Origin of the sequence: Streptomyces sp. NPDC002133 (genome assembly GCF_040296405.1) — a bacterium.
In the GTDB taxonomy this organism is placed as follows: Bacteria; Actinomycetota; Actinomycetes; order Streptomycetales; family Streptomycetaceae; genus Streptomyces.
This window is the reverse complement of record NZ_JBEOXF010000064.1, coordinates 1-41,986: the sequence shown is the minus strand read 5'-3', so window position 1 is coordinate 41,986 and position 41,986 is coordinate 1. Positions and strand designations below refer to the sequence as shown.

The 41,986-nt window shown below is 68.7% G+C and carries 39 protein-coding genes and 5 pseudogenes; 26 read left to right on the top strand and 18 right to left on the bottom strand.

Going from position 1 to position 41,986, the window contains the following annotated elements; translation table 11 throughout:
• Nucleotides 1-994 precede the first annotated feature (994 nt).
• From ABT078_RS35845 to ABT078_RS35820, 6 genes are all read left to right on the top strand, one after another.
• Nucleotides 995-1,534 (top strand): DEAD/DEAH box helicase family protein, encoded by a 540-nt coding sequence (locus tag ABT078_RS35845; RefSeq protein WP_351235375.1) that lies wholly within the window; start codon nucleotides 995-997, stop codon nucleotides 1,532-1,534.
• Nucleotides 1,535-1,961: 427 nt separating this feature from the next.
• A complete protein-coding gene (locus ABT078_RS35840) occupies nucleotides 1,962-2,345 on the top strand; it encodes a hypothetical protein (RefSeq protein ID WP_351235373.1) in 384 nt (127 codons plus the stop codon).
• A 573-nt stretch (nucleotides 2,346-2,918) separates the two neighbouring features.
• Nucleotides 2,919-3,836 carry a hypothetical protein gene (locus tag ABT078_RS35835; protein WP_351235371.1) on the top strand — a complete coding sequence of 306 codons (918 nt, stop codon included), beginning with the start codon at nucleotides 2,919-2,921 and terminating at the stop codon, nucleotides 3,834-3,836.
• Entirely contained in the window at nucleotides 3,809-6,007 is a 2,199-nt protein-coding gene (locus tag ABT078_RS35830; RefSeq protein ID WP_351235369.1) for a CHAT domain-containing tetratricopeptide repeat protein, read from the top strand. The genes ABT078_RS35835 and ABT078_RS35830 overlap by 28 nt, the downstream gene beginning before the upstream one ends.
• A 44-nt stretch (nucleotides 6,008-6,051) precedes the next feature.
• On the top strand, nucleotides 6,052-6,363 hold the full coding sequence (locus ABT078_RS35825) for a hypothetical protein (RefSeq protein ID WP_351235367.1): 312 nt from the start codon (nucleotides 6,052-6,054) through the stop codon (nucleotides 6,361-6,363).
• Nucleotides 6,364-6,787: 424 nt separating this feature from the next.
• Nucleotides 6,788-7,063, top strand: coding sequence for a hypothetical protein (locus ABT078_RS35820; RefSeq protein WP_351235365.1), 276 nt, complete (start codon nucleotides 6,788-6,790; stop codon nucleotides 7,061-7,063).
• Nucleotides 7,064-7,397: 334 nt separating this feature from the next.
• Here ABT078_RS35820 and ABT078_RS35815 read toward each other — a convergent pair whose 3' ends face one another.
• Genes ABT078_RS35815 through ABT078_RS35805 form a run of 3 tightly spaced genes read right to left on the bottom strand, consistent with a single transcriptional unit; the run spans nucleotide 7,398 to nucleotide 8,850 of the window.
• Nucleotides 7,398-7,952: a TIGR03086 family metal-binding protein gene (locus ABT078_RS35815; RefSeq protein WP_351235363.1), complete on the bottom strand. Its 555-nt coding sequence runs from the start codon at nucleotides 7,950-7,952 to the stop codon at nucleotides 7,398-7,400.
• Nucleotides 7,949-8,491: an SRPBCC family protein gene (locus ABT078_RS35810; RefSeq protein WP_351235361.1), complete on the bottom strand. Its 543-nt coding sequence runs from the start codon at nucleotides 8,489-8,491 to the stop codon at nucleotides 7,949-7,951. The genes ABT078_RS35815 and ABT078_RS35810 overlap by 4 nt, the downstream gene beginning before the upstream one ends.
• Nucleotides 8,488-8,850, bottom strand: coding sequence for an ArsR/SmtB family transcription factor (locus tag ABT078_RS35805; RefSeq protein ID WP_351235359.1), 363 nt, complete (start codon nucleotides 8,848-8,850; stop codon nucleotides 8,488-8,490). The genes ABT078_RS35810 and ABT078_RS35805 overlap by 4 nt, the downstream gene beginning before the upstream one ends.
• A gap of 299 nt (nucleotides 8,851-9,149) precedes the next feature.
• Between ABT078_RS35805 and ABT078_RS35800 the strand changes: the two genes are divergently transcribed.
• The 4 genes from ABT078_RS35800 to ABT078_RS35785 all read left to right on the top strand — a co-directional run bounded on the left by ABT078_RS35800 (nucleotide 9,150) and on the right by ABT078_RS35785 (nucleotide 11,859).
• Nucleotides 9,150-9,374, top strand: a complete 225-nt coding sequence (locus tag ABT078_RS35800; protein ID WP_351235357.1) for a hypothetical protein — start codon at nucleotides 9,150-9,152, stop codon at nucleotides 9,372-9,374.
• A gap of 40 nt (nucleotides 9,375-9,414) precedes the next feature.
• Complete coding sequence (locus ABT078_RS35795; protein WP_351235355.1) at nucleotides 9,415-9,972, top strand: hypothetical protein; 558 nt, start codon at nucleotides 9,415-9,417, stop codon at nucleotides 9,970-9,972.
• Nucleotides 9,973-10,167: 195 nt separating this feature from the next.
• The gene (locus tag ABT078_RS35790) at nucleotides 10,168-10,977 is read left to right on the top strand and encodes a hypothetical protein (RefSeq protein WP_351235354.1); all 810 of its coding nucleotides are present in this window, start codon (nucleotides 10,168-10,170) and stop codon (nucleotides 10,975-10,977) included.
• Nucleotides 10,978-11,241: 264 nt separating this feature from the next.
• Nucleotides 11,242-11,859 carry a hypothetical protein gene (locus tag ABT078_RS35785; protein WP_351235352.1) on the top strand — a complete coding sequence of 206 codons (618 nt, stop codon included), beginning with the start codon at nucleotides 11,242-11,244 and terminating at the stop codon, nucleotides 11,857-11,859.
• 252 nt (nucleotides 11,860-12,111) lie between these two features.
• On the opposite strand, the pseudogene ABT078_RS35780 reads toward ABT078_RS35785, so the two are convergent.
• The 3 genes and pseudogenes from ABT078_RS35780 to ABT078_RS35770 form a co-directional block, all read right to left on the bottom strand.
• Nucleotides 12,112-12,494, bottom strand: a pseudogene (locus ABT078_RS35780) (nucleotidyltransferase); the annotation flags it as partial.
• A 140-nt stretch (nucleotides 12,495-12,634) separates the two neighbouring features.
• The gene (locus tag ABT078_RS35775) at nucleotides 12,635-13,087 is read right to left on the bottom strand and encodes a DUF6188 family protein (RefSeq protein ID WP_351235350.1); all 453 of its coding nucleotides are present in this window, start codon (nucleotides 13,085-13,087) and stop codon (nucleotides 12,635-12,637) included.
• A 439-nt stretch (nucleotides 13,088-13,526) separates the two neighbouring features.
• Nucleotides 13,527-14,771, bottom strand: coding sequence for an IS110 family RNA-guided transposase (locus tag ABT078_RS35770; RefSeq protein ID WP_502981476.1), 1,245 nt, complete (start codon nucleotides 14,769-14,771; stop codon nucleotides 13,527-13,529).
• Between the two features lie 279 nt (nucleotides 14,772-15,050).
• Here ABT078_RS35770 and ABT078_RS35765 point away from each other — a divergent pair, with 279 nt between their 5' ends.
• The 3 genes and pseudogenes from ABT078_RS35765 (at nucleotide 15,051) to ABT078_RS35755 (ending at nucleotide 16,788) form a co-directional block, all read left to right on the top strand.
• Nucleotides 15,051-16,145, top strand: a complete 1,095-nt coding sequence (locus tag ABT078_RS35765) for a hypothetical protein (protein ID WP_351235346.1) — start codon at nucleotides 15,051-15,053, stop codon at nucleotides 16,143-16,145.
• A gap of 110 nt (nucleotides 16,146-16,255) precedes the next feature.
• Nucleotides 16,256-16,402: pseudogene (locus tag ABT078_RS35760) on the top strand (IS630 family transposase); the annotation flags it as partial.
• Between the two features lie 29 nt (nucleotides 16,403-16,431).
• Nucleotides 16,432-16,788 (top strand): hypothetical protein, encoded by a 357-nt coding sequence (locus ABT078_RS35755; protein ID WP_351235345.1) that lies wholly within the window; start codon nucleotides 16,432-16,434, stop codon nucleotides 16,786-16,788.
• A 104-nt stretch (nucleotides 16,789-16,892) separates the two neighbouring features.
• Here the strand turns inward: ABT078_RS35755 and ABT078_RS35750 are convergent, their stop codons facing one another.
• The gene (locus tag ABT078_RS35750) at nucleotides 16,893-17,024 is read right to left on the bottom strand and encodes a hypothetical protein (RefSeq protein ID WP_351235343.1); all 132 of its coding nucleotides are present in this window, start codon (nucleotides 17,022-17,024) and stop codon (nucleotides 16,893-16,895) included.
• Nucleotides 17,025-17,507: 483 nt separating this feature from the next.
• Here ABT078_RS35750 and ABT078_RS35745 point away from each other — a divergent pair, with 483 nt between their 5' ends.
• The 4 genes from ABT078_RS35745 to ABT078_RS35730 all read left to right on the top strand — a co-directional run bounded on the left by ABT078_RS35745 (nucleotide 17,508) and on the right by ABT078_RS35730 (nucleotide 24,401).
• Nucleotides 17,508-18,437, top strand: coding sequence for a MurR/RpiR family transcriptional regulator (locus ABT078_RS35745; protein ID WP_351235341.1), 930 nt, complete (start codon nucleotides 17,508-17,510; stop codon nucleotides 18,435-18,437).
• A gap of 328 nt (nucleotides 18,438-18,765) precedes the next feature.
• Nucleotides 18,766-21,657 (top strand): FAD-binding and (Fe-S)-binding domain-containing protein, encoded by a 2,892-nt coding sequence (locus tag ABT078_RS35740; protein WP_351235339.1) that lies wholly within the window; start codon nucleotides 18,766-18,768, stop codon nucleotides 21,655-21,657.
• Between the two features lie 202 nt (nucleotides 21,658-21,859).
• Nucleotides 21,860-22,801: an N-acetylmuramic acid 6-phosphate etherase gene (murQ, locus tag ABT078_RS35735; protein ID WP_351235337.1), complete on the top strand. Its 942-nt coding sequence runs from the start codon at nucleotides 21,860-21,862 to the stop codon at nucleotides 22,799-22,801.
• Between the two features lie 34 nt (nucleotides 22,802-22,835).
• Nucleotides 22,836-24,401: a PTS transporter subunit EIIC gene (locus ABT078_RS35730; protein ID WP_351235335.1), complete on the top strand. Its 1,566-nt coding sequence runs from the start codon at nucleotides 22,836-22,838 to the stop codon at nucleotides 24,399-24,401.
• Nucleotides 24,402-24,501: 100 nt separating this feature from the next.
• Here ABT078_RS35730 and ABT078_RS35725 read toward each other — a convergent pair whose 3' ends face one another.
• Both ABT078_RS35725 and ABT078_RS35720 read right to left on the bottom strand, forming a co-directional pair.
• Complete coding sequence (locus ABT078_RS35725) at nucleotides 24,502-24,666, bottom strand: hypothetical protein (protein WP_351235332.1); 165 nt, start codon at nucleotides 24,664-24,666, stop codon at nucleotides 24,502-24,504.
• A gap of 292 nt (nucleotides 24,667-24,958) precedes the next feature.
• On the bottom strand, nucleotides 24,959-25,537 hold the full coding sequence (locus ABT078_RS35720) for a dienelactone hydrolase family protein (protein ID WP_351235330.1): 579 nt from the start codon (nucleotides 25,535-25,537) through the stop codon (nucleotides 24,959-24,961).
• A 254-nt stretch (nucleotides 25,538-25,791) separates the two neighbouring features.
• On the opposite strand from ABT078_RS35720, the gene ABT078_RS35715 reads away from it, so the two are divergent.
• On the top strand, nucleotides 25,792-26,322 hold the full coding sequence (locus tag ABT078_RS35715; protein WP_351235328.1) for a hypothetical protein: 531 nt from the start codon (nucleotides 25,792-25,794) through the stop codon (nucleotides 26,320-26,322).
• A gap of 209 nt (nucleotides 26,323-26,531) precedes the next feature.
• Here ABT078_RS35715 and ABT078_RS35710 read toward each other — a convergent pair whose 3' ends face one another.
• Together ABT078_RS35710 and ABT078_RS35705 are read right to left on the bottom strand one after the other, a co-directional pair.
• A complete protein-coding gene (locus ABT078_RS35710) occupies nucleotides 26,532-27,113 on the bottom strand; it encodes a MarR family transcriptional regulator (RefSeq protein WP_351235381.1) in 582 nt (193 codons plus the stop codon).
• Between the two features lie 29 nt (nucleotides 27,114-27,142).
• Nucleotides 27,143-27,275, bottom strand: a pseudogene (locus tag ABT078_RS35705) (helix-turn-helix domain-containing protein); the annotation flags it as partial.
• A gap of 335 nt (nucleotides 27,276-27,610) precedes the next feature.
• Between ABT078_RS35705 and ABT078_RS35700 the strand changes: the two are divergent.
• Nucleotides 27,611-28,579, top strand: a complete 969-nt coding sequence (locus ABT078_RS35700) for a glycoside hydrolase family 113 protein (protein WP_351235326.1) — start codon at nucleotides 27,611-27,613, stop codon at nucleotides 28,577-28,579.
• 143 nt (nucleotides 28,580-28,722) lie between these two features.
• On the opposite strand, the pseudogene ABT078_RS35695 reads toward ABT078_RS35700, so the two are convergent.
• Nucleotides 28,723-28,934, bottom strand: a pseudogene (locus ABT078_RS35695) (transposase); the annotation flags it as partial.
• Nucleotides 28,935-29,629: 695 nt separating this feature from the next.
• Between ABT078_RS35695 and ABT078_RS35690 the strand changes: the two are divergent.
• Nucleotides 29,630-31,270, top strand: a complete 1,641-nt coding sequence (locus ABT078_RS35690; RefSeq protein WP_351235324.1) for an alpha/beta hydrolase — start codon at nucleotides 29,630-29,632, stop codon at nucleotides 31,268-31,270.
• A gap of 251 nt (nucleotides 31,271-31,521) precedes the next feature.
• Here the strand turns inward: ABT078_RS35690 and ABT078_RS35685 are convergent, their stop codons facing one another.
• Both ABT078_RS35685 and ABT078_RS35680 read right to left on the bottom strand, forming a co-directional pair.
• Nucleotides 31,522-31,725 carry a hypothetical protein gene (locus ABT078_RS35685; RefSeq protein ID WP_351235322.1) on the bottom strand — a complete coding sequence of 68 codons (204 nt, stop codon included), beginning with the start codon at nucleotides 31,723-31,725 and terminating at the stop codon, nucleotides 31,522-31,524.
• A 54-nt stretch (nucleotides 31,726-31,779) separates the two neighbouring features.
• Nucleotides 31,780-33,198 (bottom strand): MFS transporter, encoded by a 1,419-nt coding sequence (locus ABT078_RS35680; RefSeq protein ID WP_351235319.1) that lies wholly within the window; start codon nucleotides 33,196-33,198, stop codon nucleotides 31,780-31,782.
• A gap of 433 nt (nucleotides 33,199-33,631) precedes the next feature.
• On the opposite strand from ABT078_RS35680, the gene ABT078_RS35675 reads away from it, so the two are divergent.
• On the top strand, nucleotides 33,632-33,775 hold the full coding sequence (locus ABT078_RS35675) for a hypothetical protein (RefSeq protein ID WP_351235317.1): 144 nt from the start codon (nucleotides 33,632-33,634) through the stop codon (nucleotides 33,773-33,775).
• A gap of 450 nt (nucleotides 33,776-34,225) precedes the next feature.
• On the opposite strand, the gene ABT078_RS35670 is transcribed toward ABT078_RS35675, so the two are convergent.
• Nucleotides 34,226-34,663 carry a MarR family winged helix-turn-helix transcriptional regulator gene (locus tag ABT078_RS35670; RefSeq protein ID WP_502981474.1) on the bottom strand — a complete coding sequence of 146 codons (438 nt, stop codon included), beginning with the start codon at nucleotides 34,661-34,663 and terminating at the stop codon, nucleotides 34,226-34,228.
• 113 nt (nucleotides 34,664-34,776) lie between these two features.
• On the opposite strand from ABT078_RS35670, the gene ABT078_RS35665 reads away from it, so the two are divergent.
• Nucleotides 34,777-35,946: an NADH:flavin oxidoreductase gene (locus tag ABT078_RS35665; RefSeq protein ID WP_502981473.1), complete on the top strand. Its 1,170-nt coding sequence runs from the start codon at nucleotides 34,777-34,779 to the stop codon at nucleotides 35,944-35,946.
• Nucleotides 35,947-36,113: 167 nt separating this feature from the next.
• On the top strand, nucleotides 36,114-36,500 hold the full coding sequence (locus ABT078_RS35660; protein WP_351235383.1) for a hypothetical protein: 387 nt from the start codon (nucleotides 36,114-36,116) through the stop codon (nucleotides 36,498-36,500).
• A 181-nt stretch (nucleotides 36,501-36,681) separates the two neighbouring features.
• Here the strand turns inward: ABT078_RS35660 and ABT078_RS35655 are convergent, their stop codons facing one another.
• Entirely contained in the window at nucleotides 36,682-37,263 is a 582-nt protein-coding gene (locus ABT078_RS35655) for a TIGR03086 family metal-binding protein (protein ID WP_351235315.1), read from the bottom strand.
• 389 nt (nucleotides 37,264-37,652) lie between these two features.
• Entirely contained in the window at nucleotides 37,653-38,561 is a 909-nt protein-coding gene (locus ABT078_RS35650) for an MBL fold metallo-hydrolase (RefSeq protein ID WP_351235313.1), read from the bottom strand.
• 554 nt (nucleotides 38,562-39,115) lie between these two features.
• On the opposite strand from ABT078_RS35650, the gene ABT078_RS35645 reads away from it, so the two are divergent.
• Together ABT078_RS35645 and ABT078_RS35640 are read left to right on the top strand one after the other, a co-directional pair.
• Nucleotides 39,116-39,559: an RrF2 family transcriptional regulator gene (locus ABT078_RS35645; RefSeq protein ID WP_351235311.1), complete on the top strand. Its 444-nt coding sequence runs from the start codon at nucleotides 39,116-39,118 to the stop codon at nucleotides 39,557-39,559.
• Nucleotides 39,560-39,635: 76 nt separating this feature from the next.
• Complete coding sequence (locus ABT078_RS35640; protein WP_351235309.1) at nucleotides 39,636-40,829, top strand: globin domain-containing protein; 1,194 nt, start codon at nucleotides 39,636-39,638, stop codon at nucleotides 40,827-40,829.
• 312 nt (nucleotides 40,830-41,141) lie between these two features.
• On the opposite strand, the pseudogene ABT078_RS35635 reads toward ABT078_RS35640, so the two are convergent.
• Nucleotides 41,142-41,336 (bottom strand): annotated as a pseudogene (locus tag ABT078_RS35635) (group II intron maturase-specific domain-containing protein); the annotation flags it as partial.
• A 383-nt stretch (nucleotides 41,337-41,719) separates the two neighbouring features.
• Here ABT078_RS35635 and ABT078_RS35630 point away from each other — a divergent pair.
• Nucleotides 41,720-41,986, top strand: a 267-nt coding sequence (locus ABT078_RS35630; RefSeq protein ID WP_351235307.1) for a cation:proton antiporter domain-containing protein, incomplete at its 3' end; no start/stop codon positions are given.

The window sequence follows — 41,986 nt, the reverse complement described above, 5'->3', positions numbered from 1 at the left end:
GAGCGTCAAGAACTCCATGATCACCATGGCTCGTGCCTGCTCGACTTCCGGGGTCGCCCTCATCAACGACGCACGCCTACTGCCGGGCGCTCTAACCTCGCCCACATCGCAGGTGCAGCACGCCGTCCGGCGCCGGCCATATGTTCGGAGCTTCGCCGGAACGCTGTCCGCCACATGGCCTTGGTCGAACACACCCGTGGTTTCTCGCCATTCATGGGCATGCCCGACCGGGCGGCAGACCCAAGGAGGCGACTCGCATCACTGCTGCCTCAGTGCTGCGGAAGAGACCTGGCGATGTAGCGAACACCGCGCCGAGTGTCCGCAGATCAGAGGCCTATGCCAACGAGGAAATCGAACGGCCTCCAGCCAGCGTCCACTTCGGTCTCTTTACACACCGACCAGGCTCATCATCCCGGCGGCTTTGTCGGTGCTCGCTGCTACATCAGTCCTCAGGGTGCAATGCAATCGGCGGTGCACCGACGTGGGAGGGGACAACGTATGCCGGGCAAGCCATCCGAGGGGTACTACCGGGTCCGCAGCCACTGGAGGCGCAAGCCGAGGCCGAGCGGGAAGAAGATGAGCGGCTGGACGATTGCCGGGCTGATCGCGGGCGTGTGGTTGTGGGGGTAGCTCATCGGCTTCGGCGAGGCCACCGAGCCTCACCCGCCCTCACCCACCCCGGCCGTCTCTGTGCCGGCGGGACGGTGATGGCCGGGCGGCGGCTCCGGCCGCGCATGCCCCGCGGCGCGGGGGAGTGGGCCGCGGCCGGGGTCGTCGCCCTCGCTGCGGTGATGCTGCTGTTGAAGACAGCCGTGGCCGCCTTCGAGGTGGCGGTACGCGCCTGGCCAGTCCTCGTCGTGCTTGCAGCCGCCAGCCTGCTGTACGCCCTGTGGCGGGCACGGCGATCGGCTCCGTCGGCTGCAGGTTCAGACGGTGGGTGCCTGGTAGGACACGGGTTGCTCACGAAACCGAGCCGAGTCGTAGGCTCCTGGGCATGCATGCTGACAATCTTCTGGAACCCCGTGCCCTCCTGATCAACGGCACCGTCGGCGTTGGCAAGACGTCGGTGGCCGAGGCGGTGGGCGGTCTTCTCACTGACGTCGCGGTACCCAATGCTGTCATCGACCTCGACTGGCTGAGGCAGTCTTGGCCGGCGCCTGCGGGAGACCGCTTCAACTTCGGCATGATGCTGCGGAACCTGCGCAGTATCGCCGGCAACTACCGTGCTGCTGGTGCAGTCCGGCTGATCCTCGCCGGTGTGGTTGAGGACATGGACGACCGGAAGCAGTGCGGCGACGCGGTCGGTATCGAACTTTCGGTGTGTCGGCTCCAGGTCGAACTGCCGGTGGTCCACCAGCGCCTCTCCCGCCGCCACGAGAACGAACCCGAAGCGCTGCGATGGCACCTGGACAGATCCGGTGAACTGGCCGGGATCCTCGACCGGGCACGAGTCGATGACTTTACCGTCGATGCCACCACGCGTTCCGTTGGCGAGGTTGCCACTGCCGTGATCGAGGCGGCTGGCTGGCAGTGACAGAGCCAGACCGGTTTCGCCGCGCCGGAAAGCGTGGATCTGAGGCGTGCCGGCATCTCCCGCCGCGCTGCGCTCCGCGACGCACTCGAGGCCCTGGATACCGACAAGTCGGCCACATTGAACGCCCGCGCATCATCAGCTGGCATGGTGGGAAGTCCCCGCAGAGGTGAGGCCCAAAGTCTGCTGGCCACCTCACCGCCCGAGCGTCGCGGCAGAGGTTTCCTCGCCGTTGGCTCAGCGCTGCCGCGGTCCAAGGGGGAGAATTTCCGCGGGCTGGGGGCGGTTACGTATCGGGCCTCTGCCGTTTGGCCGACGCATGTGGTGGAGGCCGTCGGCGCTGATGCTTGCGGAGGGGATTGAGGTACCAGGCCGGGCCGCGGCGCGGGTGCCCGGATCTTGAAGCACGCATCGGTCGTACACTCCCGCCATGACACACTCCTGGTATGTGCTGCTGGAAGAGCAGACCGTTGAATCGCAGCGCGTCGAGTCCCACGTTCTCGAGCTCCACCAGTGGAGTCTGACCTCCAGCCGGCACGTCGAAGGTGACAGGGAAGAAGCCGAGCAGGCGGCCAAGGACCTGGCCTTCCACTACATACCGGCAAGGATGCGAAGGCCCAGCCGTCCCGAGGACCGCCCCGGCAGAGCCGTTTTCCGGTCCGGTGACGGCGCATACCTGGTCACCCTTGATGACGGCCGCTATGAAGGGGAACACCGCCTCCGTATCACAGTCGCCGAGCTCATCCACACCGAGGAGCGGGTCGTAGGACCAAGGGAAAGCTTGGGAAAGCAGATCCGCAGAATCTTCAGCTGACACCAACTCAACCCTCATCCCAACAGCCGGCCCAGACCCGCGATCGACTGACGCCCTGCAGACGGATGGCTTCCGACCGTCCCTCACCGCCTGGGAGCTGTTCGACCCGCTCATCCACCACCTGGGTGGTGACGTGGAGCAGCGTCCAGAGGCGGTGGCGGGTGTCAACCCAGGCCCGGACCGGGCCGGTCTTCGACGGGGTGCCGTTGCGGCCTGTGCCCAGGACTTTCGAGGCAGCAGCTGAGTTCCACCGACGAGAGCCCTATGGTGCCCGCCGGTGAATGGGTACATAGCGCCAGAGTCGGCAGACCCCCAGGGTGGGACCTCGGCATCGGGAGGCTTAGCTTCCCGTTCTCGATGCCGGGAACGCCTGCGCGTCCCGCCTGCTCGCCCGCGTGCCGCCAGCCGGGCCTGTTCGCCGACACCCGCCGTTGCACGCTCGGCTGCTGGCGACGGCCAGCATCACTTACTTATCCGATCTTCGGCACAGATGCCGAAAACACGGTTCGTGAGCGGATTATCCGGATAGTCTCTCTCCTGTTGCCACGTGTTCGGCGCGCGCAGGGGGAGGCCATGGTGTATCTGCCTACCATCGAAGTGGGTGGAATCGGCGTCAACATAGCTGCCTATCACTACGGCCGGGTCCGTGTACCTGTTCCGTCGGGAAAGCTTGATGTGGGAAGCTACCGGCTGCAATTCGGCGAGGAGCTGCTGCGCGCAACTCGTCTCGGCGGCCATGATCCGGAGATTGTGGATGCCACACTCCTCTTCGCAGCCTGGTCAGTCGGTTGCGACCAGCGTCTGTCTCCGACGATCCGGCCGCTCCGCGACGCCACGGGCCTGCCCCTGACGGCAGAGCCTGATGCTCTGCGTCAACGGATCACCGAACTGACCGAACGAGCCGAGGTACTGCTGCACGGGGCCGCTCTGGTGTCGGCCCTTCGGGCGCTCGGGCGCCTGCTTACGCATTACCAGTATGGGCATCAGGTACGCCCCGAGGTCAGCACTCATGTGCACACTCTCATCAGTGAACACCGGCTCCGGGCCGGCCGGTCCTCGGCGCTTGCGGATGACGCGCACGCGCACCTTGCCGCGGCGGATCGGGTCCCGCAGAGCGGGCCGCTGCGTGCCTCGTTATGCGAACGGGGCTCTCGATGGTTGGCCGCAGCGCTGGCATGCGCATTCGACGAGCCCTGGAGCCCCTTCACTGCGTACCGGCTTGAACGAGAGCTCAAGGAGCACAGAAGCCAGCTTGCGGATCTGCCCGCCGAATCCGCTTTGCTCGACAGCGCCTTGGGCGAGCTCCTCCACAGGAACCGTGAGAATCATGACCGTTTCGAGGAGCTGGTGTCAGCAGGACGCGATGACATCTTCGTCTACCTGATCGAGAAGTGGAAGCAAAGCACTCCTCCCGCTCCCGGCACCGAGATGCTCTACAGCCAGCTGCAGAAGCTGAGAGAGGCGTGGCCGTCGTGGACGAGCATCGTTTGAATTCTCCGCCCGAGCAGACACCCGACGACGAGATCGGGCGCATGGTTCTGTCGGCGCTCAACGAGGCACGCCGACTGGAGGGCCGCTCACCTGCCCAAGCACTGCATGTCCTGCGCCAGGCCATGCAGCGCATCAACGTCTCTCCGGACTTCGGAAGTGACGCTCAAAGCCGGCTCAAGAACGACGGGATCCTGCGTTTCACCCTGCCCCCGCTCGCGTTGGCTCTACGGGCAGCCGAGGCACACGCCTCGGCGTTGACCGGCCAATGGACACAAGCTCCGCACGCCTTCATTGCCATGTACGAGCAGCTCAACCCGTCTCTGCCTGAAAGCAACGTGCTCCTGCGGATCTCCATGAACAGGCTGCGGATGCTGGCAGCCAGCATGCACCGTCACTGGGAAGCAGTGCTCAGCTTCGCGCTGGACCAGATCGACGCTCTCGACGGCCCTGCAGCCGCAGCGCGGTTGTGGGGAGAGACGGACGCCGTAGCACGGGACCGTTACCGGAACGAAGCCCTGGCCAGTGTGGCCGTCGCCTCTTCCCACCTGCAGTTGCCTCACACCGCCAAGTCCCTGTATCGCAAGGTCATGGCCACACAGGAGGACGACTCCCCAGAGCGAGCTGCCGTCCTTACCCAGTACGGTGCGCTACTGTTCAAGACCGGTGAACGCGACGAAGCATTCAGATGCTACGACCGAGCCGTGCAGATAAGTGCTGCACTCACCGAGCCGACTCTTCTCGACGTGCAGCAGCACATCCGGGCTCTGAGATTCCGCGCCGACTGCTTTCTCCGCAATGATCAGCACACCTCGGCACTCGAGGACACTCTGACTGCGCTGAGGCTGTGCGACAAGGCCCGCGACCTGTCTCTCTACCAATCCGCGCGCTCCGCCGATTCTGTGGTCGTCGACCACATCACCTTCCTGCTCCAGGTACTCAATCACGTGCCGGCTGCTGAAGTTGTCCCTGCCGCAGCCGTAGAGGTCTTCCTGCTCAGTGCCAATTCCTCAGCTGCCGCTGCCCTGCGGACGCGCCGCCGGGCCAACCCCCACACCTTGCGCTACCTCAGTGACAGCACGGTCGCCTCCACTGTCAGCGCAGAGCTGAGTACTTGGTGGCGTCCGGTAGACGAACAGGACATCACCGACGCACTCCACCCGCAGCAGCCGACCCTCATGATCGCGGCCACGTGGGCAGGAGACGACTCTGCCGGCGGATTCACCCTCTTCCTGCCGGGCGGCGGCGCAGCTGTCTTTCATCCGTGGCAGCTGGACAACGAGGCCTGCGAAGCCTGCGGCCTCAAGTCCTGTGCGCCAGCCCGCCTCTTCCATGAGCTCCTCAATCCGCCGCCGGGCAGCGGCAGCCAGGATCCCTCCGCTTGGCACCTCAGCCCCCAGGACCCTGCCCTGGCCTGCCTGGCTGCCCGCCTGCTGCCCCGCGAACCGCTCACAGCGGTACTCGAGAACGCAGCGCCGGAATCAACCTTGAAGATCTGCCCGCTCGGTCCCCTGTGGCGCCTGCCGTTCGCTGCCCTGCCCGTTGGCGATCAGCCCCTCGGGACGATACTGCCCATCGTGCTCGGGACGCCTAACGCGGTTGCCGCCCCGATGTCCCGCAAGCAGGCCTGGCTTTCCCACTTCGACCTGGCTCTCCCGCTCGCCTTGACCGACTTGTCGAACGTGGTGCAAGAAGCTGCACGGCGAGAGGTCGAGCTTACGCTGGTCGATACGAAACAAGAGCTCCAGCAGCAGCTCGGCAACAACCCGTCACTGATCGTCCTGAGCTGTCACGGCACCGGCGTCGGAGCTGGACAGACCCTGCACATGGCAGGGGGAGACACACTCAACGCCAACGACTTTGAGCCGGTGCCGGCCGGAAGCACCTTCATCATCGACTGCTGCTGGACCGGCGCCGTCCACGACCCGCAAGGCATGGAAGCGCTGAACCTGCCTCTCACCCTTCTGGCGAAGGGAGCCCACAGCGTCATCGGCGCCATCGGGCCAGTCAACGACCACCACGCCTCGGCACTGCTCCACCGCGTCCTGCCGCAACTCCAGCAGCCCGGAGTGACCCCGGCCACCGCCTTGTTCCGAGCCTGGCGCTCCGCACTCGAACAGGACTCCGACATGCCACTGAACGCTTGGGCCTCCTTCAACACCGTCGCCCGGTAGACCACCACCTGCCAACGCAGATCCCCTTTCAAGGAAGCGAGTGAATGCTGATGCCGGTGACCCGCGTGACCGTCGCTCCCGACAGCAAGAACCATGCGCAGCACCTTGCCGCCGAGTTGGTCCGCTCCGGATTCCAGACCGAACCGGCGTCCAAGCCCGAGACGGACCGCTCCGGCACAGCCGAGGTTGTCAAAGAAGTCGCCATCGTCTTCTTCGTCCACGGCGCCTACGACCTGGTCAAGGCGACCGTCGCACGGTGGCGCGCCAAGGCGGGCGTACCGGAATCGCAGATCGACGTCGAGCCGGACTCCGGGCCTGACGCACCGGACGACACGTCGCCCCACGACAAGCCCTGACCACCTCAGGGGTCCGCCCCATTCCGCTTCGTCTCCTGCCACCTACGGAATTCAGCTCCGCACGGTGATGGGGCACGGCGGAAGGCTTGCGACCGACGAAATGCATCTCTGGGGTGGCGAGGCGGCTCATCCACCCCCTACCGACAGGTCCTTGGCCACCTACCCACGGTGAGTCTCGTACGCCCTTTTGGTGTGGTTGAACGCCCCAACCGGGAGCCCCGCTTCCCGCCGCGGTGGATACGAGGTCCGACGAAGGTGCCTTCACCGACGTCGAACTTGGGCTCCAGAGCAGCGGAGCGAAGATCCTGGACAGCAGCACAGTGTCGGCGAAAGCCGGCGTGATCCGTTTCATGACTGAGGGTGGGGAATCGGTATCGCTGACCAAGGAGTTGCCGAAGTTTCGGCGACGCGTCCAGGGTGGGCGGTGGCCGGCGCTGTCGTGGCTGTTGCGGCAGGTGCAGGCCTGTGGTTCTGGGCGCCTTGGGTCCACCGCAGCCCGTTCACGGCCTACACCGTCGGCGTGCAGGATGAGGACTACACCGTTCCTGGCTCGGCACCGGGAACCTGCGTGCGCACGTCGGCCTCCGAAGAAGAGACCGTCCTCTACGACGAGGATGGCAATCGGCCGGCCGCGGGACACGCGCCCAAGGAAGGCGAGCGCATGGTTCCGAATTCGGAGACCGGGCCGGGGACTGCTTGACCATTACTCGAATCGACGGCGTCCCCGGCGGCCGGGGCCGTCAGGTCCCCAAGGTCCCCCGCACCGTCTGTGCGAGTTCTCCGACCGCGACGACGAGCGGGGTCACCGGCTGGACGAACGCGGTCAGGCGGTCCAGGGCGCGCTGTAGGACCGGGGGCTGCTGGGGCTCTCGGCGTGGCCGGCCAGACTGCGGGACATGAACGTGAGGAACGTCCACCGGATGTGCGCTTCGGCATGGGAGATCTGCGCTTGTAGTCCCTTACCTTGCGCCTGGCCCGCATCGTCCACGAGTTACTCCGTTCCACCCCCGCCTCCTGGGCAGCACGAGTCACACTCAGGGCTTACGGCCGATGAAGGCGAGCAAGCGAGTCTGTACGTCGGCGCTTTCGGGTACCTCGACCCGTGGTCCGTACTGCCCGCTCTTGCGGAGCACGTCGTCGAGCGGCAGCATCCCGTCGAGCAACTGGGCGCACCTGCCGGGGTCGAGGCGCTCCTCCTGGCCGGTGGCCCGCGCCAGGTCCCAGGTGTGCATGAAGACGTCGGCGGTGTAGAACCGGTCGACCGCCTGGTCCAGCGGGACCTCTCCGATGTGCTGGTTCGACAGCATCCTCTGCGCCGTGGCCGGATCGTCGAGGAGGGCCTGCACCCCGTCGCTGTGCACCGTCCAGGTTGCCACCGGGTCGTCGTCCACCGACGGCCCTTTCGGCAGTTCGACTCCGGCGCCGGCCTTCAGGAAGTCCGGGAACCACTCGACAAGGTGGCGCACCACATCCCGGGCGACCCACCCCTCGCACGGCGCTGGGTAGTCCCATGCCCCGGGACGCACTCCGCGCACGCGGTCCGTGAATACCCCTGCGACGGTGCGGTGCTCATCGGCTGCCCTCGTCATGATCTCAAGCCTTCCATCTCGGTACGTCGGTCGGCGTTGCCGCTCTGGCGGCCGCTGAGCAGTTCGTCAAGCCGCTCGTGGCCTTCCCGGACGCCGCGTTGCATGCCGCTCTTGATCATCGAGTCGCGGGCCTCGATGGAGTCCATAAGGGATTTGGTGGTGACCCGGGTGCGACCGCCGAGGTCCTCGAAGGCGGTTGTCTCCAGGCTGACGCCGTCCGGGAAGCCGTCGAAGGCGAAGGTCTGCACGATGCGCTCGTTGAGGCGTACCTCGTGGAACACGCCGCGGAAGCCGTACTGCGTCCCGTCGTCCTCGCGATGCACATAGCGGTACGACCCACCGCTGCGCGCTTCGTACTCGTCGATCCGCATGGTGAGCCGACGCGGGCCGAGCCACTGGACGACCAGGTCAGGATCGGTGTACGCCCGGAACACGCGCCCCGGCAAAGCGTCGAACTCCCGGATGATGAGGATGGTGGGCAGAGCCGGGTCGGCCACGATCTCCGTCTCGTGCCGGCGGTTCGCCTCCGTGGTGCTCACGATGCCGCCTCCTTCGTCGGGGTGCCCGTCACCGGCTGTTCCTCCATCTGCTCGAGGACGGCATCGAGCTGACGGAAACGGTCCTCCGCCTCGCGCCGGTAACGCTCGATCCATTTCGTCATCAGGTCGAAGACCTCTCCCTCAAGGCGGCAGGGCCGCCGCTGAGCGTCCCTGCTGCGACTGACCAGACCGGCGTCTTCCAGGACCCTGATGTGCTTGGACACGGCCTGCACGGTCACGTCGTACGGCTCGGCCAGTTCGTTGACCGTGGCATCCCCGGCGGCCAGCCTGGCCACGATGTCGCGCCGGGTCGGGTCGGCCAGAGCGGAGAACACCCGGGACAGCCGGTCGTTGGCCATCTCGCACCTCGCATCTTCAACCAATCGGTTGAGTAAACCTAGGCCGGGCCTGCGGCGTTGTCAACCGACTGGTTGAATAGCGGTCGACGCACCGGACGGCTACGGCCGCCGCCCGAGATGCACACCCGGGCGGCGGCCGTCCGTGTTCCCTGTCCCGGCCGCCCCCAGTGCGTTCCCAACGCTCTCCGAAACACTGTCTATCGACGCCGATCCGAACGGCAAGCACACGCCCGACCTGCTGCACATCGCTATGACCGGCAGGAAGAGGTTCAGACACAGCTTCTGTTGCGGAGCACCGCATGGAGACCAAGCACCTCGCCCGGCTGCAGTTCGAGGCGGACGGCCCGGCCGTCGAGGGCGAGTGGAAGGTTCCCGCCACCGCCCAGGACCGGTACACGGAGTGGGTCGGGCTCGACGGCACCGACCCGGACGTGGTGATCCGGCTCATCGAGGAGACCGACGGCCGCCAACGCACGGTCAAGACCTGGACGGCACAGGGCGAGGTCGAGGGACCGAAACCCTGAGCATTTTGGAGCCCACGTGCCGTGCGGGAGCGTGTGCGCCATGCCCAACACCTTGTGGACCCTTCTGGTGGCCGCCGGCACCGCCGTCGTGACCACCATCGCAACCGGCCTGCTCGTCACCCCTCGGCTGGACGCCCGCAAGAAGCGGATCGGGGAGGCCCACGCCGCCCGTGACACCTTCAGCACTCACCTGATGACGGTCCTTTGGGCGTGCACGCTCCTGCAGCAGCTCCCGGCGGACGATCCGGACTGGACGCCCGTGCTGCGGGAACGCCTGAAAGGCGAGCGGGAACGGTGGTTGCAGCAGATCGACGACGCCACTCGATGGATGTTCGACCACACCCCGGCGTACGCCGGTAGCTGGCCCGCCCGCCAGCTGATCGACTTCGCCGTCGCCTACGCGACCAATGCCCGGATGCTCGTGCTGTCGGAGCGCGAGGAGGCCACCAAGCTGGAGCTGCTGTTCGCACTGACCACCCCGGTCCAGCGCCAGTTCTTCACGTTCTGGTGGACCCGAGCGCACCACTACTCCGCCGACCGCCGGACGTTCGCCGAGACCCTCGCCCGCCTCGCTCCGGAACCGACCCCTGCATCGTAGAGCGGCCGCACCGGCACCCGAAAGTTACTGAATGCCCATAATTATCCTGTGGGTTCGTTCCGGTCACCCGGACGGGCGAATGCCGGACTGCGCCCAAGCGCCGTCGAGTGCTGACGGGTCGCTCCGGCCGCGAATCGTCCGTCAAACGTCAGGCTTTCCCTGACGAATTGCTACTGTCAGGGATAGCCTGACGACATGAGTGATGAAGAGAGCCCCGCCCCGCGGGTGGGCGTCACCACGTCCGAGTCGAGACCGGCGACGCTGCCTTCGCTCGACGAGGCGTACGTCGCCCACGCCGACGCCCTCAGCCGCCTCGCCGCCGACGCTTTGCGTGACATCCCGCTGGAGCTACGCGCGCTCGACCGTGAGTACGGCGGCTTCCTGAGCGCGGCCCTGCACCTGCGTTACCTGGCCGACGTCCTGGTGGAGAAGGCCGTCATCGTCGAGAAGGAACGCGGCGCCAGCTGGACCGACATCGGCAACGCCGCGGGGATGACCAAGCAGTCCGCCCACGAGAAGTGGGGCACCGCGGTCGGAGCCTGGACGGTGGTCAACCAACGCCGGCACCCTACCGAGTTCGGCTCCGCCCACCTCGCCCGCCGTATCGACGAGTGGTACGCCGAGCTGCACCCGGACGAGGAACACGCCATCACAGCCGGGCTCGCGTCGACCGACCCCACGCGCGGTGTCGCCGAGGCCCAGGCCGCAGCCGCCCACCGGGTCGCTGCCCGGCTGCTGTACGCCCGGCTGGACGAGCTGAAGAAGGAGAACGCCGTGGCGTTCAACGCCGCTTTCGAGGCCACCGGCACCGACGGCCACGCCGCCGCCCGCCAGCGCCGGGCCGACATGCGCACCGCCCAGGCCGAGGTGTACGAGCAACTGGCGATCGCCGAGCCGACGATCGCCGACGAGCACCGCGCCCGCGCCAAGAAGCAGCGCGAGCTCGCTGCCTCTGTCCTCACCCCCGGCCCGAGCAGGCTTACCAACGAGGAGACCGGGCAGTGAGCAACCGCGGCTGTCCGTCGCAGTCGGCGTAGCCGTCCACGGTGCGGTGCGGCTCGATGCAGCCGGCGTGGGCGCGGTCGGGGTCGTAGGCACGCAGCCACCACAGCACTGGCGCGGCCGCGCTACGGCCAGGTGGCGTGTAGCTCTCTGTGATGCTCAGGGCTTCACATGGGCAGCCGGGCTGCCCGCAACGTCCATCGGGTCGCTTCGCTGTCAGACGCGTCACGCATACTCGGGGCGGTCAGTCGGGCAACAGGAGTGGGCGTGAAAGAGTTGCAGGACGGCGTAACCCGACTACTGGCTCACGCAGTGAAAGCGGAGATCGAGTCAGAGAGCTGTCCGACCTGGCTGCGGCGGCCGGGGCGGATCGAGTGCCTCGCCATGTGGGAGACGGTGTCGGCGATTTACGGCGCGCTCACCGGGCTGGTCCTCCCCGGGCTGGCCCCTTCTCGTGAGCGGCGAAGTCTGGACGTCCTGCTGACCTACGAGAACGGGGAGCAGCAGATCCTGGAGGTCGACGAGAAGCAGCACTTCACCGGGGCCCGCGCCCTGACCCTGGAGTACTATCCGGCGGGCGTGAAGCTCGGCTTCGATGCCTCTCAATGGCTGGCCCGCTCACGGGCTCTTACCGGGCGCGAGCCCGGTGGTGGCTTCGGCAAGCCGAAGCCACCGATGTTCCCCGGCGACGGAGGCCGCCATCGGCAGCGCGCCTTCAGGGACGCGCTGGCAGATCTACTGCCACCCGTGCACGGCTGGCTCCCGACCATCCGGATCAGCGATACGGAGGTCACCGCCATCACCTCCGCACCGGATGCGATCTCGTCGCTCAGGGCACTGCTCCACGAACGCGGTGTACCAGCCTCGTATCTCGTCTTTGGGTGAGGCTCGGCGGTCGGCCATCATCGACCAAGGCCGAAGCACGCCCGCCCGGCCAGCGGATCACCTGGCCGGGGGCGGCGCTTCCCCGCGCGTTTGAGGAATGTTCTGTCTCCCGCGTTGAGAACAACCTGCTTCCGCCCTGTTCTCGTACTAACTACGGCGAACGGACATGTAGCGCCGTGTGAGGCTGGGGCGGGAAAGGTGGGACCCCCTGGTCACAGGGACAGCACCTCAGCGGAGCTCAGGGCAACTCACGGGATGTCGCACAAGTGGGTGGTCGCTGGCCAGGACTACCGTGAGAACCAAGGCCAGGTCCGGCATCGGGCCGGCCGTGGAAACCCGCCCGCCTGGAATTCGTCGCGCAGCCACTCGCCGTAGAGGAAGTTTCCGATCAGCGGGAACCGCCAGGGGCGGACCTCGGACTGGACGACGACAGTGAGTTCCACCGGCCGGACGGCCGGCGTGAGGCCGGAGATGTGCAGCAGGCCCTCAACAAGCGCCCGCCGCCTCCGCTCGTCAAGACTCCGCCGTGTGACGGCCAGGACGTCCAGGTCGCTGGCCGGGGTGCGAATGCCGAGGTCACCAGTTTGCTCGCGCCCGGCGACAGCACGCGCTGAGTCGGTTGCCTCAAAGCTGATAGGTCCGTCGTTCAGCCGACGCCAGCATTATTCAGTGTCCTCCTGTGGCAGATGCCGTTGGACGGCGATGTCAGCCCACAGCGTGGCGAGCGTGAAGTCGGCGTCCCCGAACGACTCCTGGGTGATCCGCGGGCAGATTCTCAGGGCTTCGGAGTTTGACCTTGTGGATTCTCACCTGTTGCCGAGGGCGACCAGACGGCAAGTTCCCCACCGGGCAGCGAGACGAAGCGCCATCCTCGCAGTCCTGTGATCTGCCAAGCTTCGAACGACGTGTCCGCCGAACACGTCAGATGCGTGCCACTGTCGAACACCATCCGCAGGGCGCCGGACTTGAACGCCACCGCGGACAGGACTTTCGCCCCGAACAGTGGAAGAGCCCCAGCCACGTCCTGGGACTCCGGCGTCAGAGGCAGGCCAGGACTGGTGTGGAGTGACCCTGCCGAGAGCCGAGCTGGCGCTTCCAGCACGACTTCCCACCCGGCGTCGAGGGCGAGCGTCAGCCGAAAGTCGATGCAGATCGTGGCGACACTCATGCCTCGGAGGTTCAGGACCCAGCGGTCCTCATGCTCGAACGCTTCCACTTCAGTGCTCATCACCGCACCATGGTCCACTCCATCGCAGGCGCCAAGGGATTTTGCTCCTCCTCGGCGTCACCGTCTGCTGTGCCGACGACGCTCACCGCCCATGGAGGTTCCGTAGAAGCCAGCTTCGCTGAGAATTCGAGGAGAGGCGTTCGCAACCATCCTGGCAAACCGGCAGCTCAGGGCTAGATCAACAGGCGAGTACAGTGCGATGGGACACCGAGCGCGATCCGGCCGCACGGCGTAACGCGCCCCGGTGAACGTGACGTGGACATAGTCGGCTTCCAGTTGCCGCGGTGTTCGGGCTCCTTGAAATTCCCCAGCCCCGCTCTTCGCGTCACTTGGTTGCGGGCTCAACCGCGCCGCCGCCTCGGGGGGGATCGGCCCCACCACGTTTTTGCGGGACGAGCTCAGCACAAGTCATCGCTAAAAGGTGCCCCTATGGTTTTCGTCAAGCGGTAGCGGTTGTGGGTGGCTGGTAGAAGGTGCCGTCGCGGAGCATGGCGAAGAGGACGTCGATGCGGCGTCGCGCGAGGCAGATGATCGCGGCGACGTGGTGTTTGCCTTCCCGTCGTTTTCGGTCGTAGTAGGCACGTGAGTCTGGCTGGGACAGAGAAGCGAAGGCGGCGAGGTAGAAGGCGCGTTTGAGTTGTCTGTTGCCTCGCCGGGATGGCTGTTCGCTTCGGATGGAGGAGCCGGATCTGCGGGTGGCGGGAGCCAGGCCCGCGTAGGCGGCCAGGTGTCCGGCGGTGGCGAAGCTGCTGCCGCCGCCGACATCGATGAGGATCCGGGCTGCGGTCCTGACCCCGATGCCTGGCATGGAGGTCAGGACCTGGGCAAGAGGGTGGGCCTCCAGCAGTTCCTCGATCCTTGCGGCAAGGAGTTTGCGCTGGTCCAGGACCGAGACGAGCGACCGGGCGAGGCTGGGAAGGATCAATGCGGCAGCGTCGGTCCCCGGGACGACGACGGTCTGCTCGTCGAGTGCGTCGAAGATCTCCTCGACGAGACGTTCGGCCATGCGTGGAGCCTTGGGCCGCAGCATCGATATCAGCCGCCGACGGCCGGCTTTCCTCAACTGGGCGGGAGAGCCGTAGCGTTCGAGGAGAAACAGGACTGCGGGGTGGTCCAGGCGTGGGCCCAGGACCCGCTCGAGGGAGGGGTGGATCTGGGTCAGCAGCCCGCGCATCCGGTTCTTGACGCGGGTGACCTCACCGGCGAGGTCGTCATCGAACCCCACGATCATCCCCAGCTCGGCAACCGTTTCGTCGTCCGATGCCAGATCTCGAAGGGTGTGCGGCATGGTGCGGGCGGCGCCGGCAATGATCGCCGCATCGCGGGCACCGGTCTTCGCCTCGCCCGGGTAGAGATCGGCGATCCGCCGCATCGTCAGCCCCGGCAGATAGGCGACGCGGCAGCCCGCATCACGGGCCACGGCCAGCGGCAGGGCCCCAATCGAGGCTGGCTGGTCCACCACGACCAGCACGGTGCCGTGCCTGGCCTGCAGCTTCTCGAACAGTTCTCGCAACCGCGGCTCGCTGTTGGGCAGCGGCCTGTCGAAGACCTTCTTGCCCGCCGGAGTGAGCGCGGTGCCGTGATGCTCGCCCTTGCCGACGTCCAGTCCGAGGTAGACATCGATCTCGTCCGCGTCGTTCACAACCCCTCCCGAGCAGATCCCTCCCGGCCTCGTCTGCGGCATCAGCGTGCCAGCATCCACGTTACGAAGGCCTGCCCCACCCAAAGTACGGATGCAGACGGTCATGCCCCTGATCAGCGGTCTGCCGATGCCTCCGAGTCCGGTGACACCACCTTTTCGACCATGATCGACAGGGGGCTCAAGTCATACCGGGCACGGAGGCCGGGAACCCCATTGCGGGGCCACGAAACGGTAACGGGGAGACTTGGAACGATAGGACGTCGAGGGAGACCGTGAAGCCACCGTGGAGGCTCCTGGCGGGGCGCCGGAAGAGGGGGACAGATGGCGGCACCGAGGATGGTGTGGGGGGAGCCGGACCCGAACCTTGAACTGGCCGCGGAGGCGGGTGACGTCGGGGCGATGAAGGCTCTCGGAAAGCACCTTTACGAGTCCCATGCCGGCCTGGAGCACGCCGAGCGGTGGCTGCTCGCCGCGGCCGAGGCCGGGGATCACGAGGCGATGTACCGCCTGAGCAGGGTCTGCTGGGATCTCGCCGTCAACAGGCACCCGAACGGCAATGCGGACGAGGCCAGATCGGCCGACTGGTGCAGGCGTGCCGCGCAGGCGGGATGGCCCGAGGCGGTGCGAGCCATGGGCTGGACGAGGGGCCTCAGCGCCGACGAACGTGAGTTCTGGCTTCGGTGCGCAGTGGAGGGCGGGGACCTGTGGGCGATGACCTCCCTGGCAGAGCTGGCCAAGAAGCGGAAGCGGCTCGACGACGCTGAGCACTGGTACCGGATGGCGATCGCCCACGGTGTGTCCTACGTGCGTACCGATCTGGCGTACCTGCTCACGAGGCAGGGGCGGTTGAGTGAGGCGGAGGAGTGCGTGCGGCCGGAGGCCGAGGCGGGCTCAGCGAGAGGCGCCTGGCAGCTGGCCGACGTACTGAAGGAGCTCGGTCGGATGCAGGAAGCCTCCGCATGGCGGGAAACATACGAGGTTCTGCGCGCCCGGGAAATCGAGGAGAGCGGCCCACTGCGGTTGGGCACCTCACCGGAGCTCGCCACGGTCGTCGTCACCGCGCTGGTCACCACCGCCGTTGTACCTTTCGTCCAGGCACTCGTCGCCAAGGCTGCCGAGGACGCCTACGGACAGGCCAGGGGCCTCGTCCGCCGGATGCTGCGCCGGAACGGGGAGCCGGGACCGGCCGTCGAGGCCCTCGAGGAGTCCACGCGCGATGATGAACCCGGCCTCCTCATCGCCGACGACACAGAGGCGGGGATCACCCTCTTCGTGTGGTCGAATGCCTCGGACGAGGCACTGCGGGCTCTGTCGTCGCTTGACATGGACGAGCTGACGGCCCGCAGACCGGACCAGGGCAGGGTGCGCCTCGTGTGGCATCCCGCGACCGGCAGGTGGCACATCCGCGGGGAATGACACACCGTCTGTGCGATCTAGTGCTGTATCAGACAACGTTTGCCCTGGTGTGATGTTGACGCGCCGTCTCGGTGCTGTGCCGGGCGGCACGTGTCCGTCACGCTGTCCGGGTGGCGGAACGAGTACGTGCACGCGAGATCGACGATGACGAGGGCAGACGGCTGCTGCGGATCATCCGCCGGGGCACCGGGTCGGTGGTGACCTGGCGGCGGGCTCAGATGATCCTGCTGTCCGCGCAGGGCATGCCGGTGACGAAACCCAGCCCGTCACGGATCCACTGCAGACGATGATGTCGCTGCCCGCCGTGGCCCGCGCACAGCCCACGGCCGACCCGCTCTCGCGGGCCGGCCGCCTGGTGCAGCGGCTGTACGACACCGCCCCCGAACTCGATGCGGAGCTGGGTGGCATTCCCGTGCGCGGCACCTGGGCGCCTGCCGACGCGCTGGGCCCCGCCCAGCACGAGGTACTGCTGGCCGTCCTGGCCGAACAGCCCCCACGCCAGGCCGGTGTGCGAGAGCGTCTCGCACGGGCAGCCCCGTACATGCGCGTGGCTTGTATGGGCGTCGGCGACGGCTGCCGGCGGCCGGTCCCGCCCGTTTGCCCGGACCAAGCGGGTGTGATGAAACCGCCCCGGGGTCGGTAGAGATCTCACGACGTCTGGGATGGGGATGAGTGGCGCCATCGTGACGGCTGTTGCCGGGGTCGTTGCGTGCGACGTCGGATGTCCGGCGTTGCTCGCGTCGAGGTTCATTGCGGCGTGGCGTCCTGCTGTGGTTGCCGAGGGGCGGTGCCGGCACCGTTCCTCGCGCCGGTCAGCTTCACCTTCTCGGCCACCAGGGCGGGCAGACCGCACCGCGCGGCCAGGCGAATCGTCGGCACGAGCCCGGCATGCGCGATCAGGTCCAGGTCGCCGAACGCGGCGAACAGCGTGGTAGGGCTGTGGGAGACCTTGACTTCAGAGGTGCCTTGCTTCGTGGGACTGATGAGAGGGTAGGAACTCCCATCACCCCAGGTCAGCGGGCACCTCTTCCTATTTCGCCGTCCGCAGACCGACTATCGCACGATGTATCCAGGTTTGATAGTCAAGCTGTCAGCCGTTGCGCTCTGGGGGCGTAGGGCGGTGTCATCGGATTGAGGCGGCGGGTGGCCGGGGCCGAGGGCGACGGAGGTCCTTTGCCCACGCCCCGCCTCCCATTCCGCCGCCCCGTCGTCGCCCCGGAACCATCGCTCCCGCCCTCGTGTGCGCGCGCACGAGCAGGCCCACTCAGGTACCGCCCGCCGCGTCACCGACGTGACCCGGTCTTGTGATTAACTGCCTGTCAAGGTGAGTACACCCCCGTCGTCCGGTGCAGGAGGAAGCCGATGAGCCGCCGGGACGAGCCCCTCACGCCGGAGCCGGAGCGCGGCCCCGCTGGCGGGAGTGGAGCCGATGCCCTCACCCGTATCCGCGCCGGCCGGCCCACGCTGCCGCCCTCGGAGCGGCGGGTGGCCGACGCTGTGATCTCGGACCCGGCCGGAAGCTCGGAACTCTCCATCGGCGTGCTCGCCGAACGAGCCGCCACGTCACCCGCCACCGTGCTGCGCTTCTGCCGGACGCTCGGCTTCGGCAGTTACCCCCAGCTGCGGCTCGCCCTGGCCGCCGCGGTCGCGCACGAGCGGGCGGTCGGCGGGGAGCAGTCGGCGCTGGGGACCGACATCGATCCGTCCGACACCCTGGAACAGATCGTCAAGAAGATCATCTACAACGAGGTCCGCGCGCTCGACGAGACCGCCCGCAGCGTCGACCCCGAGGTCCTCGGCCGGGCCGTCGACGCCATCACCGCGGCCCGGCGCATCGACATCTTCGGCGTCGGCGCCAGCGCCTTCGTCGGCCAGGATCTGCACCAGAAGCTGCACCGCGTCGGCCATATCGCGTTCGTGTGGACGGACGTCCACGCCGCCCTGACGGCGACCGCGCTGCTGGGGCCCGGCGACGTGGCGATCGGCATCTCCCACTCAGGGGAGACGGAGGACACTGTCGAGCCGCTGGCTGCGGCCGCCGCTCGGGGAGCCACCACCGTCGCCCTCACGAACTTCCCCCAGTCCGCCCTGGCGGAGGCGGCCGACCTCGTCCTCACCACCTCCGCCCGCGAGACACCGTTCCGTTCGGGGGCCACGGTCAGCCGGATCGCCCAGCTGGCCCTGATCGACTGCCTGTTCGTCGCCGTGGCGCAACGCTCCTACGAAGCCGCCGCGGCGGCCCTCCAGGAGACCTACACCGCCGTGCAGCGGCGCCGGCGGCGTCGCCCGTAGCACCTCTGCCGGCACGCGAGCCGTTCGCGAGTCCCCCCGCCTGCGGGAGCCCCAGATCCCCTCCCTGCCGGAGCCCCGGAGTTCCGGTCTGCCATGCGCCCCGGCCTGCCCGCCCCCCCGCATGTAATTAAATTACATGTCACACAATCCAGACGTAAGTTATTGACATGCCGCGATGTTGATCCCGATACTCCCTTGAGCCGCGGCCCGGCCGGACCGCGCGCCGACAGGCCCCGGCCCACCGAGTGGGCCGCGCCGCCGCGCACCCGGTCGCCGCGCACAGACCCACTGTCGTCCCGCGCCGAACCGGCGGCGCCGCCGAGGAGCCATGAGCCACCCCACCGTCTCCGCTACGCCCGCCTCCGTCACACCCCCCACCGACCAGCGCCTGGCCGAACTCCTCGCCTCGTGCGTCGACGACCCGGCCCGGGTGACGACCGCGCTGCCCCGCCGGATTGCTGCGGCCCACGACGCCTCCCCGTACCTGTTCACCCCTCGCGCGGTGGTCCGCGCGGCGTCGGCCGGCGAGGTCGGCGCGCTGATGGCCGGGGCCCGCGCGGCCGGCGTCCCGGTGACCCTGCGCTCGGGCGGCACCAGCCTCGCCGGTCAGGCCGGCGGCGACGGCATCCAGATCGACGTACGCACGCACTGGCGCAACGCGGAGATCCTCGACGACGGGCACCGGGTCCGTCTCCAGCCCGGACTGACCGTCCGCCAGGCCAACGCCCGGCTCGCCCGGTACGGCCGCCGACTCGGCCCGGACCCGGCGAGTGAGAGTGCCTGCACCATCGGCGGCCTGGTGGCCAACAACTCCAGCGGCATGAACTGCGGCACCCGGGACAACGCCTACCGCACCATCGAGTCCCTGCGGTTCGTGCTGCCCTCCGGCACCGTCGTCGACACCGCGGACGCCGACGCCGACGAGGCGTTGCGGGCGCGCGAGCCCGAACTGCACGCGGGGCTGATGCGACTGCGGGAACGGGTCCGCGGATCGGCCGCGTCGCGGGCCACGGTGGAGCGGCTCTTCGCCATGAAGAACACCATGGGGTACGGACTGAACTCGTTCCTCGACCACTCCACCCCGGCCGACGTCCTCGCCCGGCTCATGATCGGCAGTGAGGGCACTCTCGGGTTCGTCGCGGAGGCCGTCTTCCGCACGGTCCCGCTCCTGCCGCACACCGCCACCGGACTGCTCGTACTGCCGGGGTTCGCCGAGGCGACCGACTGCCTGCCCGCGCTGCTCGCCGCCGGGGCCCGCACCGTGGAGCTCCTCGACGCCGCATCGCTGCGGGTGGCGCAACGGTCCGCCGATCCGGTGGAGGCCCTGCGCGGCCTCACCGTCACAGGCCACGCGGCCCTGCTCGTCGAGTTCGCGGAGGACGACGCAGAGGCGCTGGAACACGCCGTCGCCGCCGCCCACCCCGCGCTGCGGCTGCTGCCCACGGTCACCCCGGCCGTGCTGACCCGTGACGCGGGGGAGCGGAACCGGCTGTGGCGGCTGCGCAAGGGGCTGTACACCGCGGTCGCCGGCGCGCGCCGCCCCGGCACGACGGCCCTGCTGGAGGATGTGGCGGTGCCGATGGAGCGGCTTACCGCCACCGGCGAGGGCCTGATCGACCTGTTCGCCCGGCACGGCTACGACGACGCGGTGATCTTCGGGCACGCGCGGGACGGCAACCTGCACTTCATGCTGACCCAGGACTTCGACTCCGGCGGAGAACTGGACCGCTACGCCCGCTTCACCGACGACATGGTCGACCTCGTCCTCGGAGCCGGCGGCACGCTCAAGGCCGAGCACGGCACCGGGCGTGCCATGGCCCCGTTCGTCCGGCGCCAGTACGGCGACGAACTGTACGAGGTGATGCGGGAGCTCAAGCGGTTGTGCGACCCGCACCAGTTGCTGAGCCCTGGCGTCCTGCTCGACGACGATCCCCAAGCGCACCTCGGCCACCTGAAGAGCGTTCCGGAGGTCGACCCGGCCGTGGACGCCTGCGTCGAGTGCGGCTACTGCGAACCCGTCTGCCCCACGGCCGACGCCACCACGACCCCGCGTCAGCGCATCGCCCTGCTGCGCGAGATCGCCCTCGCCGAAGCCGCGGGTGACGACGACAGGCGCCGCGCCCTGGAGGACGACTACGGCTACGCGGCGGTCGGCAGCTGCGCGGTCGACAGCCTGTGCGTCACCGCCTGCCCCGTCCACATCGACACGGGCGAGGTCATGAAACGGCTGCGCGCGGACCGGCACGGCAAGGCGGCCCAAGGTGTCGCCGACCGGGTGGCGCGGCACTGGGAAGGCACGGTCACGGGCGTCCGTACGGCGCTCAAGGCCGCCCATGCCGTCCCGCTGCCCGTCACCCGGGCGGCAGCCCGGGCGGTGCGCGGACTGGGCGCCCGGGAACTGGTGCCCGTATGGACCCGCGACATGCCGCGCAGCGGGCCGGACCGCCCCGCTCCACGGCACCCCGCCGAGGCGGAGGCCGTGTTCTTCGCCGCGTGCATCGGCAGCCTCTTCGCCCCCGAGGAGGACGCCGGCCGGACCGTGGGATCGGCGAGCGCGTTCCTGCGCCTGTGTGAACGGGCGGGGGTCCCGGTCGCCGTACCGGACGGACTGGGCGGCCTGTGCTGCGGCACCCCCTGGCAGTCCAAGGGGTACACGCAGGGCCACCGCACCATGGCGGTCCGCACGCTGGACGCCATGTGGACGGCCACCGACCACGGCAGGCTGCCCGTCGTCTGCGACGCCTCCTCCTGTACGCACGGTCTGGAACGGCTGGCCGACTCGCTGCCCGAGGAGGACCGTGCCCGTTATGCGGCCCTGCGGTTCGTGGACAGCGTGGCCTTCACCGCCGAGCGGCTGCTGCCCGCCTTGCCCGCTGTGCGGCCCCTGGGGTCCATGGCCCTGCACCCCACCTGTTCGACCACCCACCTGGGCGCCGACGACGCCCTGCGAACCGTGGCCGCCGCCTTGAGTCCGGACGTGACGGTGCCCGACTCCTGGGGTTGCTGCGCCTTCGCGGGTGACCGGGGACTGCTGCACCCCGAGATCACCGCGGTGGCCACGGCGCGTCAGGCCGCCGAGATCAACACCCGCACGTACGACGCCTACGCCTCCTGCAACCGGACCTGCGAGATCGGGATGACCCGCGCCACCGGGCGGCCCTACCGGCACATCCTCGAACTCCTCGACGAGGCCACCGCCCCGGCCGTGGCCGGGATGTGACCCACTGATCGCCTGTGGAGTCTTGACGCGACTCCGCGCCGAAAATATGTTTCGTTTGGTCGGAGCGAAGTGAAAGAAATTTTCATCGCTGTCTCTCGTGTCACACGGACCAGCCGACCCCGCTCGCCGTCGCGTATGACTGAAACGCGCCAGAGTTACCGAATCCATCAGAATGTCAGAACCGCAGGAGTCGTGAACGTTCATGTCTACCCAGGACGCCGTGGGGAACGGCCTACTGCGTGACCAGCTGGCCACCATGGCCACGGAGGCGCACCGCCCCGAACTGGCGGACATCGACCGCCTGTCCACGCTGGACATCGCCCGCCACATGAACGCCGAGGACGCGACCGTCAGCGCGGCGGTCGCGGACCGGCTCCCCGAGATCGCCGCCGCGATCGACGGCATGGCCGAGCGGATGGCCCGGGGCGGACGGCTCGTCTACGCCGGGGCGGGCACCGCCGGCCGGCTCGGCGTGCTGGATGCCTCCGAGTGCCCGCCCACCTTCAACACCGACCCCTCGCAGGTCGTGGGCCTCATCGCGGGCGGGCCGGCCGCCATGGTCACCGCCGTCGAGGGTGCCGAGGACTCCGAGGAGGGAGCCCGGCAGGACCTGGACGGACTGAAGCTGACCGCCGACGACGTGGTGGTCGGCATCTCCGCCTCGGGCCGTACCCCGTACGCCGTCGAGGCCGTCCGCCACGCGCGGTCCCTCGGCGCCCTCACGGTAGGGCTGTCCTGCAACGCCGGCAGCGCACTGGCGGCGGCCGCGGATCACGGCATCGAGGTCGTGGTCGGCCCGGAGACCGTGACGGGCTCGACCCGGCTCAAGGCGGGCACCGCGCAGAAGCTGGTGCTCAACATGTTCTCCACCATCACCATGATCAGACTCGGCAAGACCTACGGGAACCTGATGGTCGACGTCCGCGCCTCCAACGAGAAGCTGCGGGCGCGCGCCCACCGGATCGTGGGCCTCGCGACCGACGCCTCCGACGAGGCCATCGCCGCCGCGCTCGCCGCCACCGGCGGCGAGGTCAAGAACGCCATTCTCACCCTGCTCGGATCCGTCGACGCACAGACGGCCGAGCGCCTTCTCCAGGACGCGCACGGGCACCTGCGCAGGGCCCTCGAAACCGCAGCCGCCTGACGTACCAACCGATACTCACAGCAAGGCCGATCTCTTGGCGAACGAGAACAAGTACCGCGACACCGCGGCCGCCATCCTGCCCCTCGTCGGAGGAGCGGGGAACGTGGCGTCGGTGGCCAACTGCATGACCCGGCTCCGGCTGGGCCTGCACGACCGGACCCTGGTGCAGGAGGAACAGCTCAAGGCACTGCCCGCGGTGATGGGCGTCGTCGACGACGACACCTACCAGATCGTGCTCGGACCGGGCACCGTCGCCCGCGTCACCCCGGAGTTCGAGACCCTGGTCGAGAACGAGCGCGCCGGGGCTCCCGCGGCAGCCGGCGCCCCGGGCGGCGAGCCCGTGACCGCCGAGGACCTCGCCGCGCAGGGCGCGGCGCTGCGCGCGGAGCGCAAGGCGCAGAACGCCACCCCCTTCAAGCTCCTGCTGCGCCGCATCGCGAACATCTTCGTACCGCTGATCCCGGCCCTCATCGGCTGCGGCATCATCGCGGGCCTGAACGGCCTGCTCGTCAACCTGGGCTGGCTGCCCGGCATCACCCCCGCGCTCGCCGCGATGGCCTCCGGGTTCATGGCGCTCATCGCCGTGTTCGTCGGCTACAACACGGCGCAGGAGTTCGGTGGCACACCGATCCTCGGCGGCGCCGTCGCCGCCATCATCGTCTACGCCGGCGTGGCCAACGTAGAGGCGTTCGGCCAGGAGCTCTCCCCAGGTCAGGGCGGTGTCCTCGGTGCCCTGGGCGCTGCGTGGCTCGCCGTGCAGATCGAGAAGTGGTGCCGTCGCTGGGTCCCCGTGTCCATCGACGTCCTGGTCACCCCTACCATCACCGTGCTGGTGGCCGGTCTGGCCACCCTCTTCGGGCTGATGTTCCTCGCCGGTGAGGTCTCCACGAAGATCGGTGAGGGCGCCAACTGGCTGCTCTCCAACGGCGGCGCGGGTGCCGGACTGATCCTCGGCGGCCTGTTCCTGCCGCTGGTCATGCTGGGCCTGCACCAGGCGCTGATCCCGATCCACACGACCCTCATCGAGCAGCAGAGCTACACCGTGCTGCTGCCTATCCTCGCGATGGCCGGCGCGGGCCAGGTCGGCGCGGCGATCGCCGTCTACTTCCGGCTGCACCGCAACACCTCGATCCGTACGACCATCAAGTCGGCGCTGTGGCCGGGCTTCCTCGGCGTGGGCGAGCCGCTGATCTACGGTGTGTCCCTGCCGCTGGGCCGCCCGTTCATCACGGCCTGCACCGGCGGCGCCCTCGGTGGCGCGTTCGTCGGGCTCTTCAACCAGCTGGGCACCGACGTCGGCTCCACCGCGATCGGCCCGTCGGGCTGGGCGCTCTTCCCGCTGCTCGACGGCGATCACGGACTCGGCCAGACGGTGGCCGTCTACGCCGCCGGCCTGGCCGTCGGCTACCTGGGCGGCTTCGTCGCCACGTACTACTTCGGCTTCACCAAGACGATGCTCGCCGAACTCAACGTGGCACCTGCGCAGCCCGCACCGGACACCGCCGCCGCCCCGGCGGGCGCCGGAGCGAACCCGTCGGCGACCGCCGGCAGGGACCCGTCGGCGGCGCCGACCGCGCCGACCGGCGTCCCGGTCAGCTGAAGGCCGACCGCCGGAGAACCGACCGCGGGGCGCTCACCGTTCTCCTGAACGGTGACCGCCCCGCGGTGTTCCGTGGACGGCGGCGTGAGCGGCGCGCCGGTCACGCCAGTCGCTTGAACAGATGGACGTCCTCGGCGCCGCCCGGGAGCGGGTATCCGAACTTCAGCTGGCCACTGGCCCGTTTCGGGTAACGCCAGGTAATCGCCGGCTCGTCGGGTGCGTGCAGGCGATCACCGGGAGCCCCGCCGTGGGAGAAGCCCGTCATCACGCGAACGATCGAGGTGGCCAGGGTGTGTACTACATGTCCGTGACGGCGGGGTGGGGCCGTTGCTGTGGCTCGTCCGAGTGGTCTCGTGGGGCGGCCCGTCCACTGGGATGGTGGACGGGCGTGGTGAAGCCAGCGTGACAGGATCGGGTGATGATCCCGGTTCGGCGATGCGGGCTTTGAGGTCGGTGACGCGTCGGTCCTGGAAGCGGAGGTTGGAACGGGCGGCCTGTGGCGTGGGGATCTTCGCCGTAGCACCGACGAAGTAGCCCCTGAGCCCGAGGGTGCTGGGCTATTTGATGCGGTCGAGGAACTCGAGCACCCGATGAGTGGCCTGCGTTGCGGCATGCTCGTCGTGCGATGGAAGGCTGCTGTCGGTGAACAGGTGCCTGTCACCGGGGTAGAGGAACAGCTCGGCATCCGCCGCCGTCTCGACGAGCGCGCGGGCCGCGTCCACATCGCCCTCCCCGGCGAAGAACGGATCTGCGTCCATGCCGTGGACCTGGACCGGGACGTCCCGGGGCCAGACACCGCCGAACTCCGAGACCGGGACGCATGCCTCGAGCAACAATGCACCCTTTGCGCCGGGGCAGGTCTGGGCAAGCTTCTGCGCCGGCAGGACGCCCAGCGAGAACCCGAGGTAGACGAGCTCCGCGGGCAGCCCCTCGGCGGCGGCGGTTCCGCGCTCGATGATCGTGCGGAACCCGGTGCTCTCGGCGTAGCCGATGCCCTCCTCGAGGCTGTCGAATACCTGCCCCTCGAACAGGTCCGGGACGTGGACGGTGTGTCCGGCCCGTCGCAGCTGCTCGGCGAATTCGCGGACGCCGTGGGTCAGCCCGTGCCCGTGGTGGAAAACCAGCACCTCAGCCATGTCGCTCCCCTCGTGCTGCGGCGCCCGGATAGCGCCGCGGCACGAGTATGACCCGCAGCACTGACATCCGCGGTCCCCAGCCGGGCAGCCTTGTAGGGCGCAGAGGGGCGACGCGTAGGGGGTGTCCGGCGGCTTGCGTTCGCGCAACGTATCGGACAAGGTCCGGTTCCTTCGCTGCCTTCCGGGCATCACTTGCGCGTGCCCGGCCTGATGCGCGGGTGGGGCCGAGGATGCGGGCGAATCGGGGGGAAACGATGGCACGAATCCGGCATGTCTTCCTGGCTGCGGCGTGTGTCGCAGTGCTGGCGCTGCTCCCGGGCTGTAGCCCGCCGAGGGCGGGCGCATCCGGCATTGCAGTGGCGGAGGACGGGAAGCCGCTCGGTGTGATGGTCGTCTGCCGCGGTCACATCGACGGCGCCACGCTGTACACCGACGCCGAGGACGACAGGAGCAGCGACGGGGACCGAACGGAAACGGTTGGTCAATGGACGCGCGAGGAGCCCCTCACCGGTTTCGTCACCTGGCGGCTCGACATCGGTGGTGAGCGCTGGCTGGTGGACGAGCCCATGGCGCCCCTTGAGCCGCACCGCAGCTACCACCTGTACGGGTGGGCCCACGGCGGTGCCTGGTCGGCGGCACATATCGACTTCACCCTCGCGCACCTCGCGGACCTCGAACCTGGCCAGGTCCGCTACTTCATGGGCAAGGGCGACGGCGTCGATCAGGAAGGCTACAAGACTGCCTCCTTCGACGACTTCCGTACCGACTCCTGTTGGTACGGCTGACAGTCGCGCTCGCCCCAGTGGCCGCCGCTGACACTTGCAGCACACGCGTCACTCGCGTTGAGCACCATCTATTCCCCGCTTCCCCCTTCGTGGTCATGCGCGGCGAGCTTGGCATCGCGGGAACGGACAGTCATGCCGCGCGAAGCTTGGCGTTACGTGGCATGACCGGATGTTCTAACGCGGCCGGGCTTGGCACCGCTTCGCGGCGTTTATCGCGCGGTCGTTGAGTGGGTTGTCCGGGCGTGCTTGGGCCTGGTGCCTGCGGTGGCGCGGGAGTGTTTTTCGGCGGCGTGGAGGATGTCGTCGCCGAGTTGTTTGAGGAATCGGCCCGCGGTGGCGAGTCGGGTTCCGACAGCGGTGTCGGCCCCGAAGATGTCGGCGCCGCGCAGCGCGGTGGCGGCGAGTCGCTGGTTGGAGCGGACGCCGACCACCACGGAGCGGACGCCCGCGTTCTCGTCGAGGAAGTACCGGTGGCGTCGGCTCTGGCTGTCGCGGCCACGGCGGATCAGCCCGTGCTGGTGCAGCAGGCCGACCGCGTGCGAGATGGTCGCTGCGCTGACCCGCAGGTGCCGCGCCAGCTCGGCGGCCGTGCAACTGCCGGTCTCGGAGGTGAACAGGCAGGCCATCACACCGGCGGCGGTGCGCGGCATGCCGGTTTCGATGAGCGCCGCGGTGAGGTCAGCCACGAACGCGGCCGTCGCGTCGGGGCCGCTGTGCTCGCTGGCCCGCCGCGCGGCCGCCGGTGGGCGGAGGGTGCGCCGGGCTCGGTGGGTGGTGGCGAGGTGTGCCAGGTCCGCGCGGTAGCGGCCCGGCCCGCCGTTTCGCGCGACCTCGCGGCTGACCGTCGAGGTGGGGCGGCCCAGCTGGCGGGCGATCCCGGCGTAGTCCAGGCCCTGCCCCAACCCTGCGGCGATCTGCTGCCGGTCGGCTCTGGTCAGCCTGTGTCCTGGCATTCGGCCGTCCCCTCCGATCCGGTCGTCTCGACGTCAGTATGCGAGCCAGTCGTCAACCGTTGCAACGGGCGGCTCTCGGCGTGCATTTACCGGCAACGTCATTGCAATCGCCGATATCCGCAGCGAACAGCGAAAACAGCGCGAATCCGGAGGAGGCTTCGTTGACTCGTGTTTCGCGCCCTGCCTAACGTTCGGATCCGGCAGCCGGACAGCAGCATTCGGCGGTCTCCCCCGGCAAGCGAGGCAACAGCATGGCCGAGACCGCCGTCGAATGCGCGAAGAGCCGGATATCGAGGGGTGACCGCGTTTCCGGTCACCCGGTGAGGAGCGATGACATGCGTGCCAAGGGCATCACCTACGACACCGGATTCACCCCTGGCGGGCTGTGTTCGCGGCCCGTCTTCGACGCCGAGGCAGTGCGACGAGAGATCCGTGTCATCGCCGACGACCTGCACTGCGACGCCGTGCGGATCACCGGCGGCGACCCCGAGCGGCTGGCGGTCGCCGCCGGGCATGCCGCCGACGCCGGGCTGGAGGTCTGGTTCTCCCCGTTCCCGTGTGAGCTGCCCGCAACGGAGCTGCTGCCGTACTTCGCCGACTGCGCGGACCACGCCCAGGAGGTGGGGGCGGAGGTCTTCGTCATCGGCTGCGAGCTGAGCCTGTTCACCCCCGGTTTCTTCCCGGGAGACAACAGCCTCGCCAGGATCGATACCCTGGTGGGCGGCGCTCCTGGGGCACTGGCCAAGGTCGCCGAGGTGCCCGTCAAGCTGGACCCATTACTCGCCGACGCCGCGGCTACGGTGCGCGAACGGTTCCGCGGCAAGATCACCTACGCCTCCGGAATATGGGAACAGATCGATTGGACGCCCTTCGACATCGTGAGCGCGGACGCCTACGGCGATCCGGGGGACGCCTTCCGCCGGGGCCTGCGGGAATATTTCCGGCACGGTAAGCCGCTCGCGGCGACCGAGTTCGGCTGCTGCACCTACCGGGGCGCAGCCGAGCGCGGCGGCATGGGCTGGGTAGATGTCGTCGATCACGACGCCGATCCGCCCCGCATCAACGGCGATTACGTCCGCGACGAGGAAGAACAGGCCCACTACCTGCGCGAGATGCTCGCCGTCTTCGACGAGGAAGGCGTGGACACCGCCTTCTGGTTCACCTTCGCCGGCTACGAGTACCCCCACCACGCCGACCCGCGCTTCGACCTCGACATGGCCTCCTACGGGGTATGCAAGCTGATGCCCGACGGCAGCCTCGCCCCCAAGCGCTCCTTCCACGCCATGGCCCGGGCATACCAATGAAGCCCGCGCATCCCCGGTGGACAGCACGAAATCGGCATGAGCGCGCATTAGCCGGCGCAACGATCCCAAGATTAAAATTACGAAGCGTCAGCAGCGCGGCGAGCACCGGGACACGCCAAGGGTGTCAGCAAACGATGGCGGGCTCAAGCGGTCAGCGCATCACCGCTGTTCAGGAGGTCAGCGTAGACCTGTGCCGGAGCGCGATAGCCATGGGTCTTGCGCGACGGTGGTTGAGCTCGTGGGCGATGGCGTCCAGGTCGGCCTGGCTGAACGTGCGGAGGTCCGCGCCCTTGGGCAGGTACTGCCGCAACAGCCGGTTGGTGTTCTCGTTGGTGCCGCGCTGCCACGGGCTTCGCATGCGCGGTGATCAGCCGCTGGAGCCACGGATGCGCGGTCCGCTCGATCGAGGTCAATTTCCCCAACCGGCCCGGCCGACAGCCCAACATCACACCAACGACACTCATCTGAACGGGTGACGGCTCCGCCAACACGGACCCCGAGATCAACTATTGGCGGCTTCCGGGCTCACCTCGGCGACACCCTCGACCGAGACCACGCGCGGATCACGGTGTCGTGGACCCGGGCCAGGCGGAGGTGCCCGGTTGCAGGCTGTGGGTCTCACCGTGGCGGATCGGCTCGGCCCGGTCGTGCTCACCCTGATGGTGCGGGATCGACAGCAGGTCGCCCTCGGCGAAAGCGGCCCATCGCCGCCGCGGTGCCCGGAGCCCGTTCGACGTCGGCGGTCCCGTGCTGCTTCGCCAGGGTGACGGCGTCTTTCTGCGGCGCCTCCAACCCATGAGGGTTCCGCCCGCCGCGGCGAGGGCGGCGGCGATGTTCTTGATGAGGCCGTCGGGCACAGGGCGTCGGATGCGACCCGGCGCAGGGCGAAGGGGGCGGTCGCAGGCGGCAGCGGCGGCAGCAGCTCGGCCATTCGGCTCCCGCTGGCTGGCGCGCGTTGCCGGACCGCGGTGTCGTTTGACACAGATGCGTGACGAGGTCCAGGGGGATTGGTGGCATCGGGCCCTCAGCACGAAGGAGGAAGGACGGAGTATGCCCATACCTCCCATACGCGGATCCATGGCGGGCCGTCGTCGTGCCGCGGTCATCGCCGCGGTGGTGACCTTCTCGACGGTACTGACGGGACCGGACCTCGCCGCGGCCGACGGTACGCCGACACCTTCGGTGCCTGCCTTGAAGCTGGACTGGGAACCCTGCGTCCAGGGCAGCCCGTTCGACTGCGCGACAGCGAAGGTGCCGCTGGACTACCTCAAACCCGGTGGTCGCACCATCGACCTGGCGGTCATCCGGCGACAGGCGACCGGCCCCGGACGGCGCATCGGCACCCTGTTCTTCAACCCCGGCGGCCCCGGCGGCCCCGGCGGGCCCGGAACGGTGCAGATGCCCCAGAACTACGAGTCCTTCCCGCGCGAGATGCGGGAACGTTTCGACGTCGTCAGCTGGGACCCACGCGGGATAGGTAACAGCACTGCGGTGAACTGCTTCGCGAGCCCCCAGGAAGCCGCCGCCTGGAATGCGCGCAAACCGGCGGGCTTCCCGGTGGGCGACAAGGAGCGGGCGGCCTACATCGCCGCGTACAAGGATCTGGCCAGGCGCTGTGAGCAGCGCGATCCCGAGCTCCTGCGTCATGTGTCGACCACCGACACCGCCCGGGATCTCGACCGGCTCCGCCAGGCGGTGGGCGACCCGCAACTCACCTACCTCGGGGACTCCTACGGCTCGATCCTGGGCGCCACCTACGCCAACCTCTTCCCCGGCAAGGTCCGCGCCATGGCCCTCGACAGCAACATCGACCCGCAGGCCTGGACGAACCACGCGTCGGACGAGGACCCCCGGCTCACGACATTCCTGCGCATGGGCTCGGACCGCACCGCTGCGGCGACCCTGGACAAGTTCCTCGCTCTGTGCGGGTCCACCACCAGCTCCCGCTGCGCCTTCTCCGCCGGCAGCCCGAAAGCGACCCGGGACAAGTTCGACCAGCTGATGCGCCGGCTCCGGGAGCATGCCGTGGGCGTGTGGACCTACGGCCGTACGGTCGGTGACACCGTGAACAGCCTCTACAACGTCCACCCCGGATGGACCGACCTCGCCGGCAGGCTGCAGGAACTGTGGCAGGGCCGCGCACCGGAGCCGGCCACCTTTCCTCCCCCACCACCGGTCCCGAATCCGAATCCGTACCTGGGCGACGAACAGGGTGGTGCGGTGCTCTGCGGTGACAGCCCCAATCCGCGTGACCCCGGCGTCTACCACGCCCTGGAGGAGGCCAGCGCTACCCGTGCGGGCGACGCCGGACGCTTCTGGACCTGGGCCTCCGAAGGGTGTGCCGCCTGGCCGGTTGCCGCCAACCGCTACCGCGGGCCGTGGAACAAGCCCACGGCACACCCCGTCCTGGTGATCGGCACCGTCTACGACCCCTCCACCCCGTACCAAGGTGCGCAGGCCATGGTCAAGGAGCTGGCCAGTGCCCGCCTGCTCACCCACGACGGCTACGGGCACACCACACTCGTCAATCCCAGCAGCTGCATCAAGAACTACGAGAGCCGCTACTTCATCGACGGCACCCTGCCCCCGGTCGGAGCCACCTGCCGGCCGGACACGCCCCCCTTCGCCGCGGCCAAGCCGGGCGGCGGCATCGCCACCGGCGGCGGAGCGATGGCCGGAATCGTCTCCTGAACCGGCGGTAGCCCAGCAGCCAGGGCACGCCTGGTGATGGTCCGCGGGGGAGTGTCGATGGAACCACACACACGCTCGTAGCGTTCATCGACGAGCACCGGGGCCATTTCGGCGGTGTCGATCCGATCTGCCGCGTCCTCACCGAGCACGACTGCAGGATCGCCCCGTCCACCTACTACGCGCACAAGCAGCGGCGCGCAGCGCCATCCGCGCGGGCCATGCGCGACACCGAGCTCGTCGATGCTCACGCGCTAGGTCGTCAGGGTTGGTCGACCTCGGCGATCGCGCGTCATCTGGGCCGTGATCGCAAGACCATGGCCGCGCTGACCGAGGCCGAACGACTGCGCGGGCAGCAGGCCGCCGCCGGTGATCCGGCCGAACGGGTCGTGATCGACCTGTCCCACTGTGCCGCCGTGGCCGACCGGCTGCGAACCGCTCCCTTCGACGTTTGCCATGAGCGTCATCGAGTGCTCACGAGGCGGGACGTATGCGCGTGCAGGGTTCGGTCCTCAGCGTCCCTCCGGCTTCAGCGGCACGCACAGCCACGCGAGACCCGCCGCGACCAGGTACGCGAGCGCCCCGACCGCCATGCCGACGCGCAGCCCCGCGCTGTAGTCGGCGGCCGTGGCGAGCAAAGAACCGCCGAGTGCCACGCCCATGGCGCTGCCGATCTGGCGGGCGGTGTTGAACAGCGCGGAGGTGGTCCCCGAGTACTCGGCGGGCGCGGCGCCCATCACCGTGGAGGTCGCCCCTGTGAGGGCGAAGGAGGTACCGAATCCCGCCGCCATCATCGGGCCCACCAGGAGTACGTAGGCGGGTTCGGCGCCCGCAACGGCCCAGCCGGCCAGTCCCACGGCTGCCAGAAGCATGCCGGTGACCACCAGCGGACGATCACCCGTCCTGCGGCTCAGCCGCCCGGACAGGACGGAGGCGAACATGGTCATCGCCACCGCGGGGAACAGCGCTGCCCCGGTGCTGAGGGCGCTGTACCCGCGCTCGTGCTGGAAGTACAGGCTCGCGGTGAACACCATGCCGTAGAAACCGAAATTGAACAGCAGGCCGATGACGGCTCCGCCGCTGATCGTCCGCGAGCGCAGCAGGCTCAACGGAAGCGCGGGGGAGCGGGCCAGCCGCTCCCGCACCGCGAACGCCGTGCCGGCCAGCACCGCCGCGCCCGCCGCCACGAGGACCGCAGGATCGGACCAGCCGCGACGGCCGGCCTCGTTGAGCGCGGCGGTCAGCAGGACCACCGCCGCCACGACCGCGCACTGCGCCGGCCAGTCCAGGGGCCGGTCGGCATGGCGCGGCGAGGGCGCCACGTACCGCAGAGTCAGGACCAGGCAGGCGATGCCGACGGGCAGGTTGATGAGGAATACCCACCGCCAGCCAACTGTGGAGACGAGCAGCCCGCCCAGGAGCGGCCCCGCCGATGCCGCGATGCCCGCCATCGACCCCCATAGTCCGAAGGCCCGCGAGCGCGCGGCCGGATGCGGGTAGGCCTGCTGCAGCAAGGCGAGCGAGCCGGGCACGATCAACGCCGCACCGAGCCCCTCCAGCAGCCGGGCGGCCACCAGGGCCGGGGTGTCCTGCGCGAGCGCGCACGCGGCCGATGAGGCGGTGAACACGCCCACGCCGGTGCAGAAGATACGACGGTTCCCCAGCCGGTCGCCGAGCGCGCCACCGGTCAGCAGCAGTCCGGCGAACACCATGGTGTAACCGTCGGTGATCCACTGGATCCCCGTGAGCGAGGCCGACAGCTCCCGGCCCACCACCGGCACGGCCACATTGATGATCGTGACGTCCAGGATCACCATGAAGTACCCGGCGCACACGGCCAGCAGCGGTTTCCAGGGCTGCTGGCCGTACTCCGGGGCGGGCTCGGGAGGTGGCGCGGGTCCGTCGTCACCGGGCGACTCCGCGAACGGCACGTCCTCAACTCCCTCCCGTGAGAGGAGGCTGGGATCGTCAACCCTGCCGTACCAGGAGGCTGCCCAGCGCCCGAGAGGGACGATAGGGGAAAATGCCGCATACGCCGGTATCTCCGCGTCGGTCCGGGGTCCGGTCGTCGTGTGCACGGTGCCGCATCCGGGCGGCGATCTGCCCACGCACCGTCTGGGACAGCCGCGTGTTCATCGTCCGCCCCATCCCCTTGGCCTCCATGGACCGCAGGTCTTCCAGACAGATGACGGTGGCACCGGCCGCGATGGCCTGGTCCACCGTCCACCGCGCGGCGGCCCGGGCCAGGGCGTCGTTGAGGTTCGACCGGCGGGCTGACGCATGCCGGGCGGTGGTGATCAGGTTGTGTCATCTGCGCTGTGTACGACTGATGTTCAGTGATCGTTGGTACGCGGTGGCACTTGGATGACGGGCATCGTGATCCTGGTGCCGGTCACCGCCGGCACCTCGGACCGGCTCGCCTCGATGGTTGGCCCCGCCCCGAAGAGCAGCCAGCCCCAAGGGGGCTGCGTCCATGTCGTTCTGGCCGGCCTGACTCACCAGACGTAGAAACTGCACCTGACCGACAACGAAGCTGCCGTGCGGACCGACCCGTCCTGATCGGGACATGCCACGGGCCCCGGGGTTAGGTCCGGGCGGGTCCGGGCCGGTCACCGCACATCACAAGTGCGACCGGCCGGGAGTCACACGTACGGGTGCGGCGGGGGCCGCGATCCGGGCAGCGGTCGGGACGCCGCGGGTGGCTGGCGGCCGACCGCCGGCGTGGGGCGGGCGCCGCCGGTGAGGATTTGCCGCCTGCCCGCTTTGACGGTCGTGGTTGTGCTCTCTCGGAGGTGAGCGTGGGTCCGGCCTGGTTTGTCACAACCGGATCCGGCGGGAGGGCCTCGTCGGCCGCGGTGTCTGCCGGCATCGGTGTGGGGCTCGCCGGGGAGGAGGCCGGCAATCCGGCGCATCACCGGCCCGGGTGGGTGTGTGGCCCGGTGTCGGGAGGCGGGCTTGTCAGGTGTCGGTGGGGCGGGCCGTGAAGACGCGGTCCAGCAGGGCGTACAGGGTGGCCCGGTCCTTGTCGTCGAGTGTGGCCAGGCCCGCCAATGTGGTGTGCATCGTGGCGCGGATGGTGTCGATGGCGTGCTCGCCCTGTGGGGTGATGACGACGTTCTTGACGCGGCGGTCGCCGGGGCTGGGCTCGCGGCGGACCAGGCCGCGCTTTTCCAGGCGGTCGACAATGCCTGTCATGTTGGAGGCGTCGCAGGCCAGCGTCTCGGCGAGCACGCGCATCGCGGCAGGGCCGTGGCGCAGCACGCTGAGCGTCCTGCCCTGGCTGGCGGTGAGCTTCTCGCGGGCAGCCGCGGCCGTGAAATCGCCGTAGTAGGCGCCGAGCGACATCGAGAGCAGCTCCATGAGCCGGCCCATGCCGACGTGCGGGGGTCCTGGCATGTGATCCACCTTACGCCCAGAAGCTTGACGATCTCAAATATTGACGTCTACCGTAAAGCTATTAGTTGATGTTCTCAAGCTTCCATGTTCCTAAGTAGTTGGGAAAGAGTTCCGTGTCTCAGGCACAGCACCGGGCATCCGCACGGCCCTCCGGACAGACCGTCACTGCGTCCTTTGCCTCCCGCGCGGCCGAGATCCTGTCCCGGCCCGTCGGGCTGAACGGCCTGACCGTGCCGAACCGCATCGTGATGGCGCCGATGACGCGCATGTTCTCCCCTGGCGGCGTCCCCGGTGAGGACGTGCGGTCGTACTACGCCCGTCGCGCCGCCGCGGGTGTGGGCCTGATCGTCACCGAGGGGACCTACGTCGGCCACGAGTCGGCCGGGTCCAGCGACCGTGTACCGCGATTCCACGGTGAGGAACAGCTCGCGGGGTGGGCGAAGGTCGCAGAGGCCGTCCATGCGGCGGGCGGCACGATCGTGCCGCAGCTGTGGCACATCGGCATGGTGCGCAAGCAGGGCAACGCGCCCTACGCCGACGCCCCCGCCGTCGGCCCTTCCGGCATCCGCGTCGACGGCACCGAGGGCACGGGCAAGGCGATGACCCGGCGCGACCTGGACGACGTCATCGGTGCCTTCGCCGATGCTGCCGCGGCCGCCGAGCGCATCGGCTTCGACGGTGTCGAACTGCACGGCGCCCACGGCTACCTCCTCGACCAGTTCCTGTGGGCGGGGACGAACCGCCGTACCGACGCCTACGGCGGCGACCCCGTGGCCCGTACGAAGTTCGCGGCCGAGATCGTGGCCGCGGTCCGCGAGAGCGTCTCGCCCGACTTCCCGGTGATCTTCCGCTACTCGCAGTGGAAGCAGGAAGCCTATGACGCGAGGCTCGCCGAGACCCCGCAGGAGCTGGAGGCGATCCTGGCGCCGCTCGCCGCGGCCGGCGTCGACGCCTTCCACGCCTCCACCCGCCGCTACTGGCTCCCGGAGTTCGAGGACTCGGACCTGAACCTGGCGGGCTGGACCAAGAAGCTCACCGGCAGGCCCACCATCACCGTCGGCTCGGTCGGCCTCGACGGAGATTTCATCCGCGCGTTCGCGGGCGAGGGCGCCCCGGTCCAGGGCATCGACAACCTCCTCGAACGCCTGGAGCGCGACGAGTTCGACCTGGTCGCCGTCGGTCGCGCCCTGCTCCAGGACCCGGAGTGGGCGGCGAAGGTCCTGGAGGCTCGGCTCGAGGAGCTGAAGCCGTACGATGCGGCGGCGCTGAAGACGCTGAGCTAGTGTGATGCGCCCGAAATCCTGAGAGTTATTTGCCGACCGGGTCAGCGCGCCCGAGGCAATGGCCGCTGCCGGGCTGACCCACGGCGGCTTCTACCGCCACTTCTCGTCGAAGGACGACCTGATCGCCCAAGCGTTCACCGCGGCGTTCGCCGAACGCCGTCGAAACCATGGGCCAACTCGCAGACGAGCCCCAGGCCGACCAGTCGGCCTGGGCCGCGTTTCTTGCGACATACCTCTCCGAGCTACACCGCGACAACCCCGCCCATGGCTGCGCGGCTGCCGCTCTCGTCACAGACTCCGCGCGTGCCGAGCCCGGCACCCCTGTGCGCACTGCCTTCACCGCTGGCCTGCGGGACCTCGTCGAAGGTGTTCAGCAGCTCAACGAGTCCTTGAACGACAATGACACGGACAGGGGCACCGCGCTCGCCGAACTGTCCACACTCGTCGGTGCCGTCCTCCTCGCCAGAGCCAGCGACGATGCCGCTCTTTCCAGGGACATACTCGATGCCGCGCACCACTACCTGAGCAGCGGGACCGCTGATTCCCCAGCCTGATCGCCACTGCGTGAGAAAGCCGACTTTCACGCTGCCCTCCTACCTTTTGCCGACGCAAGCAAGTAGCACGGCCTCAGTCGCGGCACCAGGTGTGACTCCTCCTTGAAGTCGCACCTGGGCGTGTCACCACCCACACCATCGGCAACCACTTCTGCCAGTCACACAGGACGCATTCGCAGAACTATCGCGTGGGCCGGGTCCATCCGGGGTCCCTGCCGGTCAAGGCCAGTGCGCGGTCGAACAGGGGCGCATCGGCCTCTTGCGGTACCTCGTCGGCGAGAAGACCCAGGCCGCGCATGCGGGGTGCCTCACGGGTGAAGGTGTCGAAGGCAGCCTTGGCCAAGGACGTGGGGATATTGACGGACTGACCGGTGGCTACTGCCATGTCCCACGCGTGGATGGCGAATTCGGCGATGAGAATCCCGCCGAGTGCAGTCGCAGGCAGGGGCGGTCCGCCGACGGTCGCCTCTCCTTCCCATGCCGTTGGCGCGGACCAGGCCATGACTGCCGGCTCCGCCCTTTCCTTGATCAGCCCACCCCAGTCGGACTCCGGTCGTCCGGCGAGAAATGGCATCGGGTCCGCAGTCAGCAGGCCAGGGTCTGGTGCCGCCCGGGTGCCCGCGTCCCTCGTCAGCAAGAGCATCATGGCGATGTGATTCGCAAGGTCTCTCACCGTGAAATCCGAACACGGCGTTGGATCCTGGTACTGGTCCACCGACACATTGCTGACCACGTCAAGGGCCAGATCGATGCTCTGGGCCAAGAAGTCCACCCTGGTTGATTGCCTCATACGGCGTTTCCTTCTTCCTTGTGCCCCAGGCCGGGGCGAACGGTTCTATTGAGATGGTCTGTTGGACGTTGTTGTATGTGGCGATTGCGCGCTGGGCACGGTTCCGAGCTCCCGTGGATCAAGCAAGGCGGGGCCCTGGGTACGCACGCGCCCTGCCGGATGTGCATGGGCGCCCTGGCTGGCTTGAGGCCCATGCCGCAAGGGAGTCGGGACGGGCGACGACAGGGGCGGGCGACGGGCCGGTGATCTCCTGGCTGCCGCAGCCCTGGTCCCCGTCACGCTCCGGCACCACCTGGCCTCACACCTGCCGCGGCCCTGTGCCGCTATGAGTGCCGTGCCCCATCACCGCGCAGGACTGTTTCTCAGTCCAGGAAGAGGCTCCAGGCGACGGTGTTGAGGTTGTCGGCGAGGAAGACGTCGGTCCCGCCCAGGCGCTTGTCCCAGGACGGCATCAGCTCTGCCGCGCGGGCGACAACCGCGTCCATCCACACCTTCAGCTCGGCCTGCTTGTTGTCGGCGGGCACCTTGGCCGCGGTCGCGACCTCCTTCAGGTCGACCGTCCCCAGCGCCTCACCCGCGGACTTGCGCAGGTCGTTGATGTAGTCACGGTTCGTCGCCACGTCCTCCGGCGTGCCGTACAGAGCCATGTGACCAGTCACGATGGTCTCGAAGTCGTACTCGAGCATCTGGTTCATGGCCTCGAAGTAGGCAGGCACGTGGGCGGAGAAGACGAGGCGGAAGAACGGCGGGTTCTTGACCGAGAAACTGTCGATCGCCGTAAGAAGCTTCCTCTCGGGTACGTGGATGAACAGGTTGCCCGCCTGGTGCCAGTCACCCGTGTAGTCCAGGACGAACCGCGTCCCGTCGATGTCCAGCTCCTTGTGCGGACCGCTGAAGGTCACGTTCGGCAGCGGACGGCGGTTGTCGTTGTGCGCCTCCTTGATGAACTGCCCGGTCAGCTCGTGGGCGATGATCTGCAGACCGTCCCGGTTGAGCAGGTGAGCCGCACCGGTGTGGTCGGCGTGCGAGTGGCTGTAGATCAGGTGCGTGAGCGGCTTGGACGTGACCGACTCGATCGCCGCCAGCAGCACGTCACCCAGGACCGGAGGAGTGTCCACCAGGACAACACCCTTCTTGGTCTCCAGGAACATCGTGTTGATCATGCCCTGAGTGACACCGTAGGCGCCCTCGCCCAGATCGGTCACGACGAACCCGGACTCCGGGATATCCGGACCCAGAGCGAACTCGGGCATGGGCTTGAACGTAGTCATCAGTGATCTCCTTTTTCGTGCCACCCGCCCGGCAGGCGGGTGAAGAGGTGTGACAGTGAGTGGAAGATGATCGAAGTCGTTCAGTTAGAGACCTGACCGCGGACGCGAGGCTCTGATCATGGCCATAGCCTTCAGGACCACACGGTCGTCGATCGCCATCTGGTGGCCCGACCAGTCCGGGTGGCTGACGGAGCGGCGCGGCCCGCATCGGATGGTGCGGCCGCTTCAAGCCATACACCGCCGGTGAGGGGGCGCCGCCATCCCGGTTCACGTCCAGCGTCGCGCCTTTCGTGTCCTTGTGGACCCCGTGCGCGCGCCTTGCTGAACCTAGGTCCGGCTGGTCCACCTTCACCGAACCCGTTGGGGCAGTCAGGTGCGCGCCTGTGCTCTCTTTGCGGTGAGGCCGACGATGTCGGCAATGTTGTCGTGGCCCTTTGTGTGGTGTGCGGAAGTCGGGCGGGCGGTGGGCCGGGCGGCTGCTGGTGGTGCACGTCACCTGCGGGCCGGCCCCCCGTTAAATGGAGTCTTTGATGCGTATTTGATAGCGTCGGGGCATGCGGTTGACGAAGTTCACCGACCTGGCGCTGCGTGCCATGATGCGCTTGGCGGCCTCCGGGCAGAGCGGCTCCCTGACCACGCGCGAAGTGGCGGAAGCTGTGGATGTGCCCTACGCCCACATGGCGAAGGCGATCACTCGCCTGCAGCATCTCGGCATGGTGGAGGCCCGCCGGGGCCGAGGCGGAGGGCTTGGGCTGACAGGCCTCGGCCGTCAGGCTTCGGTGGGCCGGCTGGCGCGCGAGCTGGAGGGCGGGAGCGAGGTCGTCGCCTGTGAGGGTGATCAGCCGTGTCCGCTGCGCGCGGCCTGCCGGCTCCGCCGGGCGTTGCGTGACGCGCAGGAGGCGTTCTATGCCGCGCTCGATCCGCTGACCGTGGCCGACCTGGTGGCCTCACCTACCGGCCCGGTGCTGGTCGGACTGGCCGACCGCCGCCCTGGGTGACCCCCGCTCCGCCCTTGCGGGTGGGTGTGCACCCACCGTTAAATACGAAGATCATTAACCAATTAAGGAGTTCACCGTGCTCTCAGCGCAGTCCACCCCGGTCATCCGTGCCACCCTGCCGGCCGTCGGCGCAGCCATCGGTGACATCGCCGACCTGTTCTACAAGAATTTGTTCGACGCCCACCCCGAGCTGCTGCGAGACCTGTTCAACCGCGGCAACCAGGCCAACGGTGAGCAGAAGATGGCCCTGGCCGGATCGGTCGCGGCCTTCGCCACCATGCTCGTGGAGCACCCCGACACCCGGCCGGACGCGATGCTCTCCCGGATTGCGAACAAGCATGTTTCCCTCGGCATCACCGCCGACAAGTACACGATCGTCCACAAGTACCTCCTCGGGGCGGTCGCCGAGGTGCTTGGCGACGCCGTCACTCCCGAGGTGGCAGCCGCCTGGGACGAGGTCTACTGGCTGATGGCCAACTCGTTGATCGCCATCGAGGCCCGGCTCTACCAGCAGGCCGGTGTCGCCGATGGCGACGTCTGGCAGAAGATGGAGCTCGTCGAACGGCACCAGGAGACCCCCGACGTGGTCTCCCTGGTTCTGCGGCCCGCGGACGGCAGCCAGGTCAAGCCCTTCCGTCCGGGCCAGTACGTCAGCGTGCAGGTCGAGCTGCCCGACGGCGCCCATCAGATCCGCCAGTACAGCCTCTCCACCGCTCCTGGCCGCCCGGAGTGGCGCATCACCGTCAAGCGCGTTCACGGGGCGGGGCCGGATGGCGAGGTCTCCAACTGGCTGCACCGAAATGTCACGCCGGGCGACATCCTGACCGTGTCCCTCCCCGCCGGTGACCTGGTCCTGCCGAAGGGTGACCACCCGCTGCTGCTGGCCAGCGCCGGAATCGGCATCACTCCGATTCTGACCATGCTCGACCACCTGGCCGTCACCGGATCGACCCGCCAGGTCGCCGTGGTCCACGCCGACCGCACCCCCGCCGACCACCCCCACTTCGACGAACAGCGCCAACTCGTCGACGCGCTCCCGGACGCGAAGCTGCACCTGTGGTATCAGGAGCCGGGTGACCAGGCGCCGGACGCACTGACCGGCCACGCCGACGTCACCACGCTGGAACACCCGGAGAACGTGCGCGTCTACATGTGCGGCCCCCTGCCGTTCATGCGCACGGTCCGCGGCGACCTGCTGCGCAGCGGTGTTCCCGCCCAGAACATCCACTACGAGGTCTTCGGCCCGGACCTGTGGCTCGGCCAGGAGTGAGCGAGCCGGCCTCCCGGCCGTCCCGGCACCGGCCCGGGACGGTCGGGCGCCCACCGGCGAGAGCGTGCCGCGCTCCCGCAGCCACCAGGCCTGCATGGCCCCCGAATCAGCAGGGCCGGGGACTGGTGCGGTGGCTTCCGCTCCGTCTCCGCTCCCGCCGCTGCCAACCGTGCGTGCGGCTCTCCCGCACACGGCTTTCCGGCATCGTTCACCGACGGGACGCGCCGTCGCGCTGTGCACGTTTCCGGTGAGGCGGTGGACCCCGAGCCGGGTCATCCATCCGCAGGTGCATCGGGTGATCCGGTTCCGGTATCGGAGTCTGTGTCTCCGGCCGGCGAAGACGGCCGGCCGTTCGTGGACGTAGCCGTCGACGGCGTTGAACTTCCCTCCCGAGTTCCCGTTGCCGAAGTACGCTGCCCAGCCCTGGTGCACGGGGTGAGGCCGGCTGCCACGGAGGGTCTTCGAGATCGCGGTTGCGGCCCGGACCTTGTCCCGCAGGACCCGCATCGCTGTGGCCGAGGGGCGGCGCCGCAGGTAGAGCCTGTCTCGCCCTTTCCACGATTGCCTCTTCCGGTGGTGGCAGCCGGGGAAATCCAAGCCCCTGCCCGCCTCGAGTCACGCAGGTACCTCGAGTGAGGCAGGTGATGCCGGACTTCTCGGGGTGCAGTCGCATCCCGGGCCCTTCCAGCACTCTCGCCGTCAACTGCCGGGCCTGCTCAGCCCGTTGTCTGGCCGGCGACAGGACCACGAAGTCGTCGCAGTACCTCACCAGCACCGCCGGCGGCCCTCGTCCTGCCATGCCTCGCCGAGGACGTGCAGGGCGATGTCGGCCAGCAGCGGGGAGATCACGCCCGCAACCCGACAAGAGCCTCCTCGCCACTGGAGTCCCCATGAGCTACGACAACCTTCTGATCGTGCTGGCCATAGCGGCCGGTGTGCCGCTTCTGCTCGCCACCGTCCCCCGGCTTCCCCTGCCCGGCGCCGTGCTCGAAATCCTGGCGGGCATCATCCTCGGCCCGGCCGTGCTGCACGTCGTCGAGGCGGACACCGCCGTCGACATGCTGTCGGTCATCGGCCTGGGCTTCCTGCTGTTCCTCGCCGGCCTGGAGATCGACATCCAGCAGCTCCGCGGGCCCCGCGCGCGGCTGATCGGCACC

Excerpts from the sequence above, each read along its gene's own strand:
- ABT078_RS35765 (WP_351235346.1), top strand. The coding sequence starts at position 15,051 with ATGGCGGCACCGAGGATGGTGTGGGGGGAGCCGGACCCGAACCTTGAA.
- ABT078_RS35740 (WP_351235339.1), top strand. The coding sequence starts at position 18,766 with ATGAGCCACCCCACCGTCTCCGCTACGCCCGCCTCCGTCACACCCCCC.
- ABT078_RS35690 (WP_351235324.1), top strand. The coding sequence starts at position 29,630 with ATGCCCATACCTCCCATACGCGGATCCATGGCGGGCCGTCGTCGTGCC.
- ABT078_RS35725 (WP_351235332.1), bottom strand. The coding sequence starts at position 24,666 with ATGACGGGCTTCTCCCACGGCGGGGCTCCCGGTGATCGCCTGCACGCA.
- ABT078_RS35670 (WP_502981474.1), bottom strand. The coding sequence starts at position 34,663 with ATGCCAGGACCCCCGCACGTCGGCATGGGCCGGCTCATGGAGCTGCTC.
- ABT078_RS35700 (WP_351235326.1), top strand. The coding sequence starts at position 27,611 with ATGCGTGCCAAGGGCATCACCTACGACACCGGATTCACCCCTGGCGGG.
- ABT078_RS35745 (WP_351235341.1), top strand. The coding sequence starts at position 17,508 with ATGAGCCGCCGGGACGAGCCCCTCACGCCGGAGCCGGAGCGCGGCCCC.
- ABT078_RS35805 (WP_351235359.1), bottom strand. The coding sequence starts at position 8,850 with ATGGCCAACGACCGGCTGTCCCGGGTGTTCTCCGCTCTGGCCGACCCG.
- ABT078_RS35795 (WP_351235355.1), top strand. The coding sequence starts at position 9,415 with ATGCCCAACACCTTGTGGACCCTTCTGGTGGCCGCCGGCACCGCCGTC.
- murQ (WP_351235337.1), top strand. The coding sequence starts at position 21,860 with ATGTCTACCCAGGACGCCGTGGGGAACGGCCTACTGCGTGACCAGCTG.
- ABT078_RS35720 (WP_351235330.1), bottom strand. The coding sequence starts at position 25,537 with ATGGCTGAGGTGCTGGTTTTCCACCACGGGCACGGGCTGACCCACGGC.
- ABT078_RS35835 (WP_351235371.1), top strand. The coding sequence starts at position 2,919 with ATGGTGTATCTGCCTACCATCGAAGTGGGTGGAATCGGCGTCAACATA.
- ABT078_RS35840 (WP_351235373.1), top strand. The coding sequence starts at position 1,962 with ATGACACACTCCTGGTATGTGCTGCTGGAAGAGCAGACCGTTGAATCG.
- ABT078_RS35660 (WP_351235383.1), top strand. The coding sequence starts at position 36,114 with ATGGGCCAACTCGCAGACGAGCCCCAGGCCGACCAGTCGGCCTGGGCC.
- ABT078_RS35685 (WP_351235322.1), bottom strand. The coding sequence starts at position 31,725 with ATGGCAAACGTCGAAGGGAGCGGTTCGCAGCCGGTCGGCCACGGCGGC.
- ABT078_RS35675 (WP_351235317.1), top strand. The coding sequence starts at position 33,632 with ATGACGGGCATCGTGATCCTGGTGCCGGTCACCGCCGGCACCTCGGAC.
- ABT078_RS35755 (WP_351235345.1), top strand. The coding sequence starts at position 16,432 with ATGATGTCGCTGCCCGCCGTGGCCCGCGCACAGCCCACGGCCGACCCG.
- ABT078_RS35775 (WP_351235350.1), bottom strand. The coding sequence starts at position 13,087 with ATGAGCACTGAAGTGGAAGCGTTCGAGCATGAGGACCGCTGGGTCCTG.
- ABT078_RS35645 (WP_351235311.1), top strand. The coding sequence starts at position 39,116 with ATGCGGTTGACGAAGTTCACCGACCTGGCGCTGCGTGCCATGATGCGC.
- ABT078_RS35800 (WP_351235357.1), top strand. The coding sequence starts at position 9,150 with ATGGAGACCAAGCACCTCGCCCGGCTGCAGTTCGAGGCGGACGGCCCG.
- ABT078_RS35650 (WP_351235313.1), bottom strand. The coding sequence starts at position 38,561 with ATGACTACGTTCAAGCCCATGCCCGAGTTCGCTCTGGGTCCGGATATC.
- ABT078_RS35770 (WP_502981476.1), bottom strand. The coding sequence starts at position 14,771 with ATGCCGCAGACGAGGCCGGGAGGGATCTGCTCGGGAGGGGTTGTGAAC.
- ABT078_RS35825 (WP_351235367.1), top strand. The coding sequence starts at position 6,052 with ATGCTGATGCCGGTGACCCGCGTGACCGTCGCTCCCGACAGCAAGAAC.
- ABT078_RS35790 (WP_351235354.1), top strand. The coding sequence starts at position 10,168 with ATGAGTGATGAAGAGAGCCCCGCCCCGCGGGTGGGCGTCACCACGTCC.
- ABT078_RS35715 (WP_351235328.1), top strand. The coding sequence starts at position 25,792 with ATGGCACGAATCCGGCATGTCTTCCTGGCTGCGGCGTGTGTCGCAGTG.
- ABT078_RS35845 (WP_351235375.1), top strand. The coding sequence starts at position 995 with ATGCATGCTGACAATCTTCTGGAACCCCGTGCCCTCCTGATCAACGGC.
- ABT078_RS35815 (WP_351235363.1), bottom strand. The coding sequence starts at position 7,952 with ATGACGAGGGCAGCCGATGAGCACCGCACCGTCGCAGGGGTATTCACG.